Annotated in this window: 56 protein-coding genes (1 of these 56 cut by a window edge); 25 read left to right on the forward strand and 31 right to left on the reverse strand. The window is 53.4% G+C overall.

Annotation, left to right across the window (positions count from 1 at the left end; all coding sequences use genetic code 11):
- Positions 1–234: 234 nt before the first annotated feature.
- The 5 genes from E1162_RS01700 to E1162_RS01720 form a co-directional block, all read right to left on the reverse strand.
- Entirely contained in the window at positions 235–1,497 is a 1,263-nt protein-coding gene (locus tag E1162_RS01700; protein ID WP_155125982.1) for an extracellular solute-binding protein, read from the reverse strand.
- Positions 1,498–1,628: 131 nt separating this feature from the next.
- Complete coding sequence (locus E1162_RS01705) at positions 1,629–2,459, reverse strand: carbohydrate ABC transporter permease (RefSeq protein WP_155125984.1); 831 nt, start codon at positions 2,457–2,459, stop codon at positions 1,629–1,631.
- Positions 2,456–3,373: a carbohydrate ABC transporter permease gene (locus E1162_RS01710; RefSeq protein WP_155125986.1), complete on the reverse strand. Its 918-nt coding sequence runs from the start codon at positions 3,371–3,373 to the stop codon at positions 2,456–2,458. The genes E1162_RS01705 and E1162_RS01710 overlap by 4 nt, the downstream gene beginning before the upstream one ends.
- 9 nt (positions 3,374–3,382) lie before the next feature.
- Positions 3,383–4,522: an ABC transporter ATP-binding protein gene (locus E1162_RS01715; RefSeq protein WP_155125988.1), complete on the reverse strand. Its 1,140-nt coding sequence runs from the start codon at positions 4,520–4,522 to the stop codon at positions 3,383–3,385.
- A gap of 51 nt (positions 4,523–4,573) precedes the next feature.
- A complete protein-coding gene (locus E1162_RS01720) occupies positions 4,574–5,209 on the reverse strand; it encodes a TIGR00725 family protein (RefSeq protein WP_155125990.1) in 636 nt (211 codons plus the stop codon).
- A gap of 76 nt (positions 5,210–5,285) precedes the next feature.
- Between E1162_RS01720 and E1162_RS01725 the strand changes: the two genes are divergently transcribed.
- Both E1162_RS01725 and E1162_RS01730 read left to right on the forward strand, forming a co-directional pair.
- Entirely contained in the window at positions 5,286–6,020 is a 735-nt protein-coding gene (locus tag E1162_RS01725) for a DeoR/GlpR family DNA-binding transcription regulator (protein ID WP_155125992.1), read from the forward strand.
- Positions 6,021–6,317: 297 nt separating this feature from the next.
- Positions 6,318–7,172, forward strand: a complete 855-nt coding sequence (locus E1162_RS01730; RefSeq protein ID WP_155125994.1) for an EamA family transporter — start codon at positions 6,318–6,320, stop codon at positions 7,170–7,172.
- On the opposite strand, the gene E1162_RS01735 is transcribed toward E1162_RS01730, so the two are convergent.
- The 3 genes from E1162_RS01735 to E1162_RS01745 form a co-directional block, all read right to left on the reverse strand.
- Positions 7,169–7,669 (reverse strand): RES family NAD+ phosphorylase, encoded by a 501-nt coding sequence (locus E1162_RS01735; RefSeq protein ID WP_306455012.1) that lies wholly within the window; start codon positions 7,667–7,669, stop codon positions 7,169–7,171. The two genes, E1162_RS01730 and E1162_RS01735, sit on opposite strands and share 4 nt — an antisense overlap.
- Complete coding sequence (locus E1162_RS01740) at positions 7,669–8,019, reverse strand: antitoxin Xre/MbcA/ParS toxin-binding domain-containing protein (RefSeq protein ID WP_155125995.1); 351 nt, start codon at positions 8,017–8,019, stop codon at positions 7,669–7,671. The genes E1162_RS01735 and E1162_RS01740 overlap by 1 nt, the downstream gene beginning before the upstream one ends.
- 161 nt (positions 8,020–8,180) lie before the next feature.
- Complete coding sequence (locus E1162_RS01745; protein WP_155125998.1) at positions 8,181–8,942, reverse strand: IclR family transcriptional regulator; 762 nt, start codon at positions 8,940–8,942, stop codon at positions 8,181–8,183.
- A 240-nt stretch (positions 8,943–9,182) separates the two neighbouring features.
- Here E1162_RS01745 and E1162_RS01750 point away from each other — a divergent pair, with 240 nt between their 5' ends.
- The 6 genes from E1162_RS01750 (at position 9,183) to E1162_RS01775 (ending at position 16,090) form a co-directional block, all read left to right on the forward strand.
- A complete protein-coding gene (locus E1162_RS01750; RefSeq protein WP_155126000.1) occupies positions 9,183–10,067 on the forward strand; it encodes a dihydrodipicolinate synthase family protein in 885 nt (294 codons plus the stop codon).
- A 140-nt stretch (positions 10,068–10,207) separates the two neighbouring features.
- Positions 10,208–11,806 (forward strand): BCCT family transporter, encoded by a 1,599-nt coding sequence (locus tag E1162_RS01755; protein WP_155126001.1) that lies wholly within the window; start codon positions 10,208–10,210, stop codon positions 11,804–11,806.
- A gap of 51 nt (positions 11,807–11,857) precedes the next feature.
- A complete protein-coding gene (locus E1162_RS01760) occupies positions 11,858–13,123 on the forward strand; it encodes an aconitase X catalytic domain-containing protein (protein ID WP_155126003.1) in 1,266 nt (421 codons plus the stop codon).
- Positions 13,111–13,530, forward strand: coding sequence for an aconitase X swivel domain-containing protein (locus E1162_RS01765; RefSeq protein ID WP_155126005.1), 420 nt, complete (start codon positions 13,111–13,113; stop codon positions 13,528–13,530). The genes E1162_RS01760 and E1162_RS01765 overlap by 13 nt, the downstream gene beginning before the upstream one ends.
- Positions 13,531–13,720: 190 nt before the next feature.
- Positions 13,721–14,890, forward strand: a complete 1,170-nt coding sequence (locus E1162_RS01770; protein ID WP_155126007.1) for an iron-containing alcohol dehydrogenase — start codon at positions 13,721–13,723, stop codon at positions 14,888–14,890.
- A gap of 216 nt (positions 14,891–15,106) precedes the next feature.
- The gene (locus E1162_RS01775; RefSeq protein ID WP_155126009.1) at positions 15,107–16,090 is read left to right on the forward strand and encodes a DMT family transporter; all 984 of its coding nucleotides are present in this window, start codon (positions 15,107–15,109) and stop codon (positions 16,088–16,090) included.
- Positions 16,091–16,835: 745 nt separating this feature from the next.
- On the opposite strand, the gene E1162_RS01780 is transcribed toward E1162_RS01775, so the two are convergent.
- The 9 genes from E1162_RS01780 to E1162_RS01820 form a co-directional block, all read right to left on the reverse strand.
- The gene (locus E1162_RS01780; RefSeq protein ID WP_155126011.1) at positions 16,836–17,714 is read right to left on the reverse strand and encodes a CopD family protein; all 879 of its coding nucleotides are present in this window, start codon (positions 17,712–17,714) and stop codon (positions 16,836–16,838) included.
- 121 nt (positions 17,715–17,835) lie between these two features.
- The gene (locus tag E1162_RS01785) at positions 17,836–18,198 is read right to left on the reverse strand and encodes a copper resistance CopC family protein (protein ID WP_155126013.1); all 363 of its coding nucleotides are present in this window, start codon (positions 18,196–18,198) and stop codon (positions 17,836–17,838) included.
- Between the two features lie 67 nt (positions 18,199–18,265).
- Entirely contained in the window at positions 18,266–19,762 is a 1,497-nt protein-coding gene (locus E1162_RS01790; protein ID WP_155126015.1) for a multicopper oxidase domain-containing protein, read from the reverse strand.
- On the reverse strand, positions 19,759–20,247 hold the full coding sequence (locus tag E1162_RS01795) for a c-type cytochrome (protein WP_155126018.1): 489 nt from the start codon (positions 20,245–20,247) through the stop codon (positions 19,759–19,761). Before E1162_RS01795 ends, E1162_RS01790 begins: the two co-directional genes overlap by 4 nt.
- A 73-nt stretch (positions 20,248–20,320) precedes the next feature.
- Complete coding sequence (locus E1162_RS01800) at positions 20,321–20,779, reverse strand: DUF411 domain-containing protein (RefSeq protein WP_155126020.1); 459 nt, start codon at positions 20,777–20,779, stop codon at positions 20,321–20,323.
- Positions 20,776–21,084: a hypothetical protein gene (locus E1162_RS01805; RefSeq protein ID WP_155126022.1), complete on the reverse strand. Its 309-nt coding sequence runs from the start codon at positions 21,082–21,084 to the stop codon at positions 20,776–20,778. Before E1162_RS01805 ends, E1162_RS01800 begins: the two co-directional genes overlap by 4 nt.
- Positions 21,085–21,304: 220 nt before the next feature.
- Entirely contained in the window at positions 21,305–21,544 is a 240-nt protein-coding gene (locus tag E1162_RS01810; protein ID WP_257098578.1) for a hypothetical protein, read from the reverse strand.
- Positions 21,545–21,741: 197 nt separating this feature from the next.
- A complete protein-coding gene (gene cueR / locus E1162_RS01815) occupies positions 21,742–22,128 on the reverse strand; it encodes a Cu(I)-responsive transcriptional regulator (protein ID WP_155126025.1) in 387 nt (128 codons plus the stop codon).
- A gap of 9 nt (positions 22,129–22,137) precedes the next feature.
- Positions 22,138–24,531 (reverse strand): heavy metal translocating P-type ATPase, encoded by a 2,394-nt coding sequence (locus tag E1162_RS01820; protein ID WP_155126091.1) that lies wholly within the window; start codon positions 24,529–24,531, stop codon positions 22,138–22,140.
- 476 nt (positions 24,532–25,007) lie between these two features.
- On the opposite strand from E1162_RS01820, the gene E1162_RS01825 reads away from it, so the two are divergent.
- The 7 genes from E1162_RS01825 (at position 25,008) to E1162_RS01855 (ending at position 31,354) form a co-directional block, all read left to right on the forward strand.
- Positions 25,008–26,099, forward strand: coding sequence for a mandelate racemase/muconate lactonizing enzyme family protein (locus E1162_RS01825; RefSeq protein WP_155126026.1), 1,092 nt, complete (start codon positions 25,008–25,010; stop codon positions 26,097–26,099).
- 46 nt (positions 26,100–26,145) lie between these two features.
- Positions 26,146–27,138, forward strand: coding sequence for a TRAP transporter substrate-binding protein (locus E1162_RS01830; protein ID WP_257098580.1), 993 nt, complete (start codon positions 26,146–26,148; stop codon positions 27,136–27,138).
- A gap of 115 nt (positions 27,139–27,253) precedes the next feature.
- Positions 27,254–27,766: a TRAP transporter small permease gene (locus E1162_RS01835; protein WP_155126028.1), complete on the forward strand. Its 513-nt coding sequence runs from the start codon at positions 27,254–27,256 to the stop codon at positions 27,764–27,766.
- Positions 27,766–29,052, forward strand: a complete 1,287-nt coding sequence (locus E1162_RS01840; protein ID WP_155126029.1) for a TRAP transporter large permease — start codon at positions 27,766–27,768, stop codon at positions 29,050–29,052. The genes E1162_RS01835 and E1162_RS01840 overlap by 1 nt, the downstream gene beginning before the upstream one ends.
- A 97-nt stretch (positions 29,053–29,149) precedes the next feature.
- Complete coding sequence (locus E1162_RS01845) at positions 29,150–29,860, forward strand: FadR/GntR family transcriptional regulator (protein WP_371311760.1); 711 nt, start codon at positions 29,150–29,152, stop codon at positions 29,858–29,860.
- Positions 29,861–30,092: 232 nt separating this feature from the next.
- Positions 30,093–30,833, forward strand: a complete 741-nt coding sequence (locus E1162_RS01850) for a DUF554 domain-containing protein (RefSeq protein WP_155126031.1) — start codon at positions 30,093–30,095, stop codon at positions 30,831–30,833.
- A 311-nt stretch (positions 30,834–31,144) separates the two neighbouring features.
- Positions 31,145–31,354, forward strand: a complete 210-nt coding sequence (locus tag E1162_RS01855) for a cold-shock protein (protein ID WP_155126032.1) — start codon at positions 31,145–31,147, stop codon at positions 31,352–31,354.
- Between the two features lie 112 nt (positions 31,355–31,466).
- On the opposite strand, the gene E1162_RS01860 is transcribed toward E1162_RS01855, so the two are convergent.
- Positions 31,467–32,222 (reverse strand): inositol monophosphatase family protein, encoded by a 756-nt coding sequence (locus E1162_RS01860; RefSeq protein ID WP_257098581.1) that lies wholly within the window; start codon positions 32,220–32,222, stop codon positions 31,467–31,469.
- A gap of 349 nt (positions 32,223–32,571) precedes the next feature.
- Between E1162_RS01860 and E1162_RS01865 the strand changes: the two genes are divergently transcribed.
- The gene (locus tag E1162_RS01865) at positions 32,572–34,656 is read left to right on the forward strand and encodes an FAD-dependent oxidoreductase (protein ID WP_155126033.1); all 2,085 of its coding nucleotides are present in this window, start codon (positions 32,572–32,574) and stop codon (positions 34,654–34,656) included.
- Positions 34,657–34,718: 62 nt separating this feature from the next.
- Here E1162_RS01865 and E1162_RS01870 read toward each other — a convergent pair whose 3' ends face one another.
- The gene (locus E1162_RS01870) at positions 34,719–35,738 is read right to left on the reverse strand and encodes a LacI family DNA-binding transcriptional regulator (RefSeq protein ID WP_155126035.1); all 1,020 of its coding nucleotides are present in this window, start codon (positions 35,736–35,738) and stop codon (positions 34,719–34,721) included.
- A gap of 199 nt (positions 35,739–35,937) precedes the next feature.
- Here E1162_RS01870 and E1162_RS01875 point away from each other — a divergent pair, with 199 nt between their 5' ends.
- The gene (locus E1162_RS01875) at positions 35,938–37,401 is read left to right on the forward strand and encodes a Na+/H+ antiporter family protein (protein WP_155126037.1); all 1,464 of its coding nucleotides are present in this window, start codon (positions 35,938–35,940) and stop codon (positions 37,399–37,401) included.
- 101 nt (positions 37,402–37,502) lie between these two features.
- Here the strand turns inward: E1162_RS01875 and E1162_RS01880 are convergent, their stop codons facing one another.
- Both E1162_RS01880 and E1162_RS01885 read right to left on the reverse strand, forming a co-directional pair.
- Positions 37,503–38,300, reverse strand: coding sequence for a TerC family protein (locus E1162_RS01880; RefSeq protein WP_155126039.1), 798 nt, complete (start codon positions 38,298–38,300; stop codon positions 37,503–37,505).
- Between the two features lie 285 nt (positions 38,301–38,585).
- A complete protein-coding gene (locus E1162_RS01885) occupies positions 38,586–39,407 on the reverse strand; it encodes a helix-turn-helix domain-containing protein (protein WP_155126041.1) in 822 nt (273 codons plus the stop codon).
- A 104-nt stretch (positions 39,408–39,511) separates the two neighbouring features.
- On the opposite strand from E1162_RS01885, the gene E1162_RS01890 reads away from it, so the two are divergent.
- Positions 39,512–40,750, forward strand: coding sequence for an MFS transporter (locus tag E1162_RS01890; RefSeq protein WP_155126043.1), 1,239 nt, complete (start codon positions 39,512–39,514; stop codon positions 40,748–40,750).
- A gap of 104 nt (positions 40,751–40,854) precedes the next feature.
- Here E1162_RS01890 and E1162_RS01895 read toward each other — a convergent pair whose 3' ends face one another.
- From E1162_RS01895 to E1162_RS01910, 4 genes are read right to left on the reverse strand one after another with little or no spacing between them, the layout of a single operon-like run.
- Positions 40,855–42,384, reverse strand: coding sequence for an acyl CoA:acetate/3-ketoacid CoA transferase (locus tag E1162_RS01895; protein ID WP_155126045.1), 1,530 nt, complete (start codon positions 42,382–42,384; stop codon positions 40,855–40,857).
- A 19-nt stretch (positions 42,385–42,403) separates the two neighbouring features.
- The gene (locus tag E1162_RS01900; RefSeq protein ID WP_155126047.1) at positions 42,404–43,183 is read right to left on the reverse strand and encodes an enoyl-CoA hydratase/isomerase family protein; all 780 of its coding nucleotides are present in this window, start codon (positions 43,181–43,183) and stop codon (positions 42,404–42,406) included.
- 11 nt (positions 43,184–43,194) lie between these two features.
- Positions 43,195–44,046 (reverse strand): sugar phosphate isomerase/epimerase family protein, encoded by an 852-nt coding sequence (locus tag E1162_RS01905; RefSeq protein ID WP_155126049.1) that lies wholly within the window; start codon positions 44,044–44,046, stop codon positions 43,195–43,197.
- 11 nt (positions 44,047–44,057) lie between these two features.
- A complete protein-coding gene (locus E1162_RS01910) occupies positions 44,058–44,846 on the reverse strand; it encodes a 3-ketoacyl-ACP reductase (protein ID WP_155126051.1) in 789 nt (262 codons plus the stop codon).
- Positions 44,847–45,132: 286 nt separating this feature from the next.
- On the opposite strand from E1162_RS01910, the gene E1162_RS01915 reads away from it, so the two are divergent.
- Both E1162_RS01915 and E1162_RS01920 read left to right on the forward strand, forming a co-directional pair.
- Entirely contained in the window at positions 45,133–45,780 is a 648-nt protein-coding gene (locus tag E1162_RS01915; protein ID WP_155126053.1) for a TetR/AcrR family transcriptional regulator, read from the forward strand.
- Between the two features lie 120 nt (positions 45,781–45,900).
- Positions 45,901–46,542 (forward strand): DUF4339 domain-containing protein, encoded by a 642-nt coding sequence (locus tag E1162_RS01920; protein WP_155126055.1) that lies wholly within the window; start codon positions 45,901–45,903, stop codon positions 46,540–46,542.
- A gap of 3 nt (positions 46,543–46,545) precedes the next feature.
- On the opposite strand, the gene E1162_RS01925 is transcribed toward E1162_RS01920, so the two are convergent.
- Positions 46,546–47,175: a lysoplasmalogenase family protein gene (locus E1162_RS01925; protein WP_155126057.1), complete on the reverse strand. Its 630-nt coding sequence runs from the start codon at positions 47,173–47,175 to the stop codon at positions 46,546–46,548.
- A gap of 257 nt (positions 47,176–47,432) precedes the next feature.
- Between E1162_RS01925 and E1162_RS01930 the strand changes: the two genes are divergently transcribed.
- Positions 47,433–48,278 carry a fumarylacetoacetate hydrolase family protein gene (locus tag E1162_RS01930; RefSeq protein ID WP_155126059.1) on the forward strand — a complete coding sequence of 282 codons (846 nt, stop codon included), beginning with the start codon at positions 47,433–47,435 and terminating at the stop codon, positions 48,276–48,278.
- Between the two features lie 75 nt (positions 48,279–48,353).
- On the opposite strand, the gene E1162_RS01935 is transcribed toward E1162_RS01930, so the two are convergent.
- Positions 48,354–49,349, reverse strand: coding sequence for a sugar-binding transcriptional regulator (locus tag E1162_RS01935; protein WP_371311761.1), 996 nt, complete (start codon positions 49,347–49,349; stop codon positions 48,354–48,356).
- Positions 49,350–49,689: 340 nt separating this feature from the next.
- Here E1162_RS01935 and E1162_RS01940 point away from each other — a divergent pair, with 340 nt between their 5' ends.
- The 4 genes from E1162_RS01940 to ptsP all read left to right on the forward strand — a co-directional run bounded on the left by E1162_RS01940 (position 49,690) and on the right by ptsP (position 53,983).
- Entirely contained in the window at positions 49,690–51,114 is a 1,425-nt protein-coding gene (locus E1162_RS01940; protein ID WP_155126063.1) for a PTS galactitol transporter subunit IIC, read from the forward strand.
- On the forward strand, positions 51,111–51,587 hold the full coding sequence (locus E1162_RS01945; RefSeq protein ID WP_155126065.1) for a PTS sugar transporter subunit IIA: 477 nt from the start codon (positions 51,111–51,113) through the stop codon (positions 51,585–51,587). The genes E1162_RS01940 and E1162_RS01945 overlap by 4 nt, the downstream gene beginning before the upstream one ends.
- Before the next feature lie 13 nt (positions 51,588–51,600).
- Positions 51,601–51,882: a PTS sugar transporter subunit IIB gene (locus tag E1162_RS01950; RefSeq protein WP_155126067.1), complete on the forward strand. Its 282-nt coding sequence runs from the start codon at positions 51,601–51,603 to the stop codon at positions 51,880–51,882.
- Positions 51,883–52,018: 136 nt separating this feature from the next.
- Entirely contained in the window at positions 52,019–53,983 is a 1,965-nt protein-coding gene (ptsP, locus tag E1162_RS01955; RefSeq protein ID WP_155126069.1) for a phosphoenolpyruvate--protein phosphotransferase, read from the forward strand.
- A 69-nt stretch (positions 53,984–54,052) separates the two neighbouring features.
- On the opposite strand, the gene E1162_RS01960 is transcribed toward ptsP, so the two are convergent.
- The 4 genes from E1162_RS01960 to lpdA form a co-directional block, all read right to left on the reverse strand.
- Positions 54,053–54,361, reverse strand: coding sequence for a hypothetical protein (locus E1162_RS01960; RefSeq protein WP_155126071.1), 309 nt, complete (start codon positions 54,359–54,361; stop codon positions 54,053–54,055).
- Between the two features lie 63 nt (positions 54,362–54,424).
- Positions 54,425–54,898, reverse strand: coding sequence for a GNAT family N-acetyltransferase (locus tag E1162_RS01965; RefSeq protein ID WP_155126073.1), 474 nt, complete (start codon positions 54,896–54,898; stop codon positions 54,425–54,427).
- A 67-nt stretch (positions 54,899–54,965) separates the two neighbouring features.
- A complete protein-coding gene (locus E1162_RS01970) occupies positions 54,966–55,946 on the reverse strand; it encodes a sugar-binding transcriptional regulator (protein WP_155126074.1) in 981 nt (326 codons plus the stop codon).
- A 287-nt stretch (positions 55,947–56,233) separates the two neighbouring features.
- Positions 56,234–56,402, reverse strand: the 3' portion of a protein-coding gene (gene lpdA / locus E1162_RS01975) for a dihydrolipoyl dehydrogenase (RefSeq protein WP_155126076.1). 1,277 nt of this gene lie beyond the right edge of the window; 169 of the gene's 1,446 nt are visible here — the last part of the coding sequence; its start codon lies off the right edge, out of view; it ends in the stop codon at positions 56,234–56,236.

Here is a 56,402-nt window from a genome sequence, read left to right on the forward strand (position 1 = left end):
ATTGAGAGAAAAGTTAGAGCAGGCATTGCAGTTACGAACTAACGAACATGAACGAGCGATGAAAACCGCGTCCCGCCTCAAAGCTGAAATCTCCATACTACGGAGAAAGTTGCAAACGCTGAAGCTTTCGGTAAAGAAACAACTACGCAACAAGTCATGACCTCCAAGATTAGACTTGATACAAAAAGCCCCGGCATGATGACCGGGGCTTCGAGTTTGTTTGACTATTTTTTATTAGTTCAGCTCAAGAGAGTCGCGTACTTCAGCAGCAACGTCCTTGATGATTTCTTCCGGGTCTTCGCCTTCGATAACTTCGATGAGACCTGCAAGGATAACGTCGGTTACAGCAACGCCTTCATCACCTGGGAACGCGTACCAAGGGCCAGCGTAGTTAGCCACCTGTGCGTGGGCAACGCGTGCACCAGCGTTGGATTTGTAGAAGTCACCGAGGTAGCTTTCGTCTTCAACAACCAGAGAGTTGGTTGGTGCGTAGCCGGAGTTTTCTACGATGATCTTCGCGCCCTTAGGACCGGAAACGAACTGCATGTACTTCCATACTGCGTCCTGCTTCGCTTTGTCTTCAGTCAGCATAACCATGCCGGAACCACCGGTTGGCAGGTATACAGAAGCCTTGTCTTCAGCAGCAATCGGGAACGGCTGAACGCTTACTTCAAAGCGGTCACCAGCGCCTTCAATTACGCGAGCCATCAAAGAAGAGCTGTCGATGTAAAGACCAAGGGTACCAGCGTTAAACGCCTGACGAGCAACGGAGTCTTCATAGAACTGCATGCCGCCTTCTTCAGCCAGACGGCTGTAAACGGTTGCAGCTGCAATGCCAGCTTCAGAGTCGAAAGTTACTTTGGTTTCGTCCGCGTTCAGAGGACGGCCACCGAAGGAACCGAGGAAGGACTGGAAGCGCCAGTCATGCGGAGATACCCAAGCGCCTTCAATGCGGCGGTCAAGTTCGTTGATTTTCGCGGACAGTTCGATCAGACCGTCGAAATCGGTCGGGAAGTTGTCCATGTCGCCGCCTGCGCGCTCAACCAACTCAGGGTTTGCGTAGACAACGAGGGTGGATGCAGCAACAGCCAGCGCGTGCTGTTTGCCGTTGTACTGGCCCAAAGAGCGCAGAGCAGGAGTGTAACCCTGCGCTTCAAACGCAGCTTCATCACCGATGAACTCATCAAGCGGCACGGTCAGGCCACGCGCTTCAAGAATACGCCAAGTGCTCAGACCCGCAAACGCAACGTCCGGGAGCTTGTTGGCTACAGCGTCACGCAGCAAAGACTGCACGCCGGTTTCGTAAGATTCAGCCGGAGCATCGAAGTCCAGTTTGATTTCCGGATGCTCAGCTTCGAACGCAACTGCCAGCTTCTCCTGAATTTTGGAGAAGATGTTTGGGTGAGCGTAGTGCACACGAATGGTGGTTTCTTCAGCCTGTGCCATGCCTACTGCAAAGAAACTACCTGCAACTGCGGCGATAATTGACTTACGCATTGTCCTTAACTCCTTGGGACACGTCAGTGATCGTCATTCAATCGTTTTTGTTGAGTGGGGCGTAAACCGCCCTTCTCGTTGTTCTTGTTTGTTAATTGCGGCGCTTGGCGCTCATTCACTTGGAATGCGCGTTAGCCCTTGATGCCGCTCATCGTTACGCCCTGAATGAACCAGCGCTGAGCGATGAGGAAGAGAAGTACCAGCGGCGTGGTGACGACGGTAGCTGCCGCCATCAAAGGTCCAACATCAGAACCCGACTCCTCGTCGCGGAAGAAGAGAATGCCCTGTGGCGGGGTTGCCAGATCCGCATCGGAAATCACAATCATCGGCCAGAACAGATCGTTCCAGTGAGCGACGATGGAGAAGATCGCGAAGGTGGTAGCCGCAGGCCATGCAGCCGGAAACGCTATGCGCCAGACGATCGCCATTTCAGAAAGACCATCCACACGAGCAGCGTCGATAAGATCCGGCGGAAGCGTTGCCATGAACTGGCGGAACAGGAAGATGCCGAATACGGAGGCCACGAACGGCAGAACCAGTGCAGCGTAGGTGTTGAGCAGCTGAAGCTGGGCCAGACCAAGGAAGATCGGAACAGCGGTAACGTGATACGGCACCAACAGACCTGCCAGAACCATACCGAACACGATGGTACGGCCAGCAAACTGGCGCTGCGCCAGCGCGTAGGCACACGGCACGGCAAACATCATCTGGAAGAACAGAATGCCGCCGCAGACCATTACACCGTTCAGCAGGAAGCGGTGCAGAGGCACCTGCTGGAATGCTTTGATGTAGTTGTCGAAGTAGAACGAACCAGGGAAGAAGGTCAGCTCTGGAGAAAAGATCTCTTCCGGCGTTTTCAGCGACAGCGATACCATCCAGAAGAATGGCAGCAGAAGGATAGCCGCGCCGATTGTCAGGAAGAAAACCGTGAGAGCGCGGGAGGTATAGGTACGAGCGTTCATCGGTAGTGGACCTTTCGCTCGGCAACAACAACCTTGAGCATGGTCAAAGCGAATACGAAGATGAAGAACACCATGGTGATGGCACTTGCATAGCCCGCTTTGAAGTAGATAAAGCCTTCGCGGTACATGGCGTAAACAAGGGTATCACTGGCAAACGCAGGGCCGCCCTTGGTGAGGGTCGCCACCGTTTCGAACACACGGAACGAACGGGTTGCGGTAATCACCATAACGAACAGCGTGGTAGGGCCAAGCATCGGCCAAGTCACGGTCCAGAAGCGTTCCCAACCACGATCTGCGCCGTCAATTTCCGCAGCCTCATAAAGATGGCGCGGAATGGAAGCAAGACCGGCAAGGAACAGCACCATGTTGTAGCCGACAGTTTCCCAAACGCCGATAGCAGCAAGGGTCGTCAGCACCAGCTTACGGTCAGAGAGCCAGCGCTCGCCGCCAATGCCGATCATGTCCAGTACGATGTTGACCAAACCAAGGGTCGGGTGCAGCAGCATTTCCCAAACCGTTGCCATAGCAACAAGCGTTGCAGCAACAGGCAGGAAGAAGCTGGTGCGGAAGATGTTGGCGCAGGTCTTATTCCAGCTTGCCACCTGATGAACGCCCATCGCCACAAGCAGCGAGAGGATCATGGAGCACGGAATAACGATTGCCGCATAATAGAGCGTGTTGAATACCGCCCGTTTGCCGGTGCGGTCAGTAAACAGCTCCACATAGTTTTCCAGACCGATCCAGTTAAACGCCTTGGCGCCGAACTGGTAATCGGTAAAGGAAAGCACTGCCACCAGCACTGCCGGAACAAAGATCAGGCAGAGCATGGCCAGCGTGGCCGGTCCGACGAGCGCCAGATCGGTCAACGCGTTATGAACGCGACGCGGCAGCATCGGCGTTGTAACTGTTGCCATAACCGCCCCCTACTCCGCAGCTGCGTCTTGCACGCAAGCAGCAACTTTCACGTCCAGTCGCAGACCGGTCTGCGCATCAAACACATGTGCGCGGGAAAGTTCGAAGGAAAGGCCGCAAGCAGAACCAGTTTCAGGCAACGTGGAGGTATCTTCCAGCACAACCTGAATCATCTGGCCGTTGGACAGAGACAGGCTGGCAGTAGCTTTAGAGCCGAAGTACTCAACGCGCTCAACCTTGCCATTCACTGCTGTTTCGCTGCTCAGCTCCATGACCTCTGGGCGAACACCAATAACAACGTTCTGGCAGGAAACAGCTTCATCAAGAACGAAAATGCCCAAAGGACCGCGTACAACGTTGCCTTCTACAGAACATTCAATGAAGTTGATCGGATGATCGCCAATGAACGCTGCAACTTCTTTGGTTGCCGGACGCTCATAAAGATCGTGCGGAGTGCCCTTCTGTACGATCACACCATGCATGAAGATAGCAATCTGGTCAGACATGCTCATCGCTTCTGCCTGATCGTGTGTCACGTAAATGAAGGTTTTGCCGGTACGCTTATGCAGGTCGATAAGCTCGCCGCGCATCTGACCGCGCAGTTTTGCATCAAGGTTGGAAAGCGGCTCATCAAGAAGGAAGGCAACCGGATCACGAACCAGTGCACGGCCCATTGCAACGCGCTGTTTCTGACCACCGGAAAGCTGCGAAGGCTTGCGAGCCAGCAGGTGCTCGATTTCCAGCATACGAGCAATGGATTCAACCTGCTCTTGGTGGTTCTGTGCTTTCTGACGAGCAGAAGGCAGCAGTTTGTTGAGCAAAGGTGCACGTTCCAGACGGTTCATGTTACGCATTGCAAGCGGCAGGGTAATGTTGCCGCGAACGTCCATGTGCGGGTAAAGCGCGTAGGACTGGAACACCATTGCGATGTTACGGGCAGCAGCAGGTGCCTGGGTAACATCCTGACCGTTGATCATGACAGAGCCGGAAGTTGGCGTATCCAGACCTGCAATAATACGCAGGGTGGTAGACTTACCAGAACCGGAGGCACCCAGCAGCGTGGTGAAGCTGCCGTTCTCAACGGTCAGGGAAATGTCTTCCAAAACAGTGGTTTGGCCGAACTGCCGTTTTATATTTCTTAGTTCGATCATTTGGGTCTCGTATGTAAGTTACTCGCCGTTTATGCCGACTAGATGTAAGTTTTATGACAGTTGTTCGAGTCTGAGCAGAATAGGTAGTAGCGCGGAAACAACATCTTCCACGCGTTCCATCTGCTGAGCACCTTCGATATCTGGCGCACCGGCCAGACCGAATACAGGCTTGCCGAACTGAAGGCCGTAAGCGACCTCGGAAATGGTGCCGTATTGACCACCTACAGCCACAAGCGCGAGTGCCGCACGGGTAATGAGCGCATTGCGCGCAGGGCCAATACCGGTAGCCAGAGGGATGTCGATGTAAGGGTTGCACATGGTCCAGTTTTCATCTGGAACGAGACCGATAGTCATACCGCCTTTGTTGTGCACGCCCTTGGCAGTAGCCTCCATAACCCCACCTTTTCCGCCACAAAGTACGGTCAGACCAAGGGTTGCGAGTGCTTCGCCCAGCTCCAGTGCCACGTCCATCTGGTATGCTTCCGGCTCACGTGGGCCGATAACAGCAACAGGGATAATGCGGCACAGTCTTTCTACATGCAGCCAGTGCACTGCATCAGCCAGAGAAATTTCTTCTGCATCTTCAGGGCGATCGCCCTCATGCGACTGCCAAACCCAATTCCAAGGGTCCAGCTGCTTGTTGTTTTCAGCAAACAGTTTTTTCTGCGAGAGGCTTCTGTTAAGCATGTTTTACTCTGGATTTTTCTTGTTGGCCCTCCTATAGACACAATGTAAGATAATTTACAAGCGCCAGTTTTTACCAATGCCACATCGTGACGAAAAATCTCAACTCAACGAGCGACAGCGCGGAATTGTAGCCGACGTAACGGCCAACGGGTTTGCGACCATTGAAAACCTCGCCGACAGTTTCGGCGTTTCTGCCCAGACCATTCGCCGCGACATAATCGCACTAGATAAGCTGGGGCTACTGCAGCGTTTCCACGGGGGCGCAGGCATAGGGACTGATCCTAACGCCGTGCGACTCGGCCACTCCGTGCGCCAACACATTGCAAGTGATGACAAAATTACCATTGGTAATAAAGCAGCCGCGATTATTCCGGAAGGCTCAACTGTCTTCATGGATGTTGGCACAACAGTAGAAGCAGCGGCCCAGTGCCTTGCTGAAAAAGAAGGCCTGACCATCTTCACCAACTCCACCCGTGTTGCCAGCTTCTTCGACCCTTACAGCACTCAGGTGTATGTGCTGGGCGGAAGGCTCGCTGGGGGCGACGGATCTTTGGTTGGGGAAAGTGTGGTGAATGCCATCGCGAAGTACCGTTTTGACTACGCGTTGATCGGCTGTCAGGGCATCGAGCCGGAAGGCGCGGTTATGGACTTTGACCTTGCCAAGATTGCGGTAAAGAAAGCCGCCATCAAACGCTCGCGCTTCAGCATGTTGCTGGCGAACGAAAAGAAGTTTGGCCGCTCGGCCCTTTGCCAAGTAGCGACCCTTGAAGACTTCGCCTACGTGGTCACCAACCGCGAAGAAGACGAATAAGGACCAAGGCAGCCTCTGCCCGCCAAGTTCACCAAGATAGATGTAAGGCGATGCGCTCTTCCAGCGTGTCGCCTTTTTCTTTGGGCTCTGACGGGTGTCCCCCTAGGGTAGGCGCAGTTGACGCCTTGCCTTTGGGGCTCGCAAGGTTAATGTCTACGCACTTTCACCCATCAACCATTTGATTCGGCTGGTTATACAGCGGGCTCCCTTTCAAACTCCGCGAGTTTTAGTCCGCTCGAAGCCGAGGAAATACCCTCGAACCGTGCAACGCACCAGCGTTTGCATTTCGGTGACACTATGAGCCTCTTGGGGTTTGCGCTGGTTTTTACCGCAGCGCTTTGCCACGCCACATGGAACTATTATGTAAAGCGGATCAACGCAGGCGGAGAGCTTGTCTGGCTGTTTTCTGCTTTCGCAGCCGTTATCTACCTTCCTCCAGCCGCCTACTTCTTTATACAAGCGCCGCAATTCGGCTTTGTAGAAGTTGCTGTCGTTTGTATCAGCGCCGCTTTGCACATTGGCTACTTCCTGCTTTTGCAAGCTGGTTACCGGCATGGCGACCTCTCACAGGTATACCCCACAGCCCGCGCAACTGGCCCGATGATCTCCACGACGCTTGCTGTCATCCTGCTTGGCGAGAGCATGAGCCTGCAGATGATTGTAGGCGCGGTGGTTATCATCTTCGGCATTTTCATGCTGACGGGCGGCATTAAAAGCCTAGGCAAAGGAACCGGCGTATCCATTGGCTTTGGTATCGGTTCGGGCCTGTTTATCGGAAGCTATACGGTTTGGGATGCTTATGCGGTCTCGACACTGATGATTGCGCCGCTGCTGCTCGACTACTTCTCCAACATCGCAAGAGCTGTGATGCTGTCTCCCCTTGCGTTCCGCCGCCGCTCGCTGGTGAGCAAAATCTGGCGTGAACATAAGGGCGGTGTGCTCATCATCTCAGTGTTCAGTCCCCTTGCCTACATTCTGGTGCTGATCGCCTTTACATTCACGCCAGTTGTTTATGTTGCACCACTGCGCGAACTCAGCGTTTTGATGAGCGTACTCATGGGCAGCATCTTGCTGGGTGAAGGACACCTTAAAGAGCGCATGGTCTGGGCAATGGTTATTGTTTTCGGTGTGCTTGTACTGGCTTCAAGCTAGCGTTTCAGCCGTTCTTCATCATCAATCAAGAGTAGTTGCTCTGGGAGATCAGCGCCCCATTTCCAGAGCACAACGTTGCGATCATGCGCCTCTGCGCCCCTCACAAAGCTGGGTATAACGAGGCCAGCGTAGCCGCCACCAATCAATCTTTGCGCAAAAACCTGCGTTGGAGCGATGCCGTCGAGTAACATTCGGTCACGCCAGTCAGCAGCAGCCAGTAGTTCTGGAGTCATATCGAACTCAGCTAGAGCCGAACGATCCGAACCATCAAACAGGGGATTGATGTCCGCTTTGTAAGCAACAACGGTGGTAGGCTGCAGGTGACCAACCTGATTGGCTTCTTTAATAGCAGTCGTCAGCGCAGCAGAGGTATAAAGCGCAGGCGTACCCTTTGCATTGAACCGCCCGCCAAAGCGGCGCGCACCTTCACCCGAAAGTGGCTCACGCGCATAAACCGGATTAAGTGCCCGATACAAAAGCCCCTGATAATGCAGCATCAGGCGTGAATTCCGGCATCAACTGCATCAATATACTCGAGGATATCGCCAGCGCGGCCCTGCTGAATGAGCTGCATGGCCGTTTGACCGGAAAAGCCCGGCAACGGCTCGGAGCGCAGCCACGCGTAAGCGATGAGCGCAGAACCAAAACGCGGCTCAACCTTGTTGATGATCTCCACCATCTCACGGAGGCGGCTTTGCGTTTTGACTGACTTCAGTCTGTCGCGGCGCTGAACGGCATCGCGGCCAAGGCCAGCAGTACGCGCCACTTCCTCACTGGTCGTGCGCAGTACATCTGCAATCTTCTGCGGGGCGAACAGCCCATTTTCAGCAACCTTGGTCAAATGCATCGCACAGCTCCTTGCCGCATATTATGACGCTATGTAATGACAATATATGCGCATAGGTGTAAATAGCAAGAGAGCCCGCCCCATATTTCAGGAGCAGGCTCTCAATTTTGCGGAATATCGACAGCTAAAAATGGAACGCGACAATCCGTCCCGATAGCTTCTTATTTAGCGCCCAAAAGCTTGGAAAGCGCATGCGCCTTGGTAACGGCCAAACGGCGGAATTCCTTGATCATTTCATCGGTCAAGCGCACTGTAGGGGTGGCGATACCAAGCGTTCCGACAGGCTGGTTCTCGTGATCGAGAATTGGAGCCGCAATACAGCCAACGCCCTTGATATGCTCTTCGATCTCCATCGCAACACCTTCTTTGCGGATGGATTCCAGCAGATCGATAAAGGACTGTATATCACCCACAGCACCGGTAGAACGCAGACCCGAGATCACCTTTTTCTGTATGCACTCGCGCGCATGGGACAAGAAGGCACGTCCATTAGCAGAGCCATGAAGTGGTAGTCTTTGACCTAGCGGCTGCGAAGGTTTCAGCGAATATGTGCTTTCGCGCTTGGAAACAATGACGAGGCAATCGCCATCTGGAATGCACAAATTGATGTTCTCATTTGTGATAGATTCCAGCTCGTCCATGAACGGCTGAGCCGCCATAACCACGCTGTTGCTATCCACAATTCTGGAACCGAGATTCAAAAAACGGAACGTACAGCGATACTTACCACTCGTCTCACACTGCTCCACATAGCCGATATTAATCAGCGTGAGCAGGATACGATGCACAGTTGTTTTTGGCATATCGACAGCTGACGTAAGGCGAGCGAGATCCCAAGACTGCCGTGAAGACAGTGTCTCGATTACTTTAAACGTCTTTACTACGGCACTAATACTAGAATCTGCCGTCTTTTTATCGTCCATTTCTTAATCCGAATTGATTTTGAGTCCAGAAATTGGCGGCTTCACTTACAGCGTCGGCCATCGAACAAATATTTCACTAGTTCGCCCCCTTATACCTGATAGGGCTCTCATGCCCAGTGCATATTTCCCCTTATTGACGCCTACCAAACTTCGCAGCCATATTCCAGAAAAATCAAAGTGCGTTCCACAATACGGAACAATCAGCGATCCTAACAAGTTATACTCACCCACGAGGGGCACATGGAAAAGCTGCAAGGCGTTTTTGTTGTAATGACAACTCCGCTTCTGGAAGACCAGAAGATCAACTTTGACGGAGTTGCGAAGAATATTGAGCATCTCATTAGCCAGAACGTTCATGGTCTGATGGTTTGCGGTGCTCTGGGCGAGTACCTCACTCTGGATCTGGCAGAGCGCAAAGAGCTTGCAGCATTCGTGCTCAAGACTGTTGCTGGCCGCGTTCCTGTAATCGTAGGCACCATCAGCGCACGCGCTGACATCACCATCGACCTGTCCAACCATGCATACGAGCATGGCGCAGCTGGCGTTATGGTTCTGCCTCCTCCAGGCTCCGGCATCGAGCAGGAAGAAATCTACCAGTACTTCAAGACTGTATCCGACAACGTCAAAGTCGCGATCATGGCTTACAACAATCCTGGTTCTTCTGGCCTCGACATCGACTTCGACACCCTGTCTCGCATCGCGAAACTGGAAAACGTCAAGTACATCAAAGAATCTTCCGGCGACATCAAGCGCGTTACCCGCATCGCATACGAACTGGCAGACGACATTGCTGTGTTCTGCGGTTGGGAAGACATGTGCCTTGAATCCTTCAACGCTGGCGCATCTGGCTGGGTCTGCATGGGCGGCAACTTCGCTCCAAACATGACCCGCGACGTATTCGACCTCGTTAAGAAGGGCGAAGGCGCAGCAGCAGCTGACCTCTACAAAAAATACGTGCCTGTAGCACGCTACCTGGAAAACGCTGGCAAGGTTGTTCAGACCACCAAGTTCTTCCAGGAAGAAATGGGTCTTGTTGGCGGTATCGCACGCAACCCACGTCTGCCTTTGAACGAAGACGAAAAGGCAGCAATCCGCGCTCTGATTAAAGAACGCGACCTGCACTAAAAATAAGGTAAGCGGAGGCTTCGGGAGAAAAGGCCTCCGCTACACCAAACCACCTGCAAAACTTATCGGTCCATCAGGACCAACTAACGAAATAGTGGGCTCTCACCCACACATCGTACTCGGGAAACTTTGGGGGAATAATGAATAATACAAGTGATAGACAGGGCCTTCAGCCGCTCTCGTTCTGGCCAGCCTTTATCTGTATGGCTGCGTTCATTCTTATGGGCGTACTCTTCACAGATCAGATGGGCGCCTTCCTCAATGGCGTTCTGGACACCATTTCCGCACGCTTCGGCTGGCTGTTCATGGCCTGTGGCCTCGTCAGCTTCTTTACAATTTTCTATCTGTTCTTCTCCAAATACGGCGACATCCGCCTCGGCGGTGCTGAAGAAAAACCAGACCTGACCCTGTTCCAGTGGTTCTCCATCTGCCTTTGCTCCGGTATCGGTACCGGTCTTCTGTTCTGGGCATCTGCAGAACCAATGTTCTTCTTCGCTCAGCCTGCTGAAGCATGGGCTGTAGAGCCTTTCAGCCGTGACGCTGGTATCATCGCGATCTCCCAGACCGCGTTCCACTGGACCATCATGCAGTACAGCATGTACACCCTGTGTGCTGTTGCAGTAGCAATGGTTGTTTACAACCGCAAAAACGAAACTTTTGCTGTTAGTACAACTCTCTACGGTCTGCTTGGCAAAGAACACACCGGCACCATCGGTAAGATCGTAAACGGCGTTTGCATCTTCACCCTCGGCGGCGCAGTAGCAAGCTCCATGGGCGGCGCACTGCTCCTGATCGGTTCCGGTCTTGAAAACGTATTCGGCATTCCTTCTAACAGCGCTGTATGGCTGGTTGTAGCGATCATCATGACCGCTGTATTCACCATCTCCAGTATCACTGGTATGAAAAAAGGTCTGGCTCTGATTGCGGACATCAACACCAAGGTATTCGTTGGTCTTGCGCTGTTCGTTCTCGTATTCGGCCCAACCAACTTCATTGCTGACCTTGGCGTAACTGCATTTGGTGACTTCCTCGGCGGCTTCTTCGAACGCGCTACCATCACCAACGCTATGACCACCGACGAATGGGCGAAAGGCTGGACTGTACAGTTCTGGGCATCCTTCTTCGTGGTAGCACCGCTGATCGGTCTGTTCTACGCTCGCCTCGGTCGTGGCCGTACTGTTCGTCAGTTCATCGCAATGACCCTGTTTGGCCCATCCGCTTTCTGCTTTATCTGGATCGCGATCTTCGGCGGCACCGCAATCTACATGCAGGATTCCGGCACCCTCGACATCTGGGCAAACATCCAGGCAAACGGTATGGAAACCACCGTTTACTCCATCTTCTCCAGCCTTCCTCTGTCTAAGCTGACCATGATCGTGTTCGTTCTTGCGATTATCGCTTCCATGGTTACCTACGCAGATCCGATGACCGCTGTTCTTGCAACTCTGTCCTGCAAGCAGTCCACCGTTGATGAAGAAGCTCCACGCAAGCTGAAAATCATCTGGGGTGCTGCAATCGGTACCGTTGCATACCTGATCATCGCAACAGGCGGCGCAGATGGTATCCGCGGCATGTTCACCCTCATCGGCTTCCCACTCATGTTCCTCGTAATGTTCGTTTGCTGGTCTGCAATCCGCATTGCGAAGCAGATGGCTGGCGAACAGGCAGAGGGTAGCCTTCTCAAGGCTCCAAAAACCGAAAACGCTCCTGTGAGCGGTGTGGCTCAACCAGCCGAATAATAATTGGCAAGTGGCTCTCTGCTCAGCAGGGAGCCACACTGGAGAGATCTGATGTATCTTACAGACTATGAAAAAGCCCTACTTCAAGGGGATCATGGTGAAGCACGCCGGATGGCAATGAACGTTTTGTTCGACCTTGCTCAATACTATGAGGTTGATCGGTTCGTCGAGATTGTCTCCTGCCACGACGACAGTACTGTATACTTCGGCGAAGCTCAGGTAGCATTTACCGAACACCTTGTAGACATTGGCGCAAAGTTCGCTGTTCCAACTTCTACAAACGCATGTGCACTGGACATGGCACGCTGGAAAGAACAGCGCCACGACCGTTCTTGGATGACAGCAACCCGCCGTATTGAAGCTTCCCATCTTCAGCTTGGCGCGGCAGCAAACTGGACCTGCGCCCCTTATCAGGCAGGCCATCAGCCATCCTTCGGTCAGCAGGTCGCCTGCGCAGAATCCAACGTAATCAATTTCGTAAACTCCGTTATCGGCGCTCGTACCAACCGTTACGCAGGCCCATTGGAGCTTCTGGCCGGTATCGCTGGCCGCGTCCCTTACTTCGGTCTGCACAAAACCGAAAACCGTAAGGCAGTCAGCTTGATGAAGCTGGCCGACGACATTACCCCAGACATGTTTGAAGACGACGACATCTTCAACCTGCTGGCTTATAACTACGGCAACATTGCTGGCGACCAGATCTGGGCGCTCGATGGCATGCCAATGAACATCACCATGGATAACCTGAAGCAGTTCTCTGCTACAGCGGCATCCTCCGGCGGTATCGCTCTGTTCCACCTTATTGGTCTGACCCCTGAAGCACACACTCAGGAAATGGCATTCCATGGCGGCAAACCAGAGCAGGAAGTCTTGATCACCAAGGCAATGCTGGCACAAGCTGAACGCGAGCTGTGCAATATGGACCACACCGGCCCTATTGACCTGATCTCCATCGGCTGCCCGCACTTCTCCTACGCTGAATTCGAAGCACTGGAAAAGGCATTTGACGGCCGCAAAGTGAACCCGAACACCCAGTTCTGGGTATTCACCAGCCGCTGCACCCAGCAGAGCACCAACGACAGCGGTTTGCTTGATCGTGTGAAGGCTCTGGGTGTGGAAGTGTTCCTTGACGGCTGCACCATGGAATACCCGCTGGATAAGTGGGACACCAAGTCCATCATGACCAACTCAGGCAAGTTCGCTAACTACTGCTACTCCAAAGTCGGCATCCATCCGGTCTTCGGAAACTATCGTGACTGCGTTGAGTCTGCAGTAAGCGGCCAAGTTGTAAGAGGTAAGAAAAAATGGTCCAGCTAACCTGTAAAAACGTCATCTCCAAGGACCTGACTGCCGAGCTTATCTACTCTGAAGATCCGTTCTCTTTCGTTGGCGGCGTCAACATCCAGACCGGCGAAATTCAGGATCACCGTCACTCTGCATTCCAGCAGAACATGAAGGGCAAGATCTTCGCATTCCCGTTTGGTAAAGGCTCCAGCGGCGCTGGTCTTGTATTGATGGAAATGCTGCGCGTGGGTTCTGCACCTGCTGGCATCATCAACATTCGTACCGACCCTGTTATTCTGACCGGTCCACTGATCGCAAAGCACTTCTATGAGCAGATCCTGCCAGTGATCAACCTCTCTGAAGAAGACTACAAAAAGCTTGCTGATGCAAAATCGGTCCAGATTTTCGCAGACAGGGAAGAGCTGGTGGCATTCAACTAAACAGCTGCGCGGGAGAGGTTGAGCATCCCATCCATAGACCTCTTCCGACAGGAAAGCGTAAGTCCCGATCTTAGGCGCTTTCCCTTCCCCCCTCTCTTCTATGCCGGACGGGCACAACGCACCCATGTGCCCGCCGCGCATCCCAATCAAAGTCACCACACCAAGGCTGTGCCTTAGCAAAGGTCCCACAATGTATAAAATCGACAGTTATATTCCGACCCGCATCGTATTTGGTTTGAACCGCCTGAACGAACTGGCAGAACTGAAACTGCCTGGCAAAAAAGCGCTCATCTGCGTAACCAGCGATGACCTGATGAAGAAACTCGGTTTCCAGGACCGCGTGATTGAGCTGCTTGCTAAAAACGGTGTTGAAGCTGTTGTATTCAATGGCGTTATTCCTAACCCAACCCGCGCAGGCGTAATGGCTGCTAGCGCTCTTGCAAAAGAATCCGGCTGTGACTTCGTAATCGGTCTTGGTGGTGGTTCTTCCATCGACACCGCAAAAGCAACCGCGATCATGATGCTGAACGAAGGCGATCTGTGGGACTACGCTTACACCGGCACCGGTGGCCGCAAGGAAGTAACCTGCGCAGCGCCAATCATCACCATCACCACAACAGCTGGTACCGGTACAGAAGCTGACCCTTACTGCGTGATCACCAACGAAGACACCGAGGAAAAGCTCGACTTCGCATGTGACGCTCTGTTCCCTACCGTTTCCATCATCGACCCTGACCTGATGAAGTCTCTCCCACGTGAGCTGACCATCTACCAGGGCTTTGACGCTCTGTTCCACGCTCTGGAATGCTACATCACCAACCGCAACGAAAACCGCCTGATCGACATCTACGCTGAAGATGCGATCCGCACCGTTGCTCAGTGGCTGCCAGTTGTTGTTGAAGACGGCTCCAACCTCGAAGCACGCGTAAAAATCTCTTACGCTGCAAACATCCTTTGCGGTTACACCCAGTCCCTGTGCACCGTGACTTCCCATCACATCATTGCGCAGACCATCGGCGGTATCGCACCTTCCTTCGCACACGGCGCAACCCTGATCGTTGTTGCAGAAGAATACTACAAAGACATCAAGCGCTTTGTTCCTGAGCTTCTGGAAGACATCGGCGTATTCATGGGCGCAGCTCCAATCGAAGGCGACAAGGGCCAGAACTTCATCAACGCTCTGACCGACATGATGGATGCAACCGGCGTTCGCACCCTTGCAATGTCCGATCACAAAATCTCCAAGGAAGACTGCCAGAAGATCACCGACATCACCTATGACGTCGTTGGTATCGATCTGGACAAGTACACCCTGACCAAGGACGACATCCACGCAATCGTGGAAAAATCCTACCGTTAAGCGCTCTCCTTCCCTCCCAACGAGCGTTCTCGCGCGGTCTGGAACTCCCGTTCCAGACCGCGTTCTTTTTCACACGGCCAGACCACACGTATATCACAGTATAGAACTCAGTAACTCTTTGATATATAGTGGCAAACAAAGATAAGCCCTGCCTGCGACTTCCCCTAAAGGAAGACAGTCAGACCTCTTTCCCTACAATTTAAAAGAGTTCTCAGGATGCCCACCACCTCGCGGCTACCCTTCCTTATTCTCGCCGTGGCGGCAGCAGCTGCGTTTGGCACTGTCGCGCCGTTCTCCCGCTTTGCTGCCATGCCTGCAGAGCACATCACATTCTATCGCCTGTTCGTAGGCTTGCTATGTCTTGTGGTGTTTATGGTGGGCTCTGGTAAGGGCAAAAAGCTCATTCACAAGCCAAGCCTGAAGTCTATCATCAGCGGCGTGATGATCTTCGGCTTCATGTTCTTCTACATTCAGGCAACGAACTACATGAAGATGGGCGTTGCGGTGATGATCATGTATCTTTCACCGATCATCTGCGCCGTCTTTGCGCACTTCTTCTTTAACGAGAAGCTGCGGATCTCGAACATTGTCGCCGTCTTCGGCGCAATGGTTGGCTTCTTCATGATGATTGGCTTTTCCAGCGATACCGCCCAGTATGACCAGATGCATATTGGCGTGATGTACGCTGTGGCTGGCATGTTCATGTATGCCACCTTCCTGCTCATCAACCGCAAGCCATCCCCTGAATCTCCAATGCAGAGCACGTTCACCCAGCTTGCTGTGGGTGCAGCGTGTGTGGCTCCCTTTGTTGTCACGTCCGGCCAGTTGCCTAGCCTTGAGCAAAGCTTCTGGCTGTTCCTGATTGGCCTGATTTCCGGCTTCCTGCCGACCCTTGGCGCAATCATTGCCTTGCGCAATCTGCCAAGCGTAACCTTCGGCACACTCGCCTATATGGAACCTGTGACCGTGGTTGTTTTGGGATGGATGCTGTTTGCTGAAAAGCTCAACGCTATCCAGATTACTGGCTGCGTACTTATCCTGTTCTGCGGTTTCGCGCAGAGCATTCTTATGAGCCGTCGTCAGGAAGATGCGCTGGAAGTAGCGGAAGCTGAACCGATCGTTCCAAACATTCCTGAGGCTGCGATGGACATTGTAAGTCAGGTCACGCCAGTGCCAATGAACGATAAAGTGGGCGTATAATCCGCTGAAACTCTTAGGGAGGAGCAACAATGATAGGCGCTCAAGCGTGCCCGTTGCTCCTTCCATTTTGCCAAGGTCTTCCCAGTTAGAACGGCGCAGTTCCAAGCACGACGAATACGCGCCAGTTCGCCAAGAGCCTTAGCCAAGCGCTCGCCTAGCCATTAGGCCGATACGCGCTTTTGTTTTTTACTTCCGCTACCCGATCAGATACCGAAGGCATGATGCCAAGATCACAAAGGTAACAAGTGCGCATACCGAGAAAATCGCGTCCTTACCGAAATTGTGTTCTTTTGGGTTTGAGCTACTGTGTGCCATAGATGTGTCCAATCTTGTCTTTTTGGATCCAAACACTTGCGTAGCCACTATTTGAGCGACCGCGCATCGTTGAATGACAGGTAGATAGCTGCTGTTTATTGGCTTCTAATGCTGCGAACCCAGTAACTGGAAAACTAAACTCAAAACATGTTGAGAACCAAAAGAAGTACCGACTTCGCTACTAGTTGATATAACTCCCCAACAACCATTACCTCTGCATATTGTCCGGTATGTTTCGTAGAAGCTCAACCGCAGTGAAATTATATGCGCGAATTGACGCAACTTGTTCACATTGACAAGAATTTTATTTCTTTATCTTGCAAAGATATATCTTTGGAATTGCAGATATTACTATACCATCGAGCGGAGCAAACTAATATTACGTTCGCACCGCGCTATAATACAAACCTGTCCAAAATGAACACTAGGGCTACATTGGTGAGGATAGCGTTGTGGCACTTGCTGTAATCACCAGCATAGAGACAACCACCATCACCTCCATCAAGATCGTGTAGCGAAACTGGTCGAGCGCACCCTGATCACCCTGCTTGATCCTCGGTGTAAGGCGCAGTTTATTAAGACCGGCCAGCGCCAGCAGAAGAATAAACGCAACCAGTTTTGCAACAAACAACTGCCCGTAAGTCGTGCCCATGAACTGCGAAAAGCTCTGCGTGAAGATATAGAGCATCCCCCCGCCCGCGACTGCTAGAAACAGAACCGCTTTTACCGCAATGCGCCCGAAGCGCTCTGCCAGCAGACCCACTTCCTCAACTGGCAAACGGCTCGCAGACATATAAAGGGGTATAAAAGCGCCGATCCAGTAAGACAGAAACAACACATGTAAGCTGATAAGAATTGCAAGCAGCAGACGCGGCTCACCCAGTGTATGCCCGACTTGCGAGAAGGAAACGGCGATCAGGAACACACCCAGCAGTGCGAGCAGCTTAGGCAGAGGCCCGCGAATGCCAATGGCAAGCAGCAAGGTTGCGCCCGCCATACGCAAGACACTTGCATGACCGATAGGACCATCCATCAAGTAGCCGAGGAACATCGGCACCTGCTCCATATTCAGCGTCCAGCCACCCAGATACGCAACCTCCAGCAAGATCTGCGCTGCTACCATCAAAAAGGAAGCCACCACAAAAATCAGCAGGACCCAGCGCAGACGTCCTCGAAAAGTGTCCTCCAACCGGTCAAAAATGAAAAGAAACAGCGCCGTGCCCGCGCCGGTTAGCAGTACATAGTAAAGCAGCGTTTTCTGCGCCAGCGCCACAAGCGACCAGCCCCAAAGCCCCTCTAACATAGCCATTGCTCCCCTCCACGTTGCGCTGGCTGGTGCGTATCCCACTCACGGTCTTATGACCCAATGCAGATACGCCTACCTCAAGCCATTACAGCTTGAGAGTTCAAAAATTCGAGCGAAAAACGCCCTAACGTTTCACCTCAAAGCGTATCTGACCCGAGGTCGGATGACCATCCTGCGAAAGCCCCCGCCATGAAAAGGTATAGCTGCCTGCAGCCAGCGCATCAGGCGTTACGCTCAACATCTCCGTCAGCTGCATATCGAGTTTGAAATCCGTTGGCACTTCACCGCCTTCCGCTCCCACCAGCGTTACCATGGTCAGGCGCAGTGGCGTGGTCATCATCACTTCGATGCGCTGAGGTGCTTCATCGAGAACAGCGCCGTCTTGCGGCACGGCTTTCATCTTCTTGGAATGGGCAAAAGCTGAGCCACTGGCTGCAATTGCAACCGCTGCGCCAACGGCAAAAATCGTATTTCTAAAGGTCCGCATAAAAATTCCCTAAAACTATGGGGCGGAAGAGTAATATAGCCCCTTCCGCCGCAATCTCATAACCGCATCAGGTCACGCTCATCTGCCCCATCATGCCCGCATCCTCATGCTCCAGAATATGGCAGTGGTACATGTAAGGCCGCTCCTTAGGTGCTGCGTGATCAAAACGCACCAGCACCTGAGACTCCTCTTCAACGATGACCGTGTCTTTCCAACCGCGCTCTTCCGGCCGCGGAGGCTGACCAACCTGATTTTCAACGAGGAACTTCACTCCGTGGATATGGAAAGGGTGAACCTGCATGTGAGCGGAGATAATCCATCGCTCCACCGTGCCCACTTTGGCCTCAACGTCAATCCGCTCCATATCAAAGCCTTTGCCGTTGATGCCCATCATGGAACCACCCATGGCCCGCGCCATCATCATGCCCATGCCCATATCCAGCGTGAACTCGCGGGTGCGAACCGGCTTTTGTGCCATCTCGGCAGGCTCACCATCCAGCTCGTCCGGCAAGCGGTCAACGCCGCTCTTCAGCCTCTCATCCGGCTGGAACGGCAAGATGGAATAAGCACCAAGGGCAGACCATTCCTGAATGTTGGTCGGAATGGGCCCTTGATAGCCCTTGAGCGACTGGTTCATATCACCCCAGCTCAGAAGGCGCGCAGGACCGCCCTTTGAGAAGTCCACCAGCACTTCAACACGTTCCCCCGGAGCAAGACGAAGCTGCGTAAGCGCTGTCGGCTTTTGCAGATAGCCACTATCGGTCGCAATCAAATGCATCTCGCGCAGATCATCGAAAAACAGACCGTAGGAACGGGCGTTGGAGCCGTTAAGTAAGCGAAGACGGGTAAGCCCTTTAGGAGGCGTACAAACAGCACCAACCTGACCATTGACGACGATGGTGTTACCGAAGAAACCATGCATCGCCGTCATCATAGAACTATCGAAAACGAGCAAGCCGTTTTCATCAAAGCGCTTGTCCTGAATGACGAGGAAGAGATCATCAACGCCGTAGTTGCTTGGCAGACCACGATCATGATCGCGCCCATCATCGATCTGGATAAAGCCTGCAAGGCCGTTGTAGACCTGCTGCGCCGTGCGCCCATGAGTATGGGCGTGATACCACGCTGTTGCAGGCAACTGATTGATATCAAGATCAGTGTTCCAGCGTCCGCCAGCTGCAATCGGCTGGTGTGGTCCGCCGTCTTGCTCACCGGGTACCAACAAACCATGCCAGTGCATAGCAACGCCTTCATCCAAGGTGTTTTTTACATCCGCTCTGCTTGAACCGGGCGCCATGCGCACCGTCGGGCCAAGGTAACCTTGGTTGATGCCAAAGGTCGGGCTTGGATTATTCATCACAAACCGCTGTGTGCCCTCTTGAAGGTTGAGGGTGAACTCGCCGCTTTGTGTAGCGTCCAGCAGCGGCGGCATCTGCAATCGGGCGCGCCCATCAAGGTCTGGCGCTGCGGCGCGGGCCATGCCCACAAGCGGCACCTTGCCCGCAAGCACAGCTCCGGTAGCAAGAGCTGCTGATCCAAATAGAAAATCGCGTCGCTTCATCATTGTTGTCCTTTAGCAATCTGGCGATTAAGCGCATCGTGATTGCTGCGAAGAGCCTCGGGCCAAGTTGATTTGATGTAGGAAAGAACCGCGAGGATCTCCTCATCACTCAAAACGCCCTCATAGGCGGGCATGGTGGAGGGAACATCTTCCAGCCCCTCAACCCCACCCAGACCGAACTTGACCAGTTTGAACAGCAGCCAGTCATCGTGGTGCCATGTGTGGCCGCTCTCGTCATGGGGCGGCGCGGGCATGGTTCCATCGCTGTTGCGCTCCTGCCAGTTTGGCTCCCCTTCAAGGTTCACCCCGTGACAGGTGGCGCACTGGTCTGCATAGATGGAAGCCCCTTTGGCGACTGTAGCTGTGTCGGCAGGCTTCAATATTCCGGCACGGCTATCGCCTTCCATAAGCAGAAAGGCGGCCGCCGCCATTGTTAGCGAGCCTGCAACAACCAGTGCAGACACTCCGGCCAGTCCGATGAGTTTCATCTCATATCTCTTTCTTCGCAGTAACCTGCTAGAAGGATGGCAGCGGCACTATGAACACCGCTGCCGCTCCTATTTACTGGCCAACAGTGTAGTAAGGCACCGGCTTTTCACCTGCACCGCCAATAGCAAAGACGGTGTAGTTGGTGTTTGCATCCGGCTCGCCCATGCCAAGAGAACCCATTGGCATACCCGGCGTTGCAAGGCCGTGGATTTCTGGCTGTTCTTTTTCAAGCTTGGCAATAGCTTCAAGCGGCACATGGCCTTCAAGCACATATTTGCCGTAGACAGCCGTGTGACAGCTCATCATGTCGTCGCTGATGCCCGCCTGCTTCTTGATCGGGCTCAGGTCTTCCATATCAACGTTCTTGATGGTGTAACCGGCATCTTCCAAAGCATCAGCCCAAACCTTACAGCAGCCGCAATACGGGCTCTTGTAAACAGTCATGGTTTTGCTTTCGTCCGCATGGGCGTGAAACGCGCCGCCAATTGCCAGTGTTGCAGTGAACAGAAGTGCAGAAACAGTCTTTTTCATTTGTTTGTTACCTTGTTTTTGTCTGTGTTTGTTGAATGGCAGGACGTGCCGAAAACCTTCATGAGAACGAAGTGGGAAACGATGCAAAGCAGGAATGGCGCTGCAGCAACCAGCGTTGTTGCCAAGCTCTGCTCGGCAGGAGCAGTGGCCAGAAAATAGACCAGCGCACCGCCCATAAGCAGGCAGCATGCGAGCATCATCAGGTTCATTGATGAACCTGCACGCTTTACAAGGGACGCGGCAGAGCCTTGCGCGATTGTAGGCACACTGGCCTTGCGGGCCGAAGAGGTATGGGAGCTATCCATTAACAGTCCCTCGTGAGTGGTCCTTAAACCTGCAGTGTTGTGCAGGATAAGAAACCCTCAAAAATTTGCATGGAACAAGCCTGAGACGCAGGACGCACTAAGCGCGTTACTTGACTTACTCAGACTACGAGAACTGCAGGAAACGGCGGTAAATTAGCGGGCACACTAAGCCCGTGAAGGCACAGCTATGCCGATAGCCGCCGCAAGCAGCTTGCAAATTTTAGGCGATGGGAGGGCGCAGCTGGACAACAGCTGTCGTGCCAACAGATTCTGTATGCGGGGGAATTGCAAAGCCTAGCGATGAGGATGGACCATGCCAAACCATCGAAGGAACCAGATATCCGCAAAAGGCGATACAGCTGGATGATGCGCTGTTGGAAGAGGCTTCTTTCGAGCAGCAATCCATAGGGCTCGGATCGTTCATCGCCTCGTGATGATCAGTATCTTCCACTTTGGCCATAGTATATGGCTCACCGTCCATTCCCATGGAGGGAACGGAGGCTCCAAAACTATGGGTCACTGAAAAGAAAATCAGCAACAAAAGGTAGAATACTCTCACCATAAGAAGAGACTAAACTCCTGATACCCTTCTAAGTTTTAGCGTGATTACGCCCGAATTCCATTTAACTTAACGCGTTATTTGCAAAAAATGTCAAGTTAACTTTTCTTAAGACCTTCAAGAATTGCACAGTCAGAACCCTCATCGGCCCGACATTCTCTTGCCAAGGTGCTTAAGGTATTACGTAGCGCTTTCAGCTCTTTCATCTTCCGGTCTATCTCTTTGATGCGCTTGTCAGCCAGTGCCTTCACATCGGCACTGGCGCGATCACTATCATCAAAAAGAACGAGAAGGTTACGGCACTGGTCTATCGTAAAACCGAGATGACGCGCCTGACGCAAGAAGGTCAGGCGCTCGATTTCGGAATCGGCATAGTCACGATATCCGTTCTCCGCTCGAGCTGGACGAACCAGCTCGATATCCTCGTAATAGCGGATGGTTTTGGCTGGAAGCCCCGAGCGTTTGGATGCTTCACTAATATTCATTGGGCCTTCCTAAAGTTTCACGCGGCGCAATCTGAGCGCGTTGCTTATAACAGAGACAGAGGACAGGCTCATTGCCGCCGCAGCCAGCATTGGCGAAAGAAGAATACCGAAGAACGGGAACAGAATACCTGCAGCAATCGGCACACCTAGGGAGTTGTAGACAAAGGCAAGGAAAAGGTTCTCGCGGATATTCTTCATGGTCGCACGGGAAAGCTCAATGGCATGCAAGATGCCGGAAAGATCCCCTCGCAATAACGTAATGCCTGCGCTTTCCATTGCAACGTCTGTACCGGTGCCCATGGCAATGCCGATATCGGAAGCTGCAAGAGCTGGCGCATCGTTGATGCCATCACCAGCCATAGCCACCACACAGCCATCAGCCCGCAGTTGCTCCACCAGCGCTTTCTTGTCTTTAGGCAGAACGCCGGAATGAACTTTGCTAATGCCAAGCTGTTTACCAACTGCGCGCGCGGTATCCTCGTTATCGCCACTTGCCATAACAACGGTAATGCCGCGGTTCTGAAGGTCTTTAACGGCTTTGGCCGCTTCTTCCTTGATGGCATCGGCAACAGCAATAACGCCAGCCAGCTTACCGTTTTTGGCAAGGAACATCGCGGTTTTGCCGCTCTTGTTGAGCGCCTGAACCGTCTGCTCGGCATCAGTAAAGTTTGCTCCAGAAGCAACCATCATTGCTTTGTTGCCAATGGCGATTTTTGCGCCGCCAATTGTGCCTTCAACGCCATGGCCGGGAATAGTCGCAAACTGCTCAGGCTGGGCCAGCTTCAAGTGGCGCTCTTCTGCTGCCTGAACGATGGCCTCACCCAATGGATGCTCGGAGGCGCGCTCCAAAGACGCTGCAAGCGCGAGAGCTTCATCGTCACCAAGACCACCGAACGTCACGATATCAGTCACCGAAGGCTTGCCCATAGTGAGCGTACCGGTTTTGTCGATAACGACGGTGTCCACTTTGGAAAGGCGCTCAAGAGCAGCGGCATCCTTCACCAAAACACCCATCTGCGCCGCGCGTCCAGTGGCCGTGGTGATGGACATAGGCGTAGCCAGACCAAGCGCACAAGGACAAGCAATGATAAGAACCGAAACGGCAGAGATAACAGCATAAGCGAGCGCAGGCTGCGGACCAAAGAAGTACCAAGCGATGAACGCGATTACAGCCACAGCAACAACGGTTGGCACAAAGTAGCCTGCCACCTTGTCCACCAGTCCCTGAATTGGGGCTTTGGAGCGCTGCGCCGAAGTTACCATCGCAACGATCTTGGAAAGGGTTGTATCTTCGCCAACAGAAGCTGCTTCAACCACCAACGTTCCGTTCTTGTTGAGCGTACCGCCAATGACTTTGTCGCCCACCAGCTTTTCGGCAGGGATAGGCTCACCCGTCAGCATGCTCTCATCAACGAAGGAGTGCCCCTCAACGATGGTCGCATCGGTTGGAACCCGCTCACCGGGACGGACACGAAGCTTGTCGCCTTCCATGATGTTTTCCAGCGGCGCGTCATACTCGCTGCCATCATCCAGTACACGGCGGGCAGTTTTTGGAGAGAGGTCGAGCAACGCACGCACGGCATCGCCTGTGCGTTCACGGGCTTTGATTTCCAGAAGCTGGCCGACGAAAATCAGCGCGATAATCACCACCGCCGCCTCAAAGTAAACGCCGGGGTGTCCGCTTTCCATAAGCAAGGCATCTGGGAACAGGTTCGGTAGGAATGTCGCCACAACGCTGTAAATGTAAGCGGTACTAACGCCGAGCATAATCAGCGTCCACATGTTCAAATGCCATGTGACGACAGACTGCCAGCCGCGCTGGAAGAACGGGAGAGCCGCCCAAAGAACTACGGGCGTTGCCAGAGCAAACTCAATGTAAAGCGCAGTCTTCTCACCAAACCAATCCCTTATCGGAATACCGATCATCGGACCCATAGTGAGAACGAGGAGTGGAATAGCGGCAACAACGGAAACGATAAAGCGTCGGGTAAAGTCGATCAGCTCATGGTTCGGCTCATCAGAAACGCCGCCCATTGGCTCCAAAGCCATACCGCAAATCGGGCAGGTTCCCGGTCCTTCCTGAACGATCTCAGGGTCCATAGGACAGGTAAACAAGGTTCCCGCTTTGGCCTTGCCCGCTACCTTCTTGTTATTGCCGGAAAGATAGAAGTAAGGATCTTTTTCAAACTTGTCGTGACAGCCAGAACTGCAGAAGTGATAGTCCTCACCCTTGTAGTTAAGCTGTGGCTTACCGGCGTTGGCTTTTACCGTCATTCCGCAAACGGGATCGATAAAACTGCCTTCTCCGGCTTCTACGTGGTCATCGTGGCTATGGGCATGCCCATGCCCGCCACAACATGAAGAGCCTGGTTTCTCTTCGTTTTTCGCATCATCACGATCCATCATGACAACCTCCTGTTAGACGTTGCCCCAAGTCATAGTGGTTCCAGTAGCTGGAAAGTCAAGCGCCCCTGCCCTGCTCTGTTTGCAAGTGGTGAAAGGCCCCTTAACAAAACAACACATCTTTCTCAGAACCGTACTACGTCAACAACCCGAACCCATTTTCTCCAAACATAAGCCCCTCAACTCCCTCTTTATCCAAATCTGAGGTCCAAAAAGAGACTGCAAAACGACTTCTAAGTGAAAAATTCCTAAGGTAAGATGCTAATTGTACGTTATGAGTATCTTTATAAGCATACTTATTCGATCTATTTATACCTTTATAGGGCTATTCCGTATTTCCTGCCTTCTGATTCCGTGGCTTCATTGTGGCATAAGGTGACTTATTCACGGCGCCGGAAGCGAGTCATCTCTTAATGCACAACAGGTGTTGTAACCGCATCACCTTCCCGTATTGATTGCATTCATGAGATCTGGAAATGACAATTAAAAACGTACAAGTCGATCACTTTATGATTCCGCTGCCAACCGTGCTGTCGGACTCTACCCATGGCATCATGACCCACTTCGGTCTGGTTACCGTTCGTATTACCGACGAAGACGGTAACGAAGGTCTTGGCTACACCTACACCGTGAATGCCGGTTCCCGCGCTTGTGCGGTTCTGATCGAAGAAGACATTGTTCCAATGCTTCTTAACAAAGACGCGGACTGCATTGAGAACCTGTGGCAGAAAGTCTGGTGGCACCTGCACTTTGTGGGCCGCGGCGGTCTTGCTTCCTTCGCTATTGCAGCTGTTGACGTTGCCCTTTGGGACCTCAAAGCACGCAAAGTGAAATCCCCTCTTTGGAAACTGATGGGCGGCAACAACCCACGCGTTAAAGCATACGCAGGCGGTATCGACCTTCAGATGCCTATTGACCAGCTGCTTCAGCAGACTGAAGACAACCTTGCTAAGGGCCTTAAAGCCATCAAGATGAAGGTTGGCCGCGAGAAGCTTTCTGAAGACGTTGATCGTGTACGCGCTGTTCGTGAACTCATCGGCGACGATATCACCTTCATGGTTGATGCAAACATGGTCTGGTCTGTTGACCATGCTATTCAGGCAGCTCGCAAGTTCGCTGACTTCAACATCCACTGGTTGGAAGAACCAACCAACCCTGACGATATCACCGGCTATGCACGCATTCAGCGTGAAGGCGGCGTAGCAATTGCAGCGGGCGAAAACTTCCATAACCTTGAAGAATTCCGCCATCTCATCAGCGCTGAAGGCGTAACTTTTGTAGAACCTGACGTTGGCACCTGTGGTGGTGTTACCCCATGGCTGAAGATTGCCCGTCTGGCAGAATCCTACAACCTCAAAGTTACTTCTCACGGCGTACACGACCTCAACATCCAGCTTCTGGCTGCTGTTCCAAACGCAACCTATCTGGAAATTCACGGCTTCGGTCTGGAACGCTTCCTCAAAGATCCGCTCACTTTCGATGACGGCTTTGCAACAGCGCCAAACCGTCCAGGTCACGGTGTTGAACTCGACTTCGAACGTCTGGAACAGTACCGCACCAAAATCTAACAAGTTCTGCATCAAGGAACTTTTGCTTAACGGGAGAATAGCAAAAATGAAAAAACTACTTGCACTTGTGCCTGCCGCCCTTCTTGCTACCACTGCACTTGCAGCAGCTGCTGACTTCACCATTTCTGTTGCTCATGAAGCACCAGGTGAAGAAAACCACCTGAACCGTGCAGCGCTTTACTTCCAGCAGGAAATGGCTAAGCGCACCGATGGACGAGTAGAAGTTGTACTCTATCCGGGTGGTCAGATGGGTACTGACCGTGAGCTCATCGAGCTTACCCAGGAAGGCACTCTGGACATCTCCATTCCAACCGTATCCAAGCTCGCTCCTTGGGACACAGCGTTCGCAGCTCCTGAACTGCCATACGTGTTCCCTAACCGCGACGTAGCTTTGAAGGTTCTGGGTGGCGAGTTCGGTGAGTTCCTTAATGCACGCTTGGAACCAATGGGTCTGAAGACTGTTGGCTGGTTTGAAAACGGTTTCCGCCATGCAACCAACAACACCCGTCCGATCCATAAACCTGAAGACTTCCAGGGCATCAAGCTGAGAACCATGCAGGTAGACGCGCACATCGCCGCCTTCCAGCACATGGGCGCAAACCCAACCCCAATGGCGTTCTCCGAGCTTTACTCCGCTCTTCAGCAGAAGGTTGTAGACGGTCAGGAAAACCCTCTCACTAACATTGCGATGAACCGCATGTACGAGGTGCAGAAGTACGTTTCCCTCACCAACCACGTTTACAGCGCGTACATCGTTCTGATGAACCCGGACAACTACGCCGCTTTGCCTGAAGACATTCAGTCAACCGTGACTGCAACCCTGCAGGATGCCCTGAAGTACCAGATCGACATCATTGAAAGTGAAGAAGCTGAATACCTTGAAACCATCAAGGCAGCTGGCACCGCAGTGAACGAACTGACAGCAGAAGAGATGGCTGCATTCCAGGCATCTGTTGCCGAAATCGAAGGTGAGCTTTCTGAAATGGTTGGTAAGGACGCATACGACGCGCTCCTGACCGCTGTGAAGAACGCAAGCTAACTCGTATTTCCTCCAGGGCTCTTGCCCTTTAAAACTCCCGCCGTACCTGGTGCGGCGGGATCCCTGTTTCAAGCCAATCAGCGCTTGTCTCCCCCCATAACACCTGAGTCTACCCATGCGTTTTCTCAAGCTATTAGACGAGAACTTTGAAAGATGGTTCATTGCCTGGGCAATGGGTTCCATGGTCGTTCTCATCGGCCTTCAGGTCTTCATGCGTTACGTGTTGCAGAACTCTCTCGTATGGTCTGAAGAATTTGTTCGCTGGACTTTCCTCTGGTGCATCTGGATAGGCATTGCCTATGCATTCAAGGTACGGGCCCACATCAACATCACCGTACTTGTAGACCTTTTGCCCAAGCGATCCGCTATGATCGTAGCGCTGATCGTCAACGTCGTCATGATCGTGTTCTTCTTCTGGATCACGTACCTTGGCTACAAGCAGGCCACCATGCCATTCATCATGCGCCAGACTTCTGTTGTGCTGGAATGGCCACTCATCGGCGGCCGCGTCAGCGTTATCTGGATGTATGCAACGCTGCCGTTCGGCGCACTGCTTTCCGCCTATCGTCTCATTCAAGTGACCGCAGAAGACGTAAAGTCTCTCAAGGCAATGAAGGGAACTGACTAATGAGTGTCGCACTTCTCTTCGGCATTTTCTTTGTCGCAATTCTTGCCGGTACACCTTTGGGTGTTGGTATCGGCCTTGCCACTGTTCTTGTTATGGAATTCGTGCCGGGAACGCCGAACTCCAGCCTCTTCATCAAAAACGCCATTGTAGGCGCAGACAACTTTCCTCTGGTTGCTGTTCCTATGTTTATTCTGGCCGGTGAGATCATGCTTGCGGGTGGTCTTTCCAAGCGCATCGTGGCAACAGCGAACTCGCTCGTTGGCCGCTTCCGCGCAGGCCTTGCCTATGTGAACGTGCTTGCATCCATGTTCTTTGCTGCAATTTCCGGCTCTTCTCCGGCAACTGTTGCAGCCATAGGCTCAAACATGATCCCGGAAATGGAAAAACGGGGTTACCGCCGTGACTTTGCAGCCGCTCTAACCTCCGCATCCGGTATGCTGGGTGTTATGATCCCGCCGTCGATCCCGCTCATCATCTACGGTGTTACTGCAAACGTTTCCCTCGGCGGCTTGTTCCTTGCCGGTATCTTGCCGGGTATTCTCTTCGGTATTTCCTACATGATCGTTGCCCGCTTGATCGTGAACGGCAACTACGACGAGAGCAGGGTTTCTGAAGACGCAATTGCATCCATGGATGCGGGCGATGGCAAAAGCGGCATCTGGGCGCTTATCGTTCCGGTTATCATTCTGGGCGGTATCTATGGCGGTATCTTTACCCCAACAGAAGCAGCAGGCGTTGCTGTGATCTATGCGCTGTTCGTGAGTGTGATCATCTACAAAGAGATCAAGCTTTCCGAACTGCCTGAAATCCTCATCAAGAGCGGTATGGTTTCTGCGACCGTTATGATCATGGTGGTGATGGCGTTTGCCTTTGGCCGCTTGCTGACCATTCAGCAGGTTCCGGTTCATCTGGCAGAGTTCATCATGGACATCTCCAACAACATGTTCATCATCATGTTGCTTATCAACCTGCTTCTGCTCGTGGTTGGTATGTTCATGGAACCTGTTGCAGCCATTATCATTCTGGCGCCAATCCTGCTTCCGGTTGCAACATCTGTCGGTGTTGATCCAATGCACTTCGGTATCATCATGACCTGTAACCTTGCGATTGGCTTCTGTACGCCTCCGGTGGGTATCAACCTGTTCGTTGCCTCCACCATATCCGGCGTGAAGGTGGAAGCGATCATCCGCAAAGTTGTACCGTTCCTCTATGCAATGATGGTCTCAATGCTGTTGGTTACCTATGTTCCGCAGCTCTCAACCCTCTTGCCGAGCTTGGCAAAATAGTACCGACTAGTTATTTTATAGCTCATAAGCATACTCCATGGCGGACCACCTGCCATGGAGTTCGTCAATTCAATACAACATCCATTCGAGGTCTTCAGTGGTTCGTCCCCCAAAATTGGCCACCCGTGTTTACATGGCCATTGCCGACAAGATCGACTCCGGCGAGTTTCCAGAGGGCCTCAAGCTGCCAACAGAAATCACATTGGGCGAAGAGTTTGGCGTTTCGCGCTCTGTAATCCGCAATGTGATGGAGCAGCTCAGAGACGATGGCCTGATTGAGACCATCCGCGGCTCCGGCAGTTTCGTCATTAAAGGGCGAGACAAGCAGCAGGAACCGACCTTGCCGCCTAACCCGATCGAGAGCTTTCAGATCAACGGCATGAGCGACGTGCTCAAATGCCATGAAGCCCGAGTGTTCTTTGAAGGTGAGATGGCAGCCCTTGCCGCTGAGCGCTGGGACGATGAAGACATGGAGGCCATGGAAGATGCCTTGGCGCGGATTGTACGCGATGGACCTCATTCCCTCGGCTCCGTAGACGACGACCTTAACTTCCACCTCTCCATCATGAAGGCATCGAAGAACGAGTTTGGCGTGGCGATCTTTCAAGCGATCCGCCCGCAAATCCTTATCGGCATCAATCTCGTGCGTGGCCTCTACAACATGCTGCCGCATGTAGCGGTTCAAAAAGGCTTGAGGGAGCACCGTCACGTTCTGGATGCAGTTCGCTCTCGTAACCCTAATGCAGCCCGCGAAGCCATGCGCGCGCACATTTCCTTCTTTGAAGAAGATATCCGTAACCGTAGCTAACCCGCTGCCAACGGCTGTAAACGATCCAAAGCGCCCATCACGGGCGCTTTTTTTGTGGTGCGCTTCCGCGCTGTATTCACACAGAACCTAACGATACTAGGGATTTATCCAACTGGTACGAAAACGCAGGCCTGCCTAACAGTAGCTCTAGGGCAGTTCACCTTATCTGTGGCGTTCTACGCTGCGGAGAAACAGCGCCCCAACCCATAAAAATATATGCCGAGGACTTTGCATGATCGGGCCTGTCGTTAACGCAACTGCCACTCTGATTGGCGGCCTTATTGGTGGTTTCTTGGGTGACCGCCTGCCAGCAAAGTACCGCACCAATTTGCCGCTAACATTCGGCGTCGCCTCCATGGCGATGGGTGTTGTTATGATCGGTAAGATGGAGACGCTACCGGCTGTTGTGATGGCCCTCATCATTGGCGCAATATTCGGCGAAATGTTCAATCTGGAACAGAACATCAGTCGAGGCGCGCTCAAATGCCGTAGGTTGATTGATAAGGTCGTCCCGCAAAAGAGCGAGGCCCAAGTTTCCCAAAGCGAGTTCCTCGACATGTTCGTCGGCATTCTCGTTCTGTTTGTTGCCTCTGGTACCGGGGTGTTCGGCTCTATGAGCGAGGGCATCACTGGCGACCCGTCCATTCTCATAGCCAAAGCCTTTTTGGACCTTTGCACTGCTGCCATTTTTGCCACGACGCTTGGTGTGTCAGTCGCCCTTATTGCTATTCCGCAGCTAGCCCTTCAAGGAATGCTCTATCTACTCGGACAGCAGGTAATGGCGCTTACAACTCCGGTGATGATTGCGGACTTTAGCGCTTTAGGCGGCATCATCATGCTCGCAACGGGTTTTAGAATTGCCGGAATCCGCTCGTTCCCAATTGCCAACCTTCTTCCCGGCCTTCTGATCGTCATGCCGCTCTCAGCGCTTTGGTGCAGCGTCATCGTGCCATGGATTGATTCAGTATGCTAAAAAGTTGGCTGCTGCGGGACTCACAACGCCTAAAAATGACGCTTAGGCAGTTTTTGACATATCAAATCTCTGTGAGTTTTCCATAAGAAGCCAAAGACCTAATAAAACTAGGGGGAACGGTGCTCAACTATCCGTTGACAGCCGCTTGGAACATGAATAAACATTCCTTCAGCGATCTTTTGCATGCTGAGCTTTGGTACTACGCGACGAATGGCGCGCTACGGACGAACTTCCCTTTCAAAAATCGTGACTAACCACGCAGCATGAATTTTCACGTTGCACAGACTAAATTTGCTAAGGAAGGGTTCGATATGACCACTGGCACAGTTAAATGGTTCAACACCACTAAAGGTTACGGCTTCATCCAGCCTGACGATGGCGGCGCAGACGCTTTCGTTCACATCTCCGCAGTAGAACGCTCTGGCATGAGCGAACTGCAGGAAGGCCAGAAAGTCAGCTACGAGCTGATCCAGGACAAGCGTTCGGGCAAAATGTCCGCAGCTAACCTGCAGGCTCTCTAATAGAGTTTTGACTAATTAGGGCGCGTGCGTTTGCCGCTCTCTAAAAGGTCTACGAAATAAAAAAGGTCAGGCGATCGCCTGACCTTTTTTTGTGCCGTGATGCTGATGGCTATCAAAACATCGGTACGAGAATGTCCTTGAGCGGAGAGCCCTTCGGGTAGGCATACATGCTGCCCTTCTCCTCAAAGAAGTCCCGCGCTTCCAAGCCCGCTTCCTTACAGATCAAGAGACCAGCGAGCGCGTCCCAAATGTTGACGTTGCCGTTATAGGCGCCGTCTACCTGACCCATCGCAGCCTGACACAGCGCCCAAGCCGCAGAGCCGCAATCGCGGATCTGGTATTTGTTCGCCACGATCATGTTTACCTTCTTCAGGAAATCATCGGCATTTCCTGTTTTGTAGTTGAAGGTCAGGTTAATGACCAGCTCTGTATCAGAGGCTTCACGCGGCTGCAGCGGCTTGCCATCTTCAAACGCTCCCTGCCCGCGCACGGCATAAACTGTGCGTCCATGAACCGGAGCATGAACGATGCCGATAGCCGGCCCTGCTTCATCCACAAAGCCCATGGAGATACAAAAGTCAGGGCGGCCATAGAGGAAGTTGGTGGTACCGTCGATCGGGTCAATCACCCAGCATGGGGGCGCAAACGCACCGCCTGATTCCTCACCCTTGAAGCCGTGGTTCGGAAACGCAGCCAGAAGCTGTGACTTGATAAAAGCTTCGACATTACAGTCAGCTTCTGAAACAAAATCCAGATAGCCTTTGTTGTCGATTGTCAGTTTGTCTCGGTTATTAAAGTGTTCAAGCGCCAAACGACCCGCATCCTTGGCTATTTCAATAGCTCTTTGCAGTATTTCTTGGTGCATCATATTGATCCTTGCGGCGCAATTAGGACAGTATTGCTGCCTTTTACTCTTACAAGATGCCGTTGAGGCACCTGTTAATCTACGCTGCTGGTATTGTTCAGTTTGTGACAAATGGCAACTTGGTAACAGTACCCTTGGCACTACTTTGCAATCACAGGCTGTGGAGCGCATGAGTTACTCAAACACTCCAAGCAGCCTATGAAAGCCACTAATAAGGCGATTTAGAGATCATCTACCTCCGAGCACGCAATTTATCGGATGGCCTGATATCTCAATTGGTGATATTTGATTAATCGATTAACCAAAGAGGGTTCCTCAAGAATGCCCTCATAAACAGATAATGGAACCGATCATGACTGAACGTGCCACCCAGTCGTCTTCTATCAGCCCTGAAATTCTGGAAAGCCTCACCCGTGTAACCATGCCACGCGGTTTCGAGAGCCCTGAGCCAGATCGTGTTGCTGTCATCTCCGGCTATGCGACCGAAGTGTACCGCTGCCAATCCCTCGTTCTGGGTACGGGCGCAGCAGGCCTTCGCGCTGCGTGTGAGCTGAAGCGCCGTGGCCGCGATGTTCTGGTCGCGACCGGCGGTATGTACATGGGCACTTCCGCTTGCTCCGGTTCCGACAAGCAGACCATTCACACCGCTTCTACCAGCCGTAATGGCGATAACTTCGAAGTTCTGGCAAAAGACCTCAGCTCCGGCGGCTGCATGGACGAAGACGTGGCCTACACCGAGGCAGTTGGCTCCATCAACGCAATGGCTGGCCTTCAGTACATCGGCCTTGAGCTGCCTGAAGATAACCTTGGCGGCGTTCTGCGCTACCAGACCGACCATGACGAATACGGCCGCGCTACCAGCTGTGGTCCACGCACCTCCCGCTTGATGGTGAAGGTACTGCTGCAGGAAACCAAACGCCTTGGCATTCCTGTGCTGACCAACGCAGCAGGCGTTCAGATCCTCACCACTGGCGAAGGCGAAAACAAGAAGGCATGCGGCCTTGTTGTGGCAACCAAAAGCGATGACCTGAACCCATACGGCCTTGCAGTTATTGAATGTGACGAGCTGGTTATCGCCACCGGCGGTCCGGGTGAAATGTACCGCGACAGCGCCTATCCTAAAAAGTGCTATGGCTCTCTCGGCCTTGCGCTGGAAGCAGGCATCACCCTTTCCAACCTGACTGAAAGCCAGTTCGGTATCGGCACCCCGCGCTACACCTTCCCGTGGAACCTTTCCGGCACCTACGTTCAGGTTATGCCTTACGTCTTCTCTCGCGACGAAGACGGCAATGAATACAACTTCTTGTCCGACTACTACCGCACCACCCGCGAGATGGTTTCCAACGTGTTCCGTAAGGGCTACCAGTGGCCGTTCCACGCATCTCGCATGCTGGACTTCGGTTCCTCGCTGATGGACATCGCGGTTCATCTGGAAATCAAGAAGGGCCGTAAGGTTTACCTCGACTTCCTGCGGAACCCGCTGCCGGTTGAAGGCGCAGAGCCGTTCTCCCTCGACAACCTCGATGCGGATGTTCGTTCCTACCTTGAAAACAACGAGGCGCTTGGCGAACTGCCGATTGACCGTCTCATTCAGATGAACCCTCTGGCGATCGAACTCTACCGTATGAACGGTATCGACGTGACCAAAGAGCCGCTTCTGATGACCGTCAACAACCAGCACATGAACGGCGGTATCGACATCGACCATTGGGGCCGCACGAACCTTGAAGGCGTTTACGCTGTTGGTGAAGCTGCAAGTACGCACGGCGTAACCCGTCCGGGCGGTTCTGCTCTCACTTCCGGTCAGGTCTTCGGTATGCGTGTTGCAAAGCACATCGAACACAAAGACCGCGCTTGGGATGAAAGCCTTGGCGACAGCCACCTTGAAGCTGTTGCACCTCTGTTTGCAGAGCTGGAAGCAGCCAAGGCAGGTGATGCAGCAATCAAGATCGCGGCAATGCGTGATGAAATTCAGGCACGTATGAGCGACAGCGCTGGTTTCATCTGTGATGGTCCGTCCACTGCAAACGCAAGCGGTGAAGCAACTGCTCTTTGGCAGACAATCCTTGGCGGCGGCCTTGCTCTGGAGACAGAAAACCGCAGCGCTGACTACTTCATGTGGAAGCAGATGGCTCTTTCTTCAGCTGCTGTTCTTACCGCTTTGGACCACTACATCAGCAACGGCGGTGGTAGCCGCGGCGCTCGTATGATCTACGACGAGACCTCCACTATCGTTCCGCAGATCCGTAGCGGCGTGCTTTCCGACTTCGCTTATCGTCCAGAACAGGATGCGGATAAGGCGAAGAAGATCATCGTCACCTACGAAGGCGACAAGATCGTTTGTTCAGAGCGCACCCTGCGCGCCCGCGACAAGAGCCCTGTGTTCTTCGAAAAGGGTTGGGGTGGCTTCCTGAAAGGCGATATCTACGAGAGCTAAGCTCTAAAACGCTAATGAATACAAAAAGAAACCGCTGCTTTCGGGCAGCGGTTTTTCTTTATCTAGGCCGTCACTGTGGACTTGCGAACCACAAGGCGTGGCCTCAGCCGCGTGGCGCGCGCCGGCCCGCTCTGCCCTTCCATCCGCTCTACCAGCCATTCCGCGACCTGATCGCCGATGGAACGGGGACCAATTTCAACGCTGGTGAGCGGCGGCGACCACAATTCGGCTTCCGGCAAATTATCAAAGCCGATGAGAGAGAGGTCTTTGCCGATGTGGCGACCATTTTCGATGAAGCCCGCCGATGCACCCATGGCAACGAGATCGTTGTGACAGAAGACGGCAGTAAACGCAGCGCCGCTTTTCAGCAACTCTTCTGCGCCCTGCCTGCCGAACGCACGAGACTGCGGACCTTGCACCACATGTATATTCTCTTCAGCGATGCCTTCGCTCTTCAAGGTCTCGACGAAGCCCTTAACACGAAGATGGCCCGTGGTTGTTTCTTCCAAGCCGCCAATCACTGCGAAGTTACGATGGCCGTCTGCAAGAAACTGCCGTGCTGCCAGCGCTGCACCTTCATAATCATCCGCACCAACGAAATCGAACGGTAGGCCATCTACCTCACGAACGAATGTAACGCACGGAATTCTTTGATTGATAATGGGCGCTAAATCCTTGGCGATGCTGCTGGCGCAAGGGCTGATCACCATACCGGCAACGCCGTGAGCGAGCACCTCGGCAATCATGCTGGCCTGCCGCTCACGATCTTCCCCGATATTTGCAAGGATGGGCAGAAAGCCTCTGCGGGTTAGCACCGCCTCGAAAGTTGCTGAAAACTCACCATAAAACGGGTTCGCAACATCCTGAATAAGCACGCCCACGAGGCGGGAGCGACCAGTACGCAGCTTGGCAGCGGAATAATCGCGCACAAAGCCCAGCTCATCCATGGCCTTGCGTACCTTTTCACGGGTCGCTTCAGCCATACGGCCAGTACCGTTCATAGCGTTGGAGACAGTTGCAACCGAAACACCTGCCTTCTTTGCAATGTCTGCAACCGTAACTTTAGTGCCTTGCTTCGCCATAGACCCTCTCTACCAAAAGAACGTTCTGGTGAAAGGGCGCTCCTACACCATCAAAAGCATGTCTTGAGTAAAATTTCATTGTTGCTTGCAAATTTCTAGATATCAGACCAAAGCCGTTTAGGTAAATACACGTTTGAACTTGAACATATCTATGTCTATGCCACAGCAGACTATAATGCACGGGGGCTTGGGGGCTTGCATGGCAATTCAAAGTTTCACCAATAATCTATCTGAATCAGATAAATACAAGTACAAGACAGCGCTGCCGGTTACCGCAGCTTTTCTTGGTTTTTACGTATTCACAACACTCATCGGCTATCACGTTAACGCAGTTTTACTTAGCATTACGCTTATGATCGCGCTGTGCCTGCTGCGTGTTCCGGTTGCCATTGCCCTTATCACCGCTGCTGTCTTGGGTGGCCTCCATAGCGGCCTTTCCGTTGAAGAGGCCGTTGGCGCTCTCAACAACAACCTGCTTACCGGCTCGCAAGTCGGCATGACTTACGTGATGATCGGCGCATTTGCAGTTGCCATCGCCCGCTCCGGTATTCTCGACCTCTTCGCGCAGTGGATCGCCCGTATGATCGGCTCACGCAAAGAAGATGCCCTCTCCGGCGTTAAGTGGTTGCTGTTCGCCATCTTCATTGCGGCCTCGCTCATGTCGCAAAACCTTGTGCCGGTTCATATTGCCTTTATTCCGGTTATGATCCCGCCGTTGCTGGTGGTGTTTAACAAGCTGCGCCTTGATCGCCGCGCCGTCGCCTGCATTCTCGCCTGCTCTATTTCCACCAGCTATCTGCTACTGCCAACCGGCTTTGGTGCCATTTACCTGCATGAAATTCTGGTGCCAAACGTCAACGAGGTTGGCGCTGCCTACGGCCTTTCAATGACGGCAGCTGACGCGCCAAAGGCCATGTTCCTTCCGGTTATGGGTATCGTTGCCGGTATGCTGGTCGCAGTGTTCATCACCTACCGCAAGCCGCGTGATTATGTGACCACCAAAGCCGCGCTTGAGCATCTTGAAAACGCACAGGGCGTTAAGCTGAACTTTGGCCAGTTGCTTGGCACTTTGGCCGCGCTTGCTGTGGCGCTTTACTGCCAGATCCGCTTTGATTCGCTGCTGATTGGCGGCATGATCGGCTTCTTGATCCTCTCCGTCTCCGGCATTTTCAAATGGTCGGAGCAGGACGATGTCTTCACTGACGGTATGCGCATGATGGTGCAGATCGCAGTTATCATCACCATCGCCTCCGGCTTTGCTGGCGTACTGCGAGCAACCGGAGAGATTGACCCGCTTATCCGCGCTTCTGCCGAAATCATTGGCGACAACAAAGCAATGGCCGCGTTCATCATGCTGCTGGTTGGCTTGTTCATCACCATCGGTTTTGGCGACAGCTTTGCCTCCGTGCCAATTCTTGCGCCGATCTATGTGCCGCTGGCTTTGACCCTCGGCTTCTCACCGCTGGCAACCGTTGCTCTGCTGGGTGCTGCGGCAGCTTTGGGTGATGCAGGCTCTCCAGCCTCCACCATCTCGCTTGGTGCAACATCGGGCCTTAATGCTGATGGCCAGCACGATCATATCAAGGACTCTGTTATCCCGACCTTCATTCACGCCAACTTCGGAATGGTGCTGTTCGCGTGGGTTGCGGTGATGATCCTCTAACAGACAAAGCCTATAAACCAGCCAGATAAAACGAAGAAAGCCTCCCGATCACTCGGGAGGCTTTCTCTTTTAGCAGCAGAGCCATGGGGCAAGCTCCGCGCTTATTTCGCTGGAAGCAGTTCCGCTTTGCATTCCAGCTGATCGGTTTTGCGTTTAGATGCGGCCATCTTCTCTTTTTGCGCGGCTACCGCTGCCTGCTTCTTCGCCAGCTTGATGTGGCAGAGTTCAAGCAACAGGCCAAACGCCATCGCGAAGTAGACGTAACCCTTGTTGATGTGGAACTCGAAACCTTCTGCCATAAGCAGACCGCCAAGCAGCACAAGGAACATCAAAGCCAGTGTTTTCAGGCCCGGATGATCTGTTACCAGCTGGCTGATGGTTTTGGCCGAGAGCAACATGATAACCGCTGAAGCAATGATCGCTGCAACCATAATCGGGATGTCATTGGTTAGGCCAATCGCGGTGATAACGGAGTCCATAGAGAACACCGCGTCCATCGCAACAATCTGCAACAACACGATTGTAAGGCCGTTAACCAAATGCGGGGCGTGGTCATCCTCCGAGTAGCTCAAAAGCAGCTTAAGCTCCTTCAAGCTCTTGAGAAGCAAGAAGGCACCACCGCCGATGAGAATGAGGTCACGGCCACTGATTTCCATACCCATCATTGTGAAGATGGGTGCAGTTAGCGACATAACCCACGCGATGGAAAGCAACAGCAAGATACGGGAGATCACTGCAAGGCCGATACCCAAGTTACGGGCCATCCGGCGCTGGTGCACTGGCAAGCGCTCACAAAGCACCGAGATGAAGACAACGTTGTCTACACCCAAAATGAGTTCAAGGCCGAAGAGTGTAAGAAAGATCGCCCATGCTTGCGGATCGGTCAGAAGTTCTAGCATGTCGTATGCTCCTTATAAAAAGAAGCAAAGGTGATGTTCGGTCGACAAGAAGGGTCGTCCATTTGAAGTAAAGTACCTCTACATCGAGGTGGGGCGCTACGCTACACCGGTCCTGAGCCCATGCGCCGACCACCCCATTTTGGGTTAGACCGATCACAAAGATCTGGTGAAGCGAAAGTCACTTACAAGAGCTGATTAGAAATTATTTTGCGATACTGGCAACCATTACGTATTCAAACGGATACATGCGCAATCAGTAATAGAAAAATACAAACTTAAATTGCATCAAAGCTCTATAACGCCTGCCTTTTCTCTTTCCCTTTGAACGGTGCGCATGTAACGGCGCGGAGATTTGCCGGAAACCTTTTTGAAAAAGGTAATAAAGGCGCTGCACGACTCATAGCCCAAGTTCTCGGCAACGACCTGCACCGCAACACCCATGGAAAGCTGCTGCAAGGCTATGATGATGCGCAACTGGCTGCGCCACTGGCCAAATGTTACCCCTACATGCTGGTGCACAAGGCGGGCCAGCGTCCTCTCGCTCATGCCAAAGTCCGTCGCCCACGATGCAACTGTACGCCGGTCTGCTGGGTCCTTCATCAAGGCTGTGGCGATTTTTTGCAGGCGAGGTTCATGGGGGGTAGGAAAATAGAACTCTTCCCTTGGCATGGTCGGAAGAAGGTCCACGAGTATCGCAGAAAGGCGCTCATTGATGGAGCCCTGTGCCGAAGCGCCCTCACCGCTCGCATGTGAGCCCTCCGCAAGATAGATAATCATTTCCCTAAGAAGCGGGGTGAGCGAAAGCGTATGCCCAACCTCCGGCATCGCGGTAACGTCTGGCTCTACCAGCAACACATAGCAGGAGCCTTCCGAGCTGACATGGTTGGTGTGCGGAACGCCGCCGGGTATCCAGAGCGCGCTGCCAGCGGGCACCATCCATAGCCCTTCATGGATGCGGCAGGTCACATAACCGCTTTCCGGCATCACAAGTTGCCCCTTGCGGTGGCGGTGAACAGGAAGTCCGGCATCGGCCTCATTGCCCTGCATATGCAAGGCAACCAAAGGCATATCGGTATCACGCAGCGCCTTCAAATAGTCCTTCACCATCGCCCCAACCAGAATGACCGTTTTTAGAAATAAAATGTCCCCATAGCGAAATACGGCGTTCGCGCCCTTGAGTACATTCGCGCTCCTACGCAGTAAGGGCTCCCATGACCAAAACAACAACAAGAAATCTCCTGCTCTTTGCAGGCATAATGGCTATTGCGCTTAATTTGCGCGCCCCGCTTGCAGCCATCGGTCCGTTGCTCGGCTTTATCCAGAGCGACCTTGGCCTAACGGCCACGCAGGCAGGCTTGCTCACCACATTTCCACTCATCACGTTTGCGATCTTCTCGCCCGTGGCAACCGCACTGGCGCTCAAATACGGCTTGGAAGTGTCGCTTAAAGTGGCGCTTGCTTTCATTCTGGCCGGCACCGTGCTGCGCACCACAGGCTCACAAACGGCCCTCTTCACTGGAACGCTAATCATTGGCGCCGGCATTGCCATTGCCAACGTGCTGCTGCCGAGCATCGTCAAACGCGATTTTCCGCATAAGTACGGCGAGATGACTTCGCTCTACGCGCTTGTGATGGGTGCTGGCTCCTTCATCATCGCGTGTATTGCTGTACCTCTGGTGGATGTTGCTAAAGAAAACGCCGTGACAGTCGTTCCGCAGTGGGCGTTTCCGCTAGCGCTTATGGCCGTTATTCCCCTTGCTGCTATGCTCTTGTGGTTGCCGCAGCTCAAAAACCGCAATGCCGCTGCGCAGAACCAAAACGGCAGAACCAGCAAGCGCAAGCTGCTGCGCTCTCCTGCTGCATGGCTGATTACGCTGTACCTCGCTATCAACTCGCTCATCACCTATGTGATGTTTAGCTGGCTGCCGACAATCGTGGTGGATGCTGGTTTTACACCAGAACAGGCTGGTTATGTGCACGGCGCTATGCAGCTCGCAACAGCGGTACCGGGTATTGTAATGATCCCGCTTATGTCGCGCTTCCAAGACAAACGGCCGCTGGCGTTCTGCCTATGCTCTCTCAACCTCATCAGCCTTCTGGGTCTTATGCTGTTGCCAAGCTTTGCGTTTTTCTGGGCACTTACATTTGGCTTTGGCATCGGTGCGGTGTTTATTCTGGGTCTGTCGCTGTTCGGCATCCGCACGGCACACCCGCAGGAAGCTGCTGCTCTTTCCGGTCTTTCCCAGTTTATCGGCTATCTGCTGGCAGCCGTTGGCCCGACCTTGATCGGCCTTCTCTACCAGTCGTCCGGTAGCTGGACTTTGCCTCTCAGCGTTTGCTGCGGCCTAGCTGCTCTACTTTGCGCCATCTCCTTGGGTGCGGCCCGCTCAACACCGATTTCCAAAGTTCCGGTGGAAGCGCAGGATATCCAGCTTAATCCCGCAACCTAAACAGCCCTGCTGTCTTTGACTGATCCCTTACTGGAACGAAGGCAGCAGGCAAAAAAAGGGCGGGCCACGAAGGCCCGCCATCAAGTTGTCCAGCACAGGAGCGTTTAAAGGAAGCAATGCTCCGGCATATCGCGCTGGATGTTGAGTTTCGGCATAAAATCCATGTGCGGGAAGATATCGCGCTCTGGGTCGATACCCGGAGCCAGCTCGATAATTTCCAGCCCATCTTCTGCAAGACGGAACACGGCGCGCTCAGTGATGTAGAGCACTTCCTGTCCAGACTTGCGAGCAAAGTCACCAGAGAAAGTGATTGCAGCAACCTGCTCGGTGAACTTGTGTACTTTACCAGGGGCAACGACTTTCAGTTTGCCGTCTTCCATAGCAACGTCGGAACCACCAGCGTCGAACGTACCGCAAAACACCACTTTCTTCGCGTTCTGAGCGATTTCAATAAAGCCTCCCGGGCCAATGAGGTTACCGCCGAGGTGGGAAACGTTCACGTTGCCGTGCTGATCCGCTTCACCCATGCCAAGGAAGGTAACGTCGATACCGCCGCCGGAATAGTAGTCGAACTGCTCGATAGAAGGCAGGATCGCGTCAGCATTTGCTGCTGCGCCAAACAGGGTATCGTCCAGCATGCGGCCGTTATGAATGCCCTGCTCCAAGCTCATCCAGAGTTTGTCGCCAATACCCATTTCAGCAACAACGCCAAAGATACCGCCCGGAATACCGAAGCCGAAGTTCAGCGATGCGCCTTCCTGCAGTTCCATAGCAGCGCGGCGTGCAATAATGCGGCGCGGCAGCTTGGAAGGAATGTCTGCCTTAACAGCACCAAGGCTCACGCGCTTTGCACCGGAAACGGACAGATCATAGTCCAGCTTGTAGAACTGCTTCTGGGTTGGCTCTACCACAACGTGGTCTACCATGATGCCCGGAATACGAACGTGACGGGAATGCAGAGCACCCGGCTCAACAACCTGACGAACCTGAGTAAGCACCAGACCGCCGCTGTTGTGAGCTGCCAGAGCCATGGAGTGAACGTCCATGTCGATGGCTTCTTCTTCAGGGGAGATGTTGCCCTTGGTGTCTGCGTAGGTGCCACGAATAATCGCAACGTCGATCTTGAATGGCTTGTAGCGAAGGATTTCCTTGCCATCCACTTCCATCAGCTCAACGAGGTCTTCGGTGGTGCGGCTGTTGCACTTACCGCCCTGCTGGCGTGGATCAACAAAGGTGCCAACGCCGGAGTGGGTGAACAGGCCAGGACGACCAGCGCCGATTTCACGCAGCAAGTGCTGAACAACACCGCCCGGGAAGCAGTAGGCTTCGATCTTCTCTTCACGCACCAGCGCCTGCATTTTCGGCGACCATGTGAAGTGCGCCGCAATGATACGCTTGAGCATACCTTCATGCGCCAGACGGTTGGTGCCCAGCTGATCGCGGTCACCAAGGCCGAGGGAGTGGACGAGGGTCAGATCACGCGGGTGGCCGGTTTCCAGAAAGCGAGCTTCGAGTGCTTCAAGGATAGCTTCGGCAGAGATCATGCCAGCGCCGTTGCCGGAGATCGCGATGGTATCGCCGTCTTTGATGAGGGCTACAGCGTCCGCAGCGCTTGAAAACTGAGTTTTTGCCATTTTCTTATTCTCTTTTGTTCTAGCGGTTGCGATAGACAGGGGCGCGTTTTTCGACGAACGCCTGAACACCTTCTTTGCAGTCTTCAGTGCCAGCGGCCTGAGCAACAGCTGCAGCATGCTGGTGAGCCATGTCTGCATGAACGGTGTTGAGGATGCCCTTGGAGATTGCCATTGCGGACGGGCCGTTCTTCATGAGCTGCTGAACCCACTGGTTCACCTGCTCGTCAAGACCTTCCTGACCTTCGCAAACGGCAGTCACAAGACCCCAGTCTTCTGCTTTATCAGCGGCAATTGGTGTACCCAGCAGCACAAGGTGGTGAGCGCGGGTTGGGCCGAGGATTTCGGCCATACGGCGTACGCCCATCCAGCCAGCAATCATGCCCAGAGACACTTCAGGGGAACCGAACTTGGCACGAGCGGTACAAGCGCGAAGGTCTGCTGCCATCGCCAACTCAAGACCGCCACCAAGGCAGTGGCCGTTGATTGCAGCCACAACAACCTGCGGCAGATTGCGGATGCGTTCAAAGACTTCAATGCCACGCAAAATCCAGTCACGGCCCATATCGTGCGGGGTCAGGCTGCCCCATGCTTCGATATCGCCGCCGGTGCAGAAGAAGCGGTCGCCAGCGCCACGAATTACGATGACGCGCAGCTCTTTGTCCTTCTGCGCCATTTCGCAGATCTGCCAGAGGTCTTCCAGCATAGGCATGGTGAGCGCGTTGCCTTTGTCGGCACGGTTCAGAGTAACCTCACCCCAGCCATCATGACGGGTCCAGACGGTAAATTCACTCAGGTTCATTTCAGTGTCTCCTAGCAGACAGTTGCCAGACGGCGGATGCAGGTTTCCAGCACCACTTCTTCTGGCTGCTGCCACCAGTTGTTTGACGAGAAGATTTCAACTTCGACAGGGCCGGTGTAGCCAGCGCCCTCAACCCACGAGCGGATCTGCTTCAGGTCGATAACGCCGTCACCCATCATGCCGCGGTCGGTTACCAGATCGACGGTCGGTACCAGCCAGTCACAAACGTGGAAGGCATAAAGACGGTCTTCACGGCCAGCGCGGGCAATGTCAGCCTCAAGGTTTTCGTCCCACCACACGTGGTAGACGTCTACCGCAACGCCCAGATAGCCGCAGGTGTCAGGGTCAATTTCTGCCGCCCAGTTCAACGCCTGAGACACAGTGTTCAGGCACGAACGGTCACCAGCGGTCATCGGGTGCAAAGGTTCAAGAGCCAAGCGAACGCCAACCTTCTTGGCGGTTTCCAGCAGCTCGCTCACACCATCCTTGACCTGCTGGCGAGCGCCAGCAAGATCGCGGCTGTTGCTTGGCAGGGAGCCAACAACAAGGGTGAACACATCAGCGCCGAGGGTCGCAGCATCTTCAAGAGCGTAAACGTTCTCCTGAAGCGCCAGTTTGCGGGCCTCTGCTGTTGCCTGCGGGAAGTAGGTGGAACGGCAGTAACCGTTGACCTTCAGTCCGGCATCGCGGCACTGGCGCGCAATGGCGCCAACGCTCTTACGTTCCAGATCGCGGCGCCAAGGCACAATGTTGCCAAAGCCCTTGGCCGCTACGAGATCAATCACCTGTTCGATAGGAAGGCGGTGGCCGAGTGTCGCCGTATTCAGGCTGAGCAGCTCGGGAGCATCCTTTAGCACTCGCATGGCTATGTCCCTTAGAATGCAGGCATTGTTAGGCCGCCGTCGATGATGAAGGCCTGACCTACGGAGTAGGACATCTTGCCTTCAGCAATGTTGACGACGTAGTTAGCGATGTCAGCAGGCTGACCCCAGCGGCGCATAGGCACCAGACCATCACCAATGAGCTTGTCGTACTTCGCTTTGGAAGGACGGGTCATTTCGGTTTCAATGATGCCCGGCTGAATTTCGTAAACGCCAACACCCTCATCTGCCAGACGCAGGGAGAACAGCTTGGTGGTGGTGCTGGAAGCAGCTTTAGACACGCAGTATTCACCGCGGTTAAGAGCATGCGCCACAACGTTGCAAGAGGTCACGTTGATGATTGCGCGGTGCTGATCACCGATCTGGCCCTGAGCAAGCATGATCTTCGCTGCGCGCTGGGTCATGAAGAATACTGCGCGGGTGTTTACGCCGAGGTTGTAGTCGTAGCTGTCTACCTGAACGTCGAGCAGATCGCCGCGATTGAATACGGAAACACCAGCGTTGTTCATGAGAACGTCAAGACGACCCCAGCGGCCAGTAGCTGCTGCAAACAGCGCTTCGTGGCGGTCCAGATCACCAACGTCACAAGCGTGGATTTCAACTTCAACACCGAACGCTTCCAGTTCGCCCTTCAGCTTTTCCAGCAGAGCAATGTCTTCAGCGCCTTCACGATCGTTGATAACGACGTTGTAGCCAGCTTCAGCAAGAGCCAGAGCAGAACCTTTGCCGATGCCACGAGCTGCACCGGTTACAAGAGCGACGGGACGGGTTGAGCGGGACATGTGATCCTCCAGAATTTGTTCTTGCACTTGTTTTAACTATCTGGTTAGTTAGTTGGCAATAGGGGAGCTACTTAGTCGGTGAAATTTCACTGTGATTAGTTGAAAACAACCATTTTCCGCAGGGAAATCGGCCAGTTCGATAAAGGGCGGGAGCCCTTTAGGAGGACGTTTGTTTTTGATGATATTTCAACAGGCTAGGAATTGACGCTCGCGTAGAGACCAAAATCCGGCTAGGAGGGGCGAAACGCCGCTCCAAAAAAACGAGAAGTGCACAAGGGGTTCTAGATTGGCAAAGGCAGCAGCTACAGCGCCTAAACAAAAGCGCAACGCAGCAGAAACGCAGAAGAAGATCTTGCAGGCCGCAAAGGAGGAATTTGCGCAGGCAGGGTTTGAAGGCGCGCGCGTGGACCGCATTGCCGATGCCGCCGAAGTGAACAAAAACATGCTCTACCACTACTTCGGTAACAAGGATGCGTTGTTTTCTGTGGTGCTGGATGAAGCCTACCGCGATATCCGTGAGCGGGAAGCCTCTCTCAATGTAGACCACCTCTCCCCGCCTGATGCTATTGCCGCGCTGGTGGAGTTTTCATGGAACTACTATCTCGAAAACCCTGAGTTTATTCGCCTGCTTAACGCGGAAAACCAGCAGGAGGGCCGCCACGTTCGCGCCTCCACCGATACCAAGACCATCAACGAAGGTCACTTGTCGACCATGAAGAACGTGCTGGCACGCGGTGCGGCCGATGGCTCGCTGCGCTCTGATATTGATCCGGTACAGCTCAACATCTCCATCGCGGCACTTGGTTTCTTCTATCTCATCAACCAGCATACGCTGCAGGCCGTTTATCAACGAAATCTTGTGTGCCAGAGCGCACTGGATGAACGATTGGCTGTGATGAAGGAAACAATTTTGAGCTGGGTCGTGGATCGTTAACCTATTGTCGCTAAACTGTTTTCCGAGATATAACGACTTTCACTAGTGCACGTAACGGCAGTTTGAAGCCTCTCTTACTGTCTTTAAAAAGAAAATTGATTACTCCCTCGGTCAACAGGAATGATAGCGACAACTTCAGACGATACCCCAAAGGAAAGACTGTGGTTTTATCAAAAGAACCACGAGGCAAACGGACCCATTGATCACAGCGAATTTCTTGCGTTGGTGACCAAGGGCGATATCCGTCCGACGACGCGTGTCTGGTGTCGTGAGTTGGGGCCGGTTTGGCGTATGGCGCGGGACTTGAAGTATCTGGATGTTGACGAGGCAATGGCCGCTGCACGCCAGCAGGCGCTGCCGCCAGATAATACCGAGGATATCAAGAAGGCGGTTCTAACTGCCCGCAGCACTTTTGTTGGTCACATACTTGCGCTTGTACCAGCGGTTTCCGTAGCCGCTGCCCTGATGTTTGTGAAGTTTTCCGCCTACACAACCGGTTACAGCAAAGAGCTTGCTGTCGTGTACTACTGGATTGTGTTCCCGATCATGGGTGCCACATTCTACCGGATGGACAGGCAGTTGCTACGCAGCACCTATGAGCAGAGCCCCGCGCTTGGCCTGTTGAGTTTCCTGTCTATTCCGCCAGTTTACTTTGCAAGGCGGGCGCTTATCGCTCGCAACCAGCCAAGGTCCCTTCCCGCTCTTGCATCGTTCTCGTTCTTGGCGCCGCTGTTTCTGCACGTCTATTTGATCTGGGCCTGAGCCCTACGGAGCCAGATAGGCAAAGACGATGGACATCTGCCCGCCGTAGTAGAAGAACCAGAGCGCGACCGAAATCGCCTTCTTGAACGGGTTGTCTTTTGGAAGGCGGAACAGCTCCAGCGACAGCAAGATATCCGAGATGATGAAGGCGAAAGCACCCATCAGCACAACGCCGCCGATCTGCGTTGCCAACGCGCCCATGATGGAAATCAGCAGCACGTAAATGGCAACTGGCGCTTTGAGTTCGCCCGCGTAAGGCAACAACCACCAGCGGGTGGAAAGCGCAAGGATAGCCATTAGTGCACCAGCAGGTGCTATACGGGCCGGATCAACAATGCCAATGCTTTGCCAGAACAACACGATGTAAAGCACATGGGCCAAAGCGAACGCGCAAAGCCCAACCAAAAACCGCTTATCGCCATCTCTTGCCAGCGCATAATCACCCAGAGCAGAAAACGCGACAGCCGCCGTCAGCACCAGCGGTGCTTCTTTGATTAGGCACACACCAATAATCACGCCAAGAGCCAATGTCTTGAACAGCGTTTTGAAATTGGTCGCTTCCCGCCAGCTATAAAACAATCCGTAAAGCGAGGCGGCGGTAATACTGGTAAAAAAGAGTGTCGAACTAATCATCTGCGCCAAATCATCATTAAATATCAGCGTATTCTAACTGACAGGCCCTGCACTCAAAAGTAAAAATACCTAAATAATTAAAAGGATTTCCTATCTATTGGTCGAAGTCAGAAATCACGAGGATACACACCATTACGTTAAGGTCACGGCGGATAAAGGCTAGCGCATATGTACAACCTGCGAGATAGTTTTGATGAAATCACTGAATGATTCCGCTTGGGAGCGACAGTGAGCACAACGCTTGAAAGGCAAGACTTATGAAGCTGCTGCGATACGGCCCTAAAGGTGAAGAAAAGCCGGGCCTGCTCGATAATGAGGGACGCATCCGCGATCTCTCCGAGATCCTGAGTGACATCAACCCTGAAAGCGTTGATGACAATATCCTGCAGAAGCTTCGCAGCCTTGACCCTGAGCAACTGACAATCGTGGATGGCAACCCACGCCTTGGCCCTTGCATTGCTGGCAGCGGCAAGTTCGTGTGTGTGGGCCTGAACTACTCAGACCATGCAGCAGAATCCGGCATGCCGGTTCCGCCAGAGCCGGTGTTGTTCTTTAAAGCGACCTCGGCCATTTCCGGCCCGTATGATCCTATCGAGTTGCCGCGCGGCTCTACCAAGACCGACTGGGAGGTCGAGCTTGGCATTGTCATCGGCAAGCACGCCAAATACGTGAACGAAGAAGATGCGCTGGATTATGTGGCCGGTTACTGTGCGGTCAACGATGTGTCAGAGCGTGGCTTCCAGATCGAGCGCTCAGGCCAGTGGGTGAAAGGCAAATCCGCCGATACGTTTGGCCCTGTTGGCCCGTGGCTGGTAACCCGTGACGAAATCGCTGACCCGCAAAATTTGCGCCTGACGCTGGATGTTAACGGTAAGCGCTATCAGGATGGTTCAACGCAAACCATGGTCTACAACGTTGCGTTCATTGTCTCCTACATCTCCCAGTTCATGAGCTTGCAACCGGGCGACATTATCTCCACCGGCACGCCTCCGGGCGTCGGAATGGGCCAAAAGCCTCCGGTCTACCTGAAAGCCGGTGATGTGGTGAGCCTGTCTGTTGAAGGGCTGGGCAACCAGAGACAAGAGGTTATCGCCCCGCTTTAACCTTCTGATATCAATAGCTTTTCCCATGCCCTCGCCACACTTCTGGCGGGGGCATTTTGTTATTCATCTACCGGTTTACTTCTGCTTTTTAAGCGCGGCAATTTTCGGCGCATTACGAACCAGAATTTCAGCAACCGAATGATCTATGATGATGGTGCTTGCAATACCGCTTAGCAAAATAGCTTGCAGTGCCAATGCCTTATCCGGCGTTGCTGCCAAAATGATGTTATTGGCGGCAATGAGGTTTTCCAGCCCCACACCGATCATACGCTCGTTGAGGTCTATATCAGCAAGGGCTCCATTTTCCGTGAGGAAGACACCGGCGATTTCGCAAACGACGCCAGCGTGATCGAGCGCTTCCTTTTCCGTGTCATGCACGCCGATCATCTCGCAGTATGTGTTGCCGGGCGCGAAGTGGGCGCAGCTGATGATGTTGAAGTCAGACCCCCGCCCCATTTCTAGAGCGTTGCGGATCGCTTCGTCTGTTTCCAGCGTGCGGGCAATGTGCGCTGAAGATGTGAGGATCGGCGCTGGCAATGGGTAGGCTTCAGCCGCTGTAACCTGCGCAAAGTTGGAGGCCATAAGGTAGGCGCTCGTACCATTATCGCGGCGCGGCGAACCAAGCAGCGAAACCACTTTCATATTCGGCTTTCGCACTGTCGGAAAACACTGGATCATCTCGGCAATGGTCCGCCCACTACCAATGCCCACCGTCGCTGGACCGATGTTCTTCAAGTGACGGGCGATGTAATCCGCCGCCACCATGCCAACGGACTGGCGAGCGAGGTTATCAGTCAGCTCGGTGCTTGTATCACTGTCTTGTTGAAGTGGCGTGATAAGACATTCACGCAGATTATAGGTGCGGGCAATCCAGTCTGACAGCGCCAGCGTCTCGGTCATGTCATGATCGACGCTGATTTTCACGATACCTTCATCGCGGGCGGAAGACAGCAAACGGGTGACTTTCGTGCGTGAAACCCCGAGTCGATTCGCGACTTCCTCTTGCCCCAGCCCATGAGCGTAGTAGAGCCAAGAAGCGCGAACCATCAGGTCTTCATCAGGATTTCTCACGGCAATCATTCCATAGTTACAACAGCATAGAGGGAATTTCTCGGCCAATACAAGAGCAGCGCCTTCCCCCAGTGTCAGCACCATACTCCTAAAATTATTTTCCGAAAATGGAGAAAATGCGCATTTGTTCAGTATTTGCACGATTGACCAAATCGCCTGTGAAATATTAAGGTGAACATATGAGGGGCTCGTGCACTTTTGTTCACTTCCGCCTGTTGGGTAGGGAAATTACAGGTGAAACTGGACGTGCGAACTGGCTTTTATCAGCACCGGTGGGACGGGAACTCACTGACAAAAAGCAGGAGAGAGACAACAAGGAAGCCATCTAAGGGAGGAAACCATGGATGGACTATTGGCCGGTATCAAGGCGGTCGTGGATGGATTGGGACCAACCGTCCTTCTTCCAATCGTTATTTTCGTCATTGCGCTTGTATTGGGAACCAAGCCGGGACGAGCTTTCCGTGCAGCAGTAACAATCGGCGTTGCGTTTATTGGTATCAATCTGGTGTTGGGCCTGATGTTTACCAACCTCGCAGACGTAGCGCAGTCTATCGTTACAAACTCGGGCCTGAAGCGTGACATTGTTGATGTGGGCTGGCCTTCCGCCGCCGCTATCGCCTTTGGCAGCTCCGTTGGCCTTTGGATTATTCCTGTTGCCATTGCTGTTAACATTGCCCTGCTCATGCTGGGCCTAACCCGAACCCTCAACGTTGATATCTGGAACTTCTGGCATATGGCGTTTATGGGCTCGCTGGTGGTTGCGCTAACCGACTCCCTGCTAATGGGTCTTGGTGTTGCAGCCCTCATGGCAGCTCTTGCCTTGTTCTTTGGTGACTGGACCGCAAAGGCCGTACAGCGCTTCTACGGTATTCCGGGCGTATCCGTACCGCACCTTGCATCAGCGCAGATCTTGCCAATCGCGGTAATCGTGAACTGGGTGATCGACCGCATTCCGGGCGTTCGCGACCTCAACATGGACGAAAAGGCCATTCAAAAGAACTTCGGCGTTTTCGGTGAACCGGTTGTTATGGGTCTTGTGATTGGTATCGGCCTTGGCTTACTGGCGTTCTGGAACATGGCAGACACTTCCGCCATGATCGTGAAAGTGCTCCATACAGGCATGAACCTTGCCGCTGTTATGCTGCTGCTGCCACGTATGGTGAAGATCCTCATGGAAGGTCTGGTGCCGATTTCCGAAGCTGCTCGTAACTTCGTACAGAGCCGCGCTGGCAACAAAGACATTCACGTGGGTCTGGACTCCGCAATCCTGATCGGCCATCCGGCAGCTATCGCCAGTGCGCTGATCCTCGTACCGATTGCTATCGTTCTGTCCATTATCTTGCCGGGTAACCAGGTCATTCTGTTTGCAGACCTTGCCGTTATTCCGTTCCTCGTTGCAATGGCAGCGCCGCTTGTAAACGGTAACGTATTCCGCATGGTTATCATCGGCACGGTTACCCTTGCCATCGGCTTTTATGTGGCAAACGCAACGGCTCCGCTGTTTACCGACACAGCTGTTGCTGCAAGCTTCTCACTGCCTGAAGGCACAACCTTGATCACCAGTGTGGTCGACGGCTTCCTCTGGATTTCGTGGGTTGTTGTGAAGGCCGTAGAATGGGCAGGCGCACTGGGTATTCTGGCTCTTGGTGTTGTGATCTTCCTTTGCATCTTCTCCTTCAAAAAGAACCCGCTTGCGTGGCAGAAGCTGGCTGACATCCAGACCGAAGAAGCCAAGAAGGTTCCTGCAGGAGCACCAGCCGAATGAGCAGCTCCATTCTAGCGAAATATTTGGTTCCGCAGGCAATCTGCCTGCGGACACCAGCAGCGACAGCCGAAGAGGTTATCCAGAGACTTTCTTCCAAAATGGAAGAGGCGCAGGTGGTAAAGCCAAGCTATTGCGAAGCCGTTATTGCCCGCGAAAAGATAATGCCAACCGGCCTGCCGTTGCTTGAAGGCCTTGCAGTTGCTGTACCGCACACCGACCCCGAGCACGTTTTAAAGCCCGGAATTGGCGTGGCAACGCTGGAAACACCGGTGGAATTTTCCTCCATGGAAGACCCCGATGAGAAGATAGCGGTGCAGCTTGTATTCGTATTAGCCCTTCTGGACAAACACGAACAAATTGAAATGCTGCAAACTATTATGGCTGTGCTGCAAGAGCCTGCCGTAATTCGGGAAATCATCAACGCGGATAGTCACGAAGCGCTGCTTGCAGCGCTCGGCAAGGCCAGTCAATAACGGGAGTAAGACAATGGCTAAACACATTCTAGTGGCTTGCGGTACTGCAGTTGCAACGTCGACAGTGGTTTGCATGGCAATTGAAGAAGCCATGAAAGAAAAAGGCATCATGGTTTCCACCCAGCAATGCAAGGCAACGGAAGTGCCTAGCCTTGTCGAGAATGCTGACCTTGTGGTCTCCACCACTCCACTACCGGACGATCTGCCGAAACCTTCCATCGTTACTCTGGCTTTCCTGACCGGTATCGGCAAAGACGAGATCATCGAAAAAATCGCCGATCATCTGAGAAGTTGATTTCTCACCATCCGCCCAAGACATCGCAACACGGCCGCGCACAGCTCTAACGCAGAGCTGTGTTCGGGATCGGCTTTCCTTCATTCGTGATTGACGCAAGGTCGCTTTTACCGGTCACACTACTGGCAGTTTCAAAATGGCAGAACTTCAGCAAAACTTCACAGTCACCATTCATGGCGGCCTTCATGCCCGCCCCGCTTCAGAGTTGGTTGGCATTGCCAAGTCTTTCCATTCTAAAATCGAAATTCTGCGCGACGGTAAGGTTGCCAATGCCAAATCGCCGGTGAAAATCCTGCTGCTTGGCGTGCGGGAGGGCGACAGTATTACCGTGATGATTGACGGTGATGATGCCGCCGACGCGATGGCCCGTGTCAGTACGTTTTTCGAGGCAGGTGATAATGAAAACACGCCGCCAGCGGCAGAAGGTGGAGCAGCAGCTAAACCAACTGCCCCGATAACCATAGAAGCGGCAAAAGCAGCAACACCAACTCACGGTATTGGAGCCAGTGAAGGTGCAGCAGAAGGCGTGGCCTATCACTTCTTCCAGAGCCCGTTGCCAGACCCTTCCAGCCTGCCCGCCCTTGAAGTGAAGGGCAACAGCAAAGAACAAGAGCTTGCCCGCTACCGCAATGCATTGGCGCGCAGCAGTGACGAAATCAACGCCCGTGCAAAAGACGACGATCCGACAGGGGCGGAAATCGTCGCAGCCTTGAGCGAAATTGCCGGTGATGAAGAGTGGCAGGAGCAAGTGACAGCGCATATCCGCGCCGGTGCCTGCGCTCTCAAGGCTGTACTCATTTCCGGCGAAGAAACCGCCCGTAGCGTGGAGGCGTTGGATGATCCTTACGCCCGTGCCCGCGCTGAAGATATTCGCGCAGTAATGCGCATTATTGCCTTCACCCTCATGGGTAAAGAGCTCCCTTCTCTAGACCGTGTTCCTTATGGTGCCATTGTGGTGGCAGAGGAAATCACCGCTCTGGACCTTTCCACCGCAGACCTTAGCCGCATTGGCGGCCTGCTTTGCCAAAAAGGCGCGTCCACCAGCCATGCCGCTATTGTTTCCCGCGCTCACGGTATTCCGGCAGTGTTCGGCTTTGAGGTCAGCGCCGCGAAGCTTCAACGTGTCAGCTATGTAGCGCTTGATGGCAGCAGCGGTGAGGTGGTTCTCGACCCAAGCGAAGAGGTGATTGCCCGCTACCGCGCCAGCATTGACGCAGAGCGGCAGATTGCCAAGCAACGCCTTGCTTTTAAAGAGGTTCAGCCCGTTACCAAAGATGGCAGAGAGATTACCATTGCGGCCAATATCGGTAGCCTTGGGGAGATTAAAGCTGCCAAAGAAAACGGCGCTATGGGTGTTGGCCTCTTCCGCACCGAACTGCTGTTTATGGACCGCCGTGAATTGCCGACAGAGGACGAGCAGCTTGCCATCTACGAAGTGGCGCTAAGAGCGTTTGAAGGCCAAGACGTCATCATCCGCACGCTAGATATTGGCGGAGACAAACCGTTGCGCGGTGTAGAATTTCCCGCAGAAGAAAACCCTTTTCTTGGCTGGCGCGGTATTCGTATGTGCCTTGATACGCCGTCCATCTTCAAGCCGCAGCTGCGAGCGCTGTTAAGGGCCGCGCCCGCTGGAAAGCTGAAGGTTATGCTACCGATGGTCTCTGACATCGAAGAGGTTCGCGCCACCAAGCAATTGATTGATGAATGCATCATGGAGCTGGACGCAGAAGGCAAGCCTTACGCCCGCTTTGACCTTGGCATCATGGTTGAAACCCCTGCCGCAGTACTGGCAGCAGAGCTGTTTGCCAAGGAGGTAGCGTTCTTTTCCATCGGTACCAACGACCTCACCCAGTATGTGATGGCCGCTGACCGAATGAACCCGACCGTCGCCAAGCTGTACAAGACCGACAATGCTGCCGTGTTGAATGCGGTTTCGCTGGTGTGCCTTGCCGCGCAATCAGCAGGCATATGGGTTGGTGTATGTGGTGAAGCGGCTGCAAACCCGGACCTTGCCCGCAAGTTCATAGAGCGTGGTGTAACCGAACTCAGCATGAGCCCAGCCTCTATCCTTCGCGCCAAGCAAGTAGTCTGCGAGTTATAACAGGAGCAACTTCGCTCCTTCTCCCCAGCCTCCCTTCCCCAAAAAGAAGGGAGGTTTTGCTTTATGCGCTCACGCTTCAGGCAGATAGAGCGACAGGCGGTGGCTTAGAAGATCGACCGGCTGAGTAGCGCTCTTCACCAAAAACCCGCGCGAAAGCAGATGCTTGATGTATAGCTTGTTGTAGATGAACATAAATACCAGCCCCGATAAACCGCCGGTTAAAACGGCAAGAACCAGCTGCAAAAGCGCCAGGCTAAGATGCCCGCGCAGCAAGGCTGGAAAGAAGCTGAAGAAGAGTGTGGTCCACGAAAACCCGACAGGCGCTTCTTTGAGACTGCCCGTTTCAGGATTGACCATAAAGAGTGTTGCATAAGCCATTGCTGCCCAATACTGCAACAAAGGTGGCTTAACTATGATTTGTGTCGTTCAGCAACAAAAAACTTAAGATAAAACAAGCGAGCGGCGAAACACAGCAATGCTTCCCCTTTGGGATTGCACTCGCCTGCCCGTATCCTCCCACCCCAGCCGTGTGATCAGGCGGGCTGCCTCGTCGGTACTGGTGTAGATTGCGTCAAAACCTAGCTCACTCGCAGCTGTTTCAACGGCCGCCACAAGCGCTGAGCCTACGCCGCGGCCACGCTCACTTGGAGATACCGCCATAGCAGCGAGCCAAGGGCCAAACCCCAACTCGCTACCAAGGGACTCATGTTTGAGCGCTGCGGTGCCAATGACCCTGCCATCATCGCTTAGGGCAACGAAGGCAATCGGCAGTGTATCAGGGGAAAGACAGGCGGAAAGATCAGCACCAGCATCACCATTGCCACCCTCGCCATACCACTGCGGCCATGCTTCTTGAAACAACTGCACCAACGGCTCTACCGCCCACTGCACCTGCCCAAGCCTCACAACCTGCATGGTTATTCTCCCCTCAAGAAAAGTGTCAGCGAATTTCCTTTTCCCTACTCTCCCAACCAGAGCCAGCTTAACCCAGAGCTTTCACCATTGCGGCGGCGGTGACTTCGTCTGTGATGAAAACGGTTGGCTCGTAGAGTTTGATAGCAGCGCCAAGGGCCTTCACCTTGTCTTTACCGCCAGAGGCAAGGACGCGGGTTTTGGCCTGCTTCACCCGCTCGATCTGCACGGACATGATGCGCTGGTGAATTTCATGCTCAATGAGCTGGCCGTCCTTATTGAAGAAGTGGAACAGCAAATCACCAATAGCGCCAGCTTCTACAACAGAAGCGCGCTCTTCCTTGGAAAGATAGCCGACCTGCGAAGAGGTGGCATTGTCATCAATGCCGCCCGCACTGAGGATAGCGACATCCAGCCCCTCGCCTAAATCAAGCACGGGCTCTAGGCCGCATTCTTCAATCAGCGTGCGCTTGGTCTGGCCGCTGTTTACGATCGCGGGGGCCGGAATAAGGAAACCCTCGCCGTTAAACGCTTCTGCCAAACGCCACGCAAACTCTGAAGGGTTGAACCGTTTGGCCTGAATAATACCGCCAAGCAGGGAGTAGATTTTTATGCCCTCGACCGGCTGGCTTTGTATGTGGTTGAGCGCTTCAGAAAGCGTACGCCCCCAGCCAACGCCCATGCGAACGTTCTTTTGCGCCAGCTGCATGATGTACTCACCAACGGCAGCGGCGATCACCGGAATAGGGTCAATATTGGGGGTGGAAAGCGGGGTCACCACAGCTTGCTGAAGGCCGTAGTGGGTTTCCAGCTTACGCTCCAGCGCCACCACATCAATGAGCGGCGCTTTGATGGAGATGTTGACCTCACCGCGCGCTCTAGCATCAGCCAGCAAACGCACCACTGTTACGCGGCCAATATCCAGTATCTTGGCGATCTCGCTTTGGGTGAGCTGCTCAACAAAGTACATCCACGCGACACGAGCGCGGATACGGTCCGCTTCTTTGGTTCCGCGTAGTCCTTCAGCAGGCTTTGCTTTCTCGGCAGCCATAAGCACCCTCTCCAATAGGGATCAACAAGAGACATCTAGGTCTATAGAACTTCCAAGGGCGAAACCAGCGCAAGCACAGCACATGCACAGGCATTTACGCTGGGTTCAGCGCCTTGGTGGGGACCGGATCCGGCCAGCACGTACCGTAACGCTCTGCCATCAGGCAAAGGCGTGTCGGGTACGCCTGTGCTGCCAGCCAGATCCGGCGGCGTGAGCATCATCAGTGGGGCGTTGAAGCATTCCCCGCAGATGATAGTGCTCACCAACAACGAACGCGTGCTTTCGCGTTACGCATTCAGTGCCCTATCGTAAGCATCAAGCACGCTTTCCTTCATCATTTCCGAAAGGGTCGGATGAGGGAAAATGGTATGCATCAGCTCTTCTTCTGTGCTCTCCATATTCATAGCCACCACAAAGCCCTGAATAAGCTCGGTTACTTCCGCGCCAACCATGTGA

This window comes from Pseudovibrio flavus (genome assembly GCF_009711345.1).
Taxonomy (GTDB): Bacteria; Pseudomonadota; Alphaproteobacteria; order Rhizobiales; family Stappiaceae; genus Pseudovibrio; species Pseudovibrio flavus.

What these genes read in the sequence shown, in the direction of transcription:
- E1162_RS01700 (WP_155125982.1), bottom strand. Translation starts at nt 1,497, where the DNA reads ATGCGTAAGTCAATTATCGCCGCAGTTGCAGGTAGTTTCTTTGCAGTA.
- E1162_RS01705 (WP_155125984.1), bottom strand. Translation starts at nt 2,459, where the DNA reads ATGAACGCTCGTACCTATACCTCCCGCGCTCTCACGGTTTTCTTCCTG.
- E1162_RS01710 (WP_155125986.1), bottom strand. Translation starts at nt 3,373, where the DNA reads ATGGCAACAGTTACAACGCCGATGCTGCCGCGTCGCGTTCATAACGCG.
- E1162_RS01715 (WP_155125988.1), bottom strand. Translation starts at nt 4,522, where the DNA reads ATGATCGAACTAAGAAATATAAAACGGCAGTTCGGCCAAACCACTGTT.
- E1162_RS01720 (WP_155125990.1), bottom strand. Translation starts at nt 5,209, where the DNA reads ATGCTTAACAGAAGCCTCTCGCAGAAAAAACTGTTTGCTGAAAACAAC.
- E1162_RS01725 (WP_155125992.1), top strand. Translation starts at nt 5,286, where the DNA reads ATGCCACATCGTGACGAAAAATCTCAACTCAACGAGCGACAGCGCGGA.
- E1162_RS01730 (WP_155125994.1), top strand. Translation starts at nt 6,318, where the DNA reads ATGAGCCTCTTGGGGTTTGCGCTGGTTTTTACCGCAGCGCTTTGCCAC.
- E1162_RS01735 (WP_306455012.1), bottom strand. Translation starts at nt 7,669, where the DNA reads ATGCTGCATTATCAGGGGCTTTTGTATCGGGCACTTAATCCGGTTTAT.
- E1162_RS01740 (WP_155125995.1), bottom strand. Translation starts at nt 8,019, where the DNA reads ATGCATTTGACCAAGGTTGCTGAAAATGGGCTGTTCGCCCCGCAGAAG.
- E1162_RS01745 (WP_155125998.1), bottom strand. Translation starts at nt 8,942, where the DNA reads ATGGACGATAAAAAGACGGCAGATTCTAGTATTAGTGCCGTAGTAAAG.
- E1162_RS01750 (WP_155126000.1), top strand. Translation starts at nt 9,183, where the DNA reads ATGGAAAAGCTGCAAGGCGTTTTTGTTGTAATGACAACTCCGCTTCTG.
- E1162_RS01755 (WP_155126001.1), top strand. Translation starts at nt 10,208, where the DNA reads ATGAATAATACAAGTGATAGACAGGGCCTTCAGCCGCTCTCGTTCTGG.
- E1162_RS01760 (WP_155126003.1), top strand. Translation starts at nt 11,858, where the DNA reads ATGTATCTTACAGACTATGAAAAAGCCCTACTTCAAGGGGATCATGGT.
- E1162_RS01765 (WP_155126005.1), top strand. Translation starts at nt 13,111, where the DNA reads ATGGTCCAGCTAACCTGTAAAAACGTCATCTCCAAGGACCTGACTGCC.
- E1162_RS01770 (WP_155126007.1), top strand. Translation starts at nt 13,721, where the DNA reads ATGTATAAAATCGACAGTTATATTCCGACCCGCATCGTATTTGGTTTG.
- E1162_RS01775 (WP_155126009.1), top strand. Translation starts at nt 15,107, where the DNA reads ATGCCCACCACCTCGCGGCTACCCTTCCTTATTCTCGCCGTGGCGGCA.
- E1162_RS01780 (WP_155126011.1), bottom strand. Translation starts at nt 17,714, where the DNA reads ATGGCTATGTTAGAGGGGCTTTGGGGCTGGTCGCTTGTGGCGCTGGCG.
- E1162_RS01785 (WP_155126013.1), bottom strand. Translation starts at nt 18,198, where the DNA reads ATGCGGACCTTTAGAAATACGATTTTTGCCGTTGGCGCAGCGGTTGCA.
- E1162_RS01790 (WP_155126015.1), bottom strand. Translation starts at nt 19,762, where the DNA reads ATGATGAAGCGACGCGATTTTCTATTTGGATCAGCAGCTCTTGCTACC.
- E1162_RS01795 (WP_155126018.1), bottom strand. Translation starts at nt 20,247, where the DNA reads ATGAAACTCATCGGACTGGCCGGAGTGTCTGCACTGGTTGTTGCAGGC.
- E1162_RS01800 (WP_155126020.1), bottom strand. Translation starts at nt 20,779, where the DNA reads ATGAAAAAGACTGTTTCTGCACTTCTGTTCACTGCAACACTGGCAATT.
- E1162_RS01805 (WP_155126022.1), bottom strand. Translation starts at nt 21,084, where the DNA reads ATGGATAGCTCCCATACCTCTTCGGCCCGCAAGGCCAGTGTGCCTACA.
- E1162_RS01810 (WP_257098578.1), bottom strand. Translation starts at nt 21,544, where the DNA reads ATGGCCAAAGTGGAAGATACTGATCATCACGAGGCGATGAACGATCCG.
- cueR (WP_155126025.1), bottom strand. Translation starts at nt 22,128, where the DNA reads ATGAATATTAGTGAAGCATCCAAACGCTCGGGGCTTCCAGCCAAAACC.
- E1162_RS01820 (WP_155126091.1), bottom strand. Translation starts at nt 24,531, where the DNA reads ATGGATCGTGATGATGCGAAAAACGAAGAGAAACCAGGCTCTTCATGT.
- E1162_RS01825 (WP_155126026.1), top strand. Translation starts at nt 25,008, where the DNA reads ATGACAATTAAAAACGTACAAGTCGATCACTTTATGATTCCGCTGCCA.
- E1162_RS01830 (WP_257098580.1), top strand. Translation starts at nt 26,146, where the DNA reads ATGAAAAAACTACTTGCACTTGTGCCTGCCGCCCTTCTTGCTACCACT.
- E1162_RS01835 (WP_155126028.1), top strand. Translation starts at nt 27,254, where the DNA reads ATGCGTTTTCTCAAGCTATTAGACGAGAACTTTGAAAGATGGTTCATT.
- E1162_RS01840 (WP_155126029.1), top strand. Translation starts at nt 27,766, where the DNA reads ATGAGTGTCGCACTTCTCTTCGGCATTTTCTTTGTCGCAATTCTTGCC.
- E1162_RS01850 (WP_155126031.1), top strand. Translation starts at nt 30,093, where the DNA reads ATGATCGGGCCTGTCGTTAACGCAACTGCCACTCTGATTGGCGGCCTT.
- E1162_RS01855 (WP_155126032.1), top strand. Translation starts at nt 31,145, where the DNA reads ATGACCACTGGCACAGTTAAATGGTTCAACACCACTAAAGGTTACGGC.
- E1162_RS01860 (WP_257098581.1), bottom strand. Translation starts at nt 32,222, where the DNA reads ATGATGCACCAAGAAATACTGCAAAGAGCTATTGAAATAGCCAAGGAT.
- E1162_RS01865 (WP_155126033.1), top strand. Translation starts at nt 32,572, where the DNA reads ATGACTGAACGTGCCACCCAGTCGTCTTCTATCAGCCCTGAAATTCTG.
- E1162_RS01870 (WP_155126035.1), bottom strand. Translation starts at nt 35,738, where the DNA reads ATGGCGAAGCAAGGCACTAAAGTTACGGTTGCAGACATTGCAAAGAAG.
- E1162_RS01875 (WP_155126037.1), top strand. Translation starts at nt 35,938, where the DNA reads ATGGCAATTCAAAGTTTCACCAATAATCTATCTGAATCAGATAAATAC.
- E1162_RS01880 (WP_155126039.1), bottom strand. Translation starts at nt 38,300, where the DNA reads ATGCTAGAACTTCTGACCGATCCGCAAGCATGGGCGATCTTTCTTACA.
- E1162_RS01885 (WP_155126041.1), bottom strand. Translation starts at nt 39,407, where the DNA reads ATGGTGAAGGACTATTTGAAGGCGCTGCGTGATACCGATATGCCTTTG.
- E1162_RS01890 (WP_155126043.1), top strand. Translation starts at nt 39,512, where the DNA reads ATGACCAAAACAACAACAAGAAATCTCCTGCTCTTTGCAGGCATAATG.
- E1162_RS01895 (WP_155126045.1), bottom strand. Translation starts at nt 42,384, where the DNA reads ATGGCAAAAACTCAGTTTTCAAGCGCTGCGGACGCTGTAGCCCTCATC.
- E1162_RS01900 (WP_155126047.1), bottom strand. Translation starts at nt 43,183, where the DNA reads ATGAACCTGAGTGAATTTACCGTCTGGACCCGTCATGATGGCTGGGGT.
- E1162_RS01905 (WP_155126049.1), bottom strand. Translation starts at nt 44,046, where the DNA reads ATGCGAGTGCTAAAGGATGCTCCCGAGCTGCTCAGCCTGAATACGGCG.
- E1162_RS01910 (WP_155126051.1), bottom strand. Translation starts at nt 44,846, where the DNA reads ATGTCCCGCTCAACCCGTCCCGTCGCTCTTGTAACCGGTGCAGCTCGT.
- E1162_RS01920 (WP_155126055.1), top strand. Translation starts at nt 45,901, where the DNA reads ATGATAGCGACAACTTCAGACGATACCCCAAAGGAAAGACTGTGGTTT.
- E1162_RS01925 (WP_155126057.1), bottom strand. Translation starts at nt 47,175, where the DNA reads ATGATTAGTTCGACACTCTTTTTTACCAGTATTACCGCCGCCTCGCTT.
- E1162_RS01930 (WP_155126059.1), top strand. Translation starts at nt 47,433, where the DNA reads ATGAAGCTGCTGCGATACGGCCCTAAAGGTGAAGAAAAGCCGGGCCTG.
- E1162_RS01940 (WP_155126063.1), top strand. Translation starts at nt 49,690, where the DNA reads ATGGATGGACTATTGGCCGGTATCAAGGCGGTCGTGGATGGATTGGGA.
- E1162_RS01945 (WP_155126065.1), top strand. Translation starts at nt 51,111, where the DNA reads ATGAGCAGCTCCATTCTAGCGAAATATTTGGTTCCGCAGGCAATCTGC.
- E1162_RS01950 (WP_155126067.1), top strand. Translation starts at nt 51,601, where the DNA reads ATGGCTAAACACATTCTAGTGGCTTGCGGTACTGCAGTTGCAACGTCG.
- ptsP (WP_155126069.1), top strand. Translation starts at nt 52,019, where the DNA reads ATGGCAGAACTTCAGCAAAACTTCACAGTCACCATTCATGGCGGCCTT.
- E1162_RS01960 (WP_155126071.1), bottom strand. Translation starts at nt 54,361, where the DNA reads ATGGCTTATGCAACACTCTTTATGGTCAATCCTGAAACGGGCAGTCTC.
- E1162_RS01965 (WP_155126073.1), bottom strand. Translation starts at nt 54,898, where the DNA reads ATGCAGGTTGTGAGGCTTGGGCAGGTGCAGTGGGCGGTAGAGCCGTTG.
- E1162_RS01970 (WP_155126074.1), bottom strand. Translation starts at nt 55,946, where the DNA reads ATGGCTGCCGAGAAAGCAAAGCCTGCTGAAGGACTACGCGGAACCAAA.